We start from the raw sequence: 57,671 nt of genomic DNA on the forward strand, positions 1-57,671 counted from the left end.
CGTAAACTGCTGCATGCCATTCACGGCATGTTGAAGGACAACAAGCCCTTCGATAACACCCGCTTTTACGCGATTCCAGCATGAGCCGGAAAGTGCAAAAATTACAGAAAAAATGCTTGACCTCGAACAGAGTATCTACGGTACTATGGTGCCGGCGGAATGATTGAATACACCGCGTTTCGCAGCGCGAGGTCGCGCGGGTCGCCGGTGAGCGTTGTCCCCATTTGGCTGGTGACGTACGCGTAGCCGATGCCGGCCTTCGGATCGGCGAAGCCGAGAGAACCGCCTGATCCGGGATGTCCGAACGAGCCCTCGTTTCCAAAAGACAATGTGAGGCCGGGCTTCATGAAGCCCAGCGAATACCGCAAGTCGCCCATCATGCACTCGTCGTAGAAGCCGCCGTGCGTGGCGGGAATCGCCGGTGCCGACAACGCCTGCAATGTCTCCGGGCGCAGCTGCAATTCTTGTCCGTCTGTCGCGAACACGCTGTAAGCGCGGGCGATGGCGCGCGCAGTGCCGACGCCATTGCCCGACGGCACTTCGAGGTTGCGGGCGTAGATGCGTTCCTTGTCCAGGTACATCTCGGTACCGGGGTTCACGACCAGCGCCCGATAGATGTTCGAGCGGCGATTGAACGCGGCGAGCGTCAGCCGGATCGGAAACCCGAGCAGCATCCGCAACATGCCTGGCGCGGCAAGGGTCGCGAGCCGGGAGTTCGGGATAGCCTCGGGCAGACCGATGTAGAAGTCGAGTCCCAGCGGCGAGGCGATTTCGTCCTGAAAGAACCGCCCCAGACTGCGGTGTTGCGGATCGACCCGGCGCAGCAGCTCGCTTTCGTAGAAGCCGAGGGTCAGTGCGTGATAGGCCTGCCGCGTGCCGGGCTCCCACGCCGGTTTCTCGCGGGCCATGACGGCCGCCAGCCGATCGAGGTCGGCGACCACGCTCCGATCCACGGGCTCGTTGAAGGCAAACAGGCCCGCCTGGTGGGCCAGGAGTTGGCGCACGGTAATGGTCTCTTTTCCGTTCTGGGCAAACTCCGGCCAGTAGGTGCAGACCCGCTGCTCGTAGTCGAGCCAGCCCCGGGAATGGGCGACCGCCAGCGTCATCGCCGCCAGGCCCTTGGTGGCCGAGTGGACCACCACCATAGTGTCCTCTTGCCACGGCTCGCCGGTCGCCTTGTTGCGCACACCGCCCCACAGGTCAACGACCTTCTCGCCGTGGTGGTACACGCAACAGGCGCCGCCCAGCTCGTGGCGCCGGGAGAAATTTTCGGCGAACGCATCTCGCACGGCCTCAAAACCCGCGCTCACATGTCCCTCAATACGGATGCGTTGTGATGCTTCCATGGGCGGACCCTCCTTCCGGTTAAGCTTACACGTCGGATTGAAGAGTGACACGGCTACTAGGTCACCGAGGTTCTTCGATGCGCCGACTGAAATCCCACTTCTTCCGTGACTAGATCGTCTCCAACCCTATTCAGTCATTGAAACAGACTCCGCGAAGTCGGGAGCACGTAGGATGTGGTGAACGCAATGAACCGCATCGTTCGCGATTGATGCTAATACCTAATTGTAACACCCTCTCTCCCCATCCCCTCTCCCGCACGCGGGAAAGGGGCGTAAAAAAGGGGCCTTTCGGCCCCTTTCTCATACAACACTTACTTCAAACAATCAGGCCGTAGCCTTTTCGTTCACCGCCTTGATGCTGAGGCGGATGCGGCCTTGTTTGTCGACTTCCAGTACTTTGACCTTGACCACTTCACCTTCGGACAATTTGTCGGCAACATTCTCAACGCGCTCATCGGCGATTTGAGAGATGTGTACCAGGCCGTCTTTACCGGGCAGGATGGTGACGAAGGCGCCGAAGTCCATCAGTTTGGAGACTTTGCCTTCGTAGATCTTGCCGACTTCAACATCGGCGACCAGGTCGTTGATGCGGCGCTTGGCTTCTTCACCGGCAGATTGATCAACAGAAGCGATCTTGATGGTGCCGTCGTCGGTGATGTCGATGGTGGCGCCGGTTTCTTCGGTGATGGCACGGATGGTGACACCGCCCTTGCCGATGACGTCACGGATACGATCCGGGTTGATCTTCATGGTGATGATGCGCGGCGCGTAGGTGGACAATTCAGAACGCGGCTTGTCGAGACCCTTGGCCATTTCACCCAGGATATGGATACGACCGATCTTGGCTTGGGCCAGGGCGGCTTCCATGATTTCGCGGGTGATGCCGTCGATCTTGATGTCCATTTGCAGTGCGGTGACACCATTGGCGGAACCGGCGACTTTGAAATCCATGTCGCCGAGGTGATCTTCGTCGCCGAGGATGTCGCTCAGTACTGCAAAACGGTTGCCTTCCTTGATCAAGCCCATGGCGATACCCGCCACTGGCGCCTTGAGCGGGATACCGGCATCCATCATCGCCAGCGAGCTGCCGCACACGGAAGCCATGGAGCTGGAGCCGTTGGATTCGGTGATTTCAGACACGCAACGCACGACATACGGATAACTGGCCATGTCGGGCATCATGGCTTGTACGCCACGCTTGGCCAGACGACCGTGACCGATTTCGCGGCGCTTGGGGCTGCCGACCATGCCGGTTTCACCGACGCTGTACGGAGGGAAGTTGTAGTGGAACATGAACGGGTCTTTGCGCTCACCGGCGATGGCGTCAATCAATTGCGCATCTTTACCGGTACCGAGTGTAGCGACGACCAGCGCTTGCGTTTCACCGCGCGTGAACAGTGCAGAACCGTGAGTACGTGGCAATACACCCACCTTCACAGTAATCGGACGCACGGTCTTGGTATCGCGGCCGTCAATACGTGGCTTACCATCCAGAATTTGATTGCGAACGATGCTGCTTTCGAGCGCGCTCACTGCATCAGAAACGGTACGTGCAGTCCACTTCGGCGCATCGCCACTGGCCAGCTGTTCGGTCACGGCATTGCGGATTTCTTTCAGGCGCGCATAGCGATCCTGCTTGATGCGGATTTGATAGGCTTCGATCACTTTTGCTTCGGCGGCTTGCTTCACTGCGGCCTTAAGTTCGGTGTCTTCAGCAGGGGCATTCCAATCCCAAGCCTTGACGCCCACTTCTTGCGCGAAGTCCTTGATTGCCTTGATCACCACTTGCATTTGGTCATGGCCATACACCACGGAACCGAGCATCACTTCTTCGGAAAGTTCTTTGGCTTCAGATTCAACCATCAGCACGGCGTTTTCAGTGCCGGCGACGACCAGATCCAGATCAGACTTGGCCAGCGCGGAGGCAGTCGGGTTCAACACATATTGACCGTTGATGTAACCGACGCGGGCGACGCCCAGCGGGCCACCACACGGTACACCAGACAGTGCAACGGCGGTAGAGGCGCCGATCATCGCTGGGATGTCAGCGTCGATTTCAGGATCAAGCGAGACAACGGTGGCGACGATTTGCACTTCGTTGTAGAAACCTTCAGGGAACAGCGGACGCAGCGGACGGTCAATCAAACGCGAGGTCAGTGTTTCTTTCTCACTGGGGCGGCCTTCACGCTTGAAGAAACCACCGGGGATCTTGCCCGCGGCATAAGTACGCTCTTGGTAGTTGACGGTGAGCGGGAAGAAATCACGGCCTTCGACAGCCTGCTTCAGCGCAACACAGGTGACGAGCAAGGTGGTATCGCCCATGCTGACCATGACTGCGCCTGAGGCTTGGCGGGCAATTTCACCGGCTTCCAGAGTGATCGTGTGATCGCCGTATTTAAAGACTTTTTTGATTGCTGACATTCGTATTCCTTAATGAATTCTTTGGTTCAGATTTTAGTGCACATCGTGCACACCATTGACGGGAAAATCAAAACACATAAAGACAAAGGGCCGCCGGAAGTTTTCTTCTGACAGCCCATTGTCCAATTGAGAAGCCCTCGGAATTAGCGGCGTAGACCGAGACGCGAAATCAGATCGCGATAACGGTTGGAATCTTTTTTCTTCAGATAGTCGAGCAGCTTACGGCGCTTGCTGACCATTCTCAGCAGACCCTGACGCGAATGATGGTCTTGGATATGGGCCTTGAAATGATCAGATAATTGATCAATACGCGCGCTCAACAGTGCAACTTGCACTTCTGGGGAACCGGTGTCGGTCGTTGCACGCTGAAAGTCGGCCACAACTTTCTGCTTGATTTCGGTGGTAAAAGCCATGTTTACTCCAGAGTTAATGTGTACGTTCAATCCGCTAGAAGCGGCGTATTTTACGCCCAGGCGCGGCCAGAGACAAGATCAAATACCCGCTTTTTTTGAAAAAAGGCCAGAGCCACAAGCGGTTAGGCCACAATCAGGCGCTTTGGGGCCACCCGGCCATCGTCAAGGATATACCCCACTCCCAAAAACCGGCCGCCGCCATAGAGTTTGACGAGCCCTTCCAGCGGCAAGCGTGGCACCAATACTGCCTGCCCCCGCAGCAAGTGGTACATCAGGTCATCCGACAGGGAGACCTCCGGCCAGCCGATGAGCGCACTTTCAGTGGGTAACAGGCAGTCATCCAGGGCAGTGAAAGACTCATTTCGGATATGCGTCAATTGGTCGAGGGTATAAGCCTGATCCAGGGTAAACGGGCCCGCAATGGTGCGCCGCAACGTGCTGACATGACCGCCACAGCCCAACACCTCGCCGATATCCTCGGCCAGGGTTCGGATGTAGGTGCCTTTCGAGCACAGGACTTCGAGGTCCAGTTCGTCGGTACGCAGGTCGACCAGATCCAGGCGATGAATAACGACCGGGCGCGCTTCACGTTCTACTTCAATGCCTCGATGGGCAAGCTTGTATAGCGGCTGGCCATCACGCTTGAGGGCCGAGAACATCGGCGGTACTTGTTCAATCGGGCCACGGAAACGGGCCAATGCGGATTCGATTAGGGGCGCGGACAACGCCGGTACTGGGCGGGTTTCAATGGCTGCGCCCTCGGTATCGCCGGTATTGGTACGCACACCCAGTTTGACGGTGACGCGATATCCCTTGTCTGCATCCAGCACAAAAGCCGACATCTTGGTCGCTTCACCTAAACAGATCGGCAACAGGCCGGTCGCGATGGGGTCAAGGCTACCGGTATGGCCCGCCTTGCTGGCATTGAACAGACGCTTGACCTTCTGCAAGGCCAGATTGGAGGTAATACCTGCGGGCTTATCCAATAACAATACGCCGTTGATATCCCTGCCATGCTGACGACGCCGACTCACGCTGACCTCACTGGAACTACTTAGAGCGATTATTTATTACGATCTGAAGCGACTGCGGCATCAATCAGGGCGCTGAGATTGGCACCACGTTCAACCGATGCGTCATAGACAAAATGCAATTGCGGCGTGACCCGCAGCTTCATCCGCGCACCCAGTTCATGGCGCAGGTAACCCGCGCCATGATTCAGGGCCGCCAAGACTTCTTCGGGCGTGTGCTTGGTGTCGAGCACCGTCACATAGACCTTGGCATGACCAAAATCCTTCGCCACCTCAACACCAGACACCGTGACCAACCCTACGCGCGGATCTTTCACTTCGAACTGGATCAATTGCGCCAGTTCACGTTGAATTTGCGCCGCAACGCGCTTGGCACGACTAAATTGCCTTTGCATAATTACCAATACTCAATCAAACACAAGAACGCTTATTGAATGGTCTTTTTGACAACCACACGTTCAAACACTTCAATCTGGTCACCGGGCTTGACGTCATTGTAGTCCTTCACGCCGATACCGCACTCGGTACCTGCCTTGACTTCAGAGACGTCGTCTTTGAAGCGGCGTAAGGATTCCAACTCGCCTTGATAAATAACAACGTTATCACGCAAGACGCGAATCGGATTACTACGTTTGACCGTGCCTTCAACCACCAAACAACCTGCAATCGCGCCAAACTTCGGCGAGCGGAAGACATCGCGCACCTCGGCAAGACCAATGATTTCCTCACGAATCTCGGGCGACAACATACCCGACATCGCCTGTTTAACCTGATCGATGACTTCATAAATGATGCTGTAGTAATTCAAATCAACGCCATTTTCCTGACTCAGGCGTTTTGCAGCATTGTCAGCGCGGACATTGAACCCGATGATGATCGCGTTCGAGGCCATGGCCAGGTTGACGTCAGATTCGGTGATACCACCGACACCACTGGCAATGATCTTGACACGAACTTCATCCGTTGAGAGCTTGGACAACGAATCACGCAATGCTTCAGCACTACCTTGCACATCGGCTTTAACCAGGATATTAAGAGTATTGATCTTGCCTTCTTCCATCTGTGAGAAGACATTCTCAAGCTTCGACGCCTGCTGTTTAGCCAGTTTCACATCGCGGAACTTACCTTGACGGAACAGCGCGATTTCACGAGCCTTGCGCTCTTCTGCAATCACAGCCGCGTTGTCGCCTGCATCTGGCGTACCGGACAAGCCGAGCACCTGTACCGGAATCGAAGGACCCGCCTCATCGACAGGATGACCATTCTCATCAAACAGAGCGCGTACACGACCATACTCTTTGCCAACCAGCAAGATGTCACCTTTACGCAGCACACCGCTCTGAACCAGCACCGTCGCTACTGCACCGCGGCCTTTATCCAGACTTGATTCAATCACAACACCACTCGCCTCGCCTTCACGGCGGGCTTTCAATTCCATCACTTCCGCCTGTAGTAAAATCGATTCCAGCAGGCGTTCAACGCCTTCGCCGGTCTTGGCGGAGACGCTCACAAACATCGTGTCACCACCCCATTCTTCCGGCACAACATGATGACCTACCAATTCCTGCTTGACACGATCCGGCTGCGCTTCCGGCTTATCAACCTTATTGACGGCAACAATCAACGGCACGCCGGCCGCTTTCGCGTGCTGCACCGCCTCAATCGTTTGCGGCATCACACCATCATCAGCCGCCACAACCAAGATGACGATGTCCGTGACTTTCGCACCACGGGCACGCATCGCAGTAAATGCAGCATGACCTGGGGTATCAAGGAAGGTCACCATTCCACGCGGCGTTTCGACGTGATAAGCACCGATATGCTGTGTAATACCACCCGCTTCGCCCGCTGCAACTTTCGCCCGGCGAATATAATCAAGCAATGATGTCTTGCCATGGTCAACATGGCCCATGATAGTGACGACAGGCGCACGCGGCAAAAATTCGCCGGTTGATGCACTTGAAGTCAGAGCTTCGGTTTCAAGGGCATCTTCACGTAACATCTTTGGCTTATGCCCCATTTCCTCAACCACAATCGCCGCCGTTTCCTGATCGATGACCTGATTAATGGTCACCATAGTGCCCATTTTCATCATGACTTTGATGACTTCCGCAGCTTTAACTGACATTTTTTGCGCCAGCTCAGCCACAGTCAATGTTTCAGGTAACGCGACTTCATGGGTCACAGGTTGCGTAGGCTTCTGGAAGCCGTGCTGCGTTGCAGCTGCAACAACTCTGCCAGCCATTGCTCTGGCGGGAGCTTTTTTCTTGCGACGCCCCACCTTGTCTGCGGAAACGTGCAATTCCTGGCGATCCATTTTATTGTGGCGTGAAGCGTAAACTTCACCACCTTCTTCACGACCACCACGGCCACGTTTCTTACCTTTCTTATCCTTGGCGGCTTCTTTCACTGCGGCATCAACGGCTACTGGTTGAGCGGCTACGGTTTCAGTGCCCTTAGTTTGAGCGGCCTCTTCAATAGCTCGACGTGCAGCAGCGGCTTCTTCTTCAGCGCGCTTCTTCTCTTCAAGCGCCTGACGGCGTGCCATTTCCTCTTGCGACAAACGGGTCTCTTCTTCGGAGCGACGGCGATCACCTTCGGCTATTTTGGAATCCAAAACAGCCTTTTCTTCGGCGACTGCAACACTACGTTTAACGTAAGTGCGACGCTTACGAACCTCGACACTGATCGTTTTCGCCTTGGTACCACCGCCCGCCTGTTTCAATTCACTGACAGTTTTACGTTTCAGCGTAATCTTTTTGGGTGCTGAGGCATCCGTTTCCACGTCTTCGTGGCGTAGATGCTTTAGCAAGTGCGCTTTATCTTCGTCACTGATTTTTGCGTTTGGACCAGACACAGCCAAACCAGCTTCATCAAGCTGTAGCAGCAGGCGATCCACAGGAATCCCCACTGTCTCCGCCAATTGTTGTACCGTTACTTCAGACATTGACTCACTCCCGCTTCCGGCGCATGTTTTTCCCTGGAATTACTCAGCTGCAGCAAACCACGGCGCACGCGCCGTCATGATCAGCTGACTAGCGCGCGCCTGATCCAAGCCTTCGATATCCGCCAAATCGTCAACTGCCTGCTCGGCCAAATCTTCACGTGTTACAACGCCATGCGCTGCAAGTTTGTGCGCCAAATCATGATCCATTCCTTCCATTTCCAGAAGGTCTTTGGCTGGCTGATGTTTGTCCTGCTTAGCAATCGCACGCGTCAACAACACATCACGGGCACGATTACGCAATTCCTCGATAATCTCTTCATCGAATTCTTCGATCTGAGACATTTCCTGCAATGGCACATAAGCCACTTCTTCGAGCGAGGTGAAGCCTTCCTGTACCAGGATCGACGCCACTTCCTCATCAACATCAAGATGCTCCATGAACTGCTTCAGAACCTCTGCAGATTCTTTTTCGCTCTTGGATTCGGCATCGGTAACCGTCATCACATTGAGTTCCCAGCCAGTCAATTCGCTTGCCAATCGCACATTTTGACCACCACGGCCAATGGCCTGCGACAAGCTTTCTTCGTTGACTGCGACATCCATAGATTGACTGTCTTCATCAACAACAATCGATACCACTTCCGCAGGAGACATGGCGTTGATCACGAATTGTGCAGGATTATCATTCCACAGAATGATATCCACACGCTCTCCCGCCAATTCATTCGAAACTGCCTGTACGCGTGAACCACGCATACCGACACAGGCGCCGATGGGATCGATACGCGAATCATTGGACTTGACCGCAATCTTTGCTCTTACACCCGGATCACGTGCCGCGGCAATAATTTCAATCAGGCCTTCACCTGCTTCAGGCACTTCCAGCTTGAACAATTCGATCAACAATTCAGGCGCGGTACGGCTGATGAATAATTGTGGGCCGCGCGTTTCGGCACGCACCTCTTTCAAGTAGCCACGGACACGATCACCTGCACGCAGCGATTCACGTGGAATCATGTCTTCGCGACGAATCAATGCTTCAACATTACCCCCAAGATCCAGGATCACATTACCGCGATCATTGCGTTTAACGACACCCATCACCAGTTCCCCGATGCGGTGTTGATAGGCATCCACAACCTTAGCCCGCTCTGCCTCACGCACCTTCTGCACGATGACTTGCTTGGCGGTCTGAGCCGAGATACGGCCAAACTCTACCGCTTCCAGAGGCTCTTCAATGAATTCGCCTATGGCGATATTCGGATTCTTGGCCTTTGCCTCATCCAGCGAGATCTGGCGATCTTCGTACTCGACGTCATCTTCGGTCGGCACCACTTCCCAGCAACGAAATGCAGAGTATTCGCCAGTAGAACGATCAATAGCGACCCTGACGTCGATTTCACCGCCATGCCGTTTTTTCGTTGCCATTGCCAACGCTGCTTCAATCGCCTCGAAAATTACGTTCTTTTCGACGCCCTTTTCGTTGGACACCACATCTACAACCAATAAGATCTCTTTGTTCATAGTTCAGCCTCTATAGCCGCTGCCGATTATCAACTAAATTACATTCAACCTTTAAAACTTTGGTACCAAGCGGGCCTGATCAATATCGTCAAAAACAATATGGTGCACCTTACCGTCTACTTCCAGTGCGATCACGTCATTTTCCAGACCACGTACAATACCTTTAAAGTTCTTTCGTCCCTGCTGCGCTACCGACAGCTTCACACTTACTTCTTCGCCAATAAAGAGGGCAAAGTCTTCAACTTTAAACAACGGCCTATCCAGCCCAGGTGACGAAATCTCCAGCGCATATTGCCCAGCAATCGGATCCTCGACATCGAAGACACCGCTGATCTGGCGACTGACGCGCTCACAATCGTCAACCGATATCCCGGTCTCCGTTTTGTCAATGTAGATTCGCAATAACGAATGCCTGCCTTGAGGCAAAAACTCTGCCCCGACAAACTCATAACCCAAACCTTCAACAACAGGTTGTATCAATTGCCGCAATTTCGGCGCCGCCTGACGAACCATTCAATCACCTTAAACAAAAAGTGAGCCTGCGGCCCACTTCTTATTGTTAATTCGTTTCGTTACCCTGGGGGTACCCGGCAACAAGTTTGCCGCCACCCTTCTTAAGCACGAAAGCCCCTCGATAGGGGCCTTCGGAACCAAACCTTTGCTGGTAGCGCGGGCAAAAACACTCTTCAGCCCGACCCACATACCCTACAGATGGGCGCTATTATAGAGACTTCACGCTCTTTAGTCTATATGAGGATAACTTCTTGTTTCAGATAGCGTTGGTAAATGCTAAGGATTGGTAAAAATTTCCGGGGAAAGCCGTCAGGCGCGATTTCGTTCCTGCTTTTCAACCACCCGCTCAGCCCATTGTTCCAGAGGAACTTGTTGATTTTGGGCCTCTATTTGCAATCGGGTATAGGCCGCTAGCCGTTTCACCTTATAAATCCCCATGATTAGCCCAGTTGCCAAGGCTATCACCACTTCCCGTTTACCCCAGCCGTTATTGCTTTTCATGTCCAGCGATATTGACAAAAAGCCCCTACAATTGAATAAACAATTGTAACTTAAGACAAAACACAAGCTTGCCTTGGCCGATGATCTTGATATGTTGGGGATTGAACCAAAAGAAGACTGATGTTTAAAGAATTGATAACGGGGGATGACGCGTACGAGAGTAAAATTTTACCGCCCAGGCTCGCATACCACTCACTGTGTTAAGTAAAAGTGGTAGCGGGGGTAGGATTTGAACCTACGACCTTCGGGTTATGAGCCCGACGAGCTGCCAGACTGCTCCACCCCGCATCAACGGTCGCTATAATACAAAGCCAAGTACACTTATGCAAGGTAAATATTATTGCGCAATGTAATAAATAAAATATGCGCAAAATACTCTTAAATATCAGTCTTTCGTACGCAGGTGAGCGTTACAAAGGCAATTGCATATTCTTTTTCATCCGCCAAACTTAGATGCGTTGATTCGATACCCAAGTCGCGGATCAATGTTAGCGCCTTACCGCTAAATTCCAGCGTTGGCCGGCCTAATGGGTCATGCGCTACCGTGATCTGGGACAGACTCAGACCATCCCGAAATCCCGTCCCCAAGGCCTTGGCGGTGGCTTCCTTGGCGGCGAAACGCTTGGCCAAATAATTTGCAGGGCTGATTGCCACAGCAAATCCAGAGAGTTCTGCTTCTCCTAGTATCCGCTGCGCGAAGCGCTCACCATGGCGCACCAAACCATCGCTGATGCGCTGTATCGAAACGATGTCGGTACCTATGCCGTAGATCAACGACGCCGCGCCTCCAACATCAGGCGCTTCATTTCTCTGACAGATTCCTGTAATCCGGTAAATAACGCGCGGGCGACAATGGCATGACCGATATTCAATTCCCGTAACTCCGGAATCGCCGCAATGGGGGCGATATTTTGATAGTTCAAACCATGGCCGGCGTTGACCTGCATTCCCAACGTCGTCCCAAGATTGACGGCGGCGTTAATGCGCTTCAATTCGGCGTCTCTGGCACGATGATCTGTTAACTCTGCGTAATGACCGGTATGAATTTCAATGACCGAGGCACCCACATCGGCCGAGGCTTCTATTTGGGCCGGATCGGCATCGACAAACAATGAAACGCGAATCCCAGCCGCCTTGAGGCGCGCACAGGCATCGCGCAGTCTTTCACGGTGACCAGCGACATCAAGACCACCCTCCGTCGTCAGTTCGGCGCGACGCTCTGGCACAAGACAGCAATCTTCGGGTTTGATCCGTTCGGCGATTACCAGCATTTCATCAGTCACCGCCATTTCCAGATTCATGCGCGTCAGGAGAATATCGCGCAACATTTCGACATCACGGTCCTGGATATGGCGCCGGTCTTCGCGCAGGTGCAAGGTCACCGAATCGGCCCCGGCCTGCTCAACCTCGATCGCCGCCTGAATCGGATCGGGGTAACGGGTTCCACGTGCCTGACGAATCGTGGCTACGTGATCAATATTGACGCCCAATAGAATAGTCACTGCTGAATACCTGAAGTTTTCCCAGACTTTATTTTACGCGACCCAGGCCCAACACGCCACGGCGCGTCAATAAGCGTGGAGGTCACGCAATAGGCGACGACTATGAAGCGGACGCCCAGCCAGTTGTTGATCAATGGCGGCTCGCATCAAGCGTTTGACCTCACGCAAGCTGCCCGGGTCATGACACTGTCCTTGGTGCAAGGCCAGTAAGCTATGGCCATGGAGCATAGCATCGGCGGCATGTTCTACGAGATCGGACTCACACCACACCGGCCCATGACCAAGGACATAACGGTAGGTTTCCGTCTCCTGGATCGGATCGCCCGTCTCTACATCATGATCCAGCACCAGACCATAACCCAACTCCTGTAACAGATCGCGTTCGAAGATGCGCAACCCCCATTCAATCTCACCCGGATTTTCATTCACGCGGGCAAGAACACTCAAGGTAGTGGCGTAGACATTAAACAATTGCGCATGCGGATCGAAACGCTGCAATAGGCGTAACAGTAGCTCGTTGAGATAGAACCCGCACAACAACGGTGTACCCGCCAGTGAATGCGCCGCGCCTGCGGACTCAATGGCAGTTAAAGTCGCCAATTCACCACGCCCGGACCAAGACAGCAATAGCGGGACAAACGGTTGCAATAATCCTTGCCATTCACGACGTCCACGCCCGCCGCGAGCGACCAGGCCAAGTCGTCCATGCTCTTCGGTGAAAACATCTAGAATATGGCTAGTATCGCGATAAGGGCGGCGGTGTAAGATGTAACCGCGATGCAGAGTGAGCCGAGTCCCTGAGGTTGACACGAACTACTCGTCGGAATAGCCCAAACTACGCAGTGCGCGCTCGTCAGAAGACCAACCTTCCTTGACTTTGACCCATAGCTGGAGAAATACCTTTTGTTCTAATTGTTTCTCCAGATCTTCGCGCGCCTGTTGACCGATTTGTTTCAATACCTGGCCCTTTTTGCCGATCACTATGGCTTTTTGCCCATCGCGTTCCACCCAAATAACGGCGTGGATGTGCACCATAGCGTCTTGTTCCTTGTAAGATTCGATCTCTACCGTCAACGCGTAAGGCAACTCCTGCCCCAGGCGCCGCATGAGTTTTTCACGGATGATTTCGGCGGCCAGAAAACGCATGCTGCGGTCTGTCACTTGATCTTCAGGGAAGACCGGTGAGTTGAGTGGCAACAGTTGACTGACTTCACGATCCAGCGCCTCGACATTGCTACCGACGCGCGCCGACAAAGGAATCACCGAGTGAAATTGCATCTTGGTCGCCAGCTTTTGGATGTGCGGCAATAACGCCTCTTTCTCAAGCTCATCAATCTTATTGATCACCAGAATCACTGGCGTTTTTTGCTCGCTAAGACGTTGCGCGATCCATTCATCTTCATCGGTCCATTTGAGCCCATCCACCACGAAAATGATGACATCAACATCATTCATCGCGCTGCTGGCGGCACGATTAAGATAACGATTCATTGCCTTTCCCTGCGCCTGATGCAGGCCAGGCGTATCGACATAAATGGCCTGGTACTGCTCCGTGGTGTGAATCCCAATAATCCGATGACGTGTCGTTTGTGGACGATGCGAGGTAATGCTGATTTTCTGCCCCAGGATTCGATTCAGCAATGTGGATTTACCCACATTGGGACGCCCGACGATGGATGCGTAACCGCAACGGAAATGATCGCTATTATCTACCATTTTTTTATTCATTCCTCGATGACTTTTTAGTGCCGGATAATTTCTGCAAGGCCACACTCGCCGCTGCTTGCTCTGCAAACCTGCGGCTACGTCCTTCACCCATCGTTGGCTCGGGCAATCCGGTCACTCGACATTCGACATAAAACGTCTGTGAATGCGCTTCACCTTCAACCTTGCTCAAATCATATACTGGTAAAGGCAATTTCCGAGCCTGAAGATATTCCTGTAACTGAGTTTTGGGATCTTTCTCCACCATGTCTGGAGAAACCTGATCAAGACGTGACGCAAACAAGGACTGGACCAATGGGCGGCATGCGGCTTCACCGCCATCAAGATAAACCGCGCCGATCAGCGCCTCCAGGGTACAGGCCAAAATCGAATCGCGGCGATAACCGCCACTCTTCAACTCGCCAGAGCCTAACAGCATGAACTCGCCAAGCTCCAACTCGCTGGCAATCACGGCCAAGGTTTGCCCCTTCACCAAACTGGCCCGCAAGCGGCTCATCTCACCTTCGGCGGCCGTCGGAAAACGACGATACAGTTCCTCGGCGATGAGAAAACCCAATATGGCATCCCCCAAAAATTCGAGACGCTCATTGTTGGTATTGCTGACGCTACGATGGGTCAGCGCCAGACGGAGTAGACTTGCATCCTGAAAGTTATAACCAATGCGGCGAAGAAGCTTTTCCATTAGCGGTTTGTAAAAGCCGAGATCAAGCTAATGAATCTCAACTCTTTCGCCTTCAAATTTAACCACGGCGTCAACATTGCCCACCATATTGACCCTGGATTCATATTCAATGGTGACCGTCCGCCCATCACGTGAATCGCTAATCTGTATGTCGTCTTTGGTCAGGCTTTTGACATCATCGATCTGGAGTTTTTTCATGATGGTTTCTTTAATTTCATCATCACTGGCATCTTTTGAGCGTTGATCGCTTGCCATGCTTTTGAGGGCCGAAGAAACCTTGAAGTGCTCCAAATACACGGGAAATAGCTTGATCGCGATCATGCCGATGAAACCAAATATCATCAACAGGATTATAAAACTTATCGCCGTCATTCCTTGCTGCTTGCGTGGTGCCATGATCATCGATCGTCTCCTCATCAAAGGTTATTACTCGACAAATTCACCAATGCGTTCCCAGGATACCCGTTTCAAAATCGAGTCCCAGCTCATCCAGATCATAAACGCCCGGCCGACGAGATTCTCATCCGGGACAAAGCCCCAGACCCGGCTATCATTACTGTTATCCCGATTATCACCCATCACAAAATAATGCCCCTCGGGCACGACAAATTCACCACCCAGGGAAGGTCTGCTTTCAACCACTAATAACTTATGATCGACTTCTCCCAGTTTTTCTGTACGCAAGTCAGCCCCGGGCATATACCCTTCTCCAGTCGCAACATAGATCCCCTGCGATTGAGTCGGCACCAATTCACCATTGATATAGAGTTGTCGGCCCAAGTACACGACACGATCCCCAGGCAACCCAACAACACGCTTGATGTAATCGACCGACGGCTCCTTAGGATAACGGAAGACGACGATGTCACCACGCTTTGGACTACCAAATTCGATCAGCTTTGTATGCAATACCGGTAATCGCACGCCGTAAGTATATTTGTTCACCAGGATGAAGTCGCCTGATAACAGCGTCGGCATCATTGACCCTGATGGAATGCGAAAGGGTTCGATCAGAAACGATCTTAACAACAACACAATCAGGATAACCGGGAAAAAAGAGCGGGCGTACTCCACCAGTATCGGCTCTTTTGAGACGGCGGCAACCGGCTCACCTTCAATGCCCTGCTGCTTCAATTGATCAGCAGCACGCTGACGTTTCGGCTTCCATAAAATCAGATCGATCGCCCAGACCATGCCCGTCACCAGGGTCGCGAATACCAGCATTGCCTCAAAATCGAAATCCATTTATTTTTTTCCTACGTGGAGAATAGATAGAAATGCTTCTTGTGGAATCTCGACCGAGCCCACCTGCTTCATGCGCTTCTTGCCTTCTTTTTGTTTTTCCAACAATTTGCGTTTACGGCTGGCATCACCGCCATAACATTTTGCGGTCACGTTTTTACGCAATGCCTTGACCGTGGAGCGGGCAATGATGTGAGAGCCGATGGCCGCCTGAATGGCGACTTCAAACATTTGGCGCGGTATCAATTCCTGCATCTTTTCGACCAGCTCCCGGCCGCGATAAAAGGCCTGATCACGATGCACAATCAGAGACAAGGCATCAACACGCTCGCCGTTGATCATGACATCCAGCTTAACGACATTAGCTGTCTGGAAGCGCTCAAACTGATAATCCAGCGAGGCATAACCGCGGCTGACCGATTTCAGACGATCAAAGAAATCGAGTACGACTTCGGCCATAGGTAATTCATATTGCATGGAAACCTGGTTCCCGGCGTAATGCAAACGTTTCTGAACACCACGTTTTTCAACACACAATCCAATCACGTTACCCACGTACTCTTGCGGCACCAGGATATTGGCGACAATAATCGGCTCGCGAATTTCAGCAATCTTCCCGGCATCGGGCAATTTCGACGGGTTATCAACCTTCATGGTTTCACCGCTGGTGGTGACGACCTCATAAATTACGGTCGGTGCGGTAGTGATCAACTCCAGATTGTATTCACGTTCCAGGCGCTCTTGCACAATCTCCATGTGCAGCATGCCGAGAAACCCACAGCGGAAACCAAATCCCAAGGCGGTCGATGATTCCGGTTCATAGAACAACGCTGCATCATTCAAGCGTAATTTAGCCAGTGCATCGCGAAAATCTTCATAATCGTCCGAGCTGATCGGGAATAATCCGGCGAAGACGCGCGGCTGGATCGGCTTGAATCCGGGCAAAGGTTTGTCTGCTGGTTTGGCTGCATCCGTCAAGGTATCGCCTACCGGCGCGCCATTAATTTCTTTAATACCGGCGATAACAAAACCAACCTCGCCCGCCTTGAGCACACCGGTCTCCTTGCGCTTGGGCGTAAAAACTCCGACGCTATCGATCTCATGAATGCCACCCGTCGACATGACCTTCATTTTGCGCTTGACGGCCAGGGTTCCATTAAACACCCGTACCAGCGAAACCACACCGAGATAGTTATCGAACCAGGAGTCGATAATCAGCGCTTGCAAGGGCGCATCCGGATCACCTTTTGGTGGCGGAATCCGTCTTACGATTTCTTCCAGCAGCAGATCGATATTCTTGCCTGTTTTGGCGCTCACCTGCACCGCATCCGTGGCATCGATGCCGATAATATCTTCAATTTCCTTGGAGACACGATCAGGATCGGCCGCAGGCAAATCGATCTTGTTGAGGACCGGCATGACTTCCAAGCCTTGATCTATAGCGGTATTACAGTTGGCAACGCTTTGGGCCTCAACGCCCTGTGAGGCATCCACCACCAGCAAGGCCCCCTCACAGGCCGCCAATGAACGCGACACTTCATATGAGAAGTCCACATGGCCGGGGGTATCGATGAGGTTGAGTTGATAGATTTCTCCGTCAGCGGCCTTGTATCTCAAGGTCACACTCTGGGCCTTGATGGTAATCCCACGTTCGCGCTCGATGTCCATTGAATCCAGGACCTGCTCTGACATTTCACGGGCTTGAAGCCCGCCACAGAGCTGAATCAGCCGGTCTGCCAGTGTCGATTTACCGTGGTCAATGTGGGCAATAATGGAGAAATTTCGGATATGATTCATTCAAGTCACTAATTGGGGAATCCACTCGGAGGCGGCCTAGACCGCAGATTTGGCGAGGATTTTAACTGATTTCCGTCTGGGCCGAAATCCCCACACCCGCCTCATAAAACGACAGGGGCTGGTTTACCCAGCCCCTCTCCTGAATACCGCTTACGCCTCACTCCTTGCCGTTCAATTTCAGGGCAACAAATACCGGACCTCCCTGGCGCTGGATCAACACGGGAACCGGCTTGCCCGCTGGCAACTCATCCACCAGTTCCTTGAATTGGGCAAGGCTTTTGACTTCCGTGTTATTGATCATCATCAGCACATCGCCCTCACGAACTCCGGCCGACTGCGCTGGACCTTCCTTGACCGACTTCACTAATACACCGTTCTTTTCAATGCCTAGCTCTTTGCGTTGAGCTGGCGTTAGTTCCGCCACATCTATCTTGAGACGGCTATTCGGCGTACCCCCATTCTTACTGGGTGCCGCTGCCACTTCAATTTGCTCTTCCGGCGGCAACTCACCAATCATCACTTGTAGTGTTTTGGTCTTGCCATCACGAATGATCTTGACCGGCACTTTTTTGTCGATGGGCGTCGTCCCCACCATCGGCGGCAACACTGAGGATCCCGTGACCTCTCTGCCGTTAAATTCGGTAATGACATCACCCACCTTGAACCCCGCCTTTTCCGCAGGACTCTTCGGCAAAATTTGGGACACCAATGCGCCTCCTGGCTTCTCCATGCCAAACGATTCCGCCAGTTCACGGGTCACATCCTGAATCAGGACACCCAACCAGCCACGGCTGACATGACCACTCTTTTTCAATTGTTCCGTCACATCCATCGCCAGGTCGATAGGAATCGTGAACGACAAGCCCATAAAGCCACCGGTGCGACTGTAAATCTGAGCGTTTATCCCGACAACCTCGCCATCCATATTGAACAACGGACCACCGGAATTGCCTGGATTGATGGCGACATCGGTTTGAATGAAGGGCACGTAATTCTCATTCGGAAGGCTACGGCCCACGGCACTCACAATCCCGGCCGTCACCGAATAATCGAAATCAAAGGGGGAACCAATCGCCAACACCCATTCCCCGACTCGCAACTTAGTGGAGTCACCAATCTTTACCGTGGGCAGGTTTTCGGCCTTTATTTTCAATAATGCAACGTCGCTGCGTTCATCGCTGCCGATCACCTTGGCCTCTACCTCACGACGATCCCGCAAGCGCACAATGATCTCATCGGCATCTTTCACGACGTGATTGTTGGTCAAGATATAACCATCGGCTGAGATAATGAATCCGGACCCCAGCGATCGGGCCTCAAAATCGCGAGGCTCGCCATTACCATTTCCATCCTCGTCATAGAACTTGCGGAAAAATTCATCAAACGGCGTGCCTTCAGGGAATCGAGGCATTTGCTTGCCATGAGGCACGCCATTACTCTTGGATTTCTTCTGTGTCGTACTGATATTCACCACTGCCGGACCATTCTTGTCGACAATAGCAGTAAAATCCGGAAGCTGAGCAGCCGTAGCCACACCAGCCACTAACCATGCCAGCAGGGCCACAGTACCCAACATAATTCCTTGCATTTTTGTATTACGAGTAATGATCACATGGCCTCCTTAGCTGTGATTCCTTCGATGATATTGCACTGACCTGCCTCATGATCAAGACGCAGAATGAGCAACTGATAGCGACTATCCGCCGCGATTCTGGATGAAAAAAATCTCACCCAAACAAAACCCAACGCCAGACCAAGCAATCCGGCAACCGCAGTCACACCGTCATTGGCAACATAACCCAGATTAACCGCCACGGCCCCCCCCACAAGCGCGCCAATTATCATCAATACCAGCGGCACAAAGTATATTGCCAAGGACCCGCGCAACAACGCGCTTTCCTGAAGCCCGACCACCACCTTGTCGCCAATCTTGGCGCCAACGGGATTCAATACCTTGACCTTATCCATGCGCTTGCCAAGATAGTCGCTCAATGCACCGGTGCCGCAACCTTTGTTCACGCTACAGCTTTGACATGCTGTTTTACGATAGGTCTCGATCCAGGCGAACTCGCCCTCGGCAGAAACCACTTGTCCACGTTCTTCGATCATTATCGTGATTACCTTAATGTGTTACCGAGGCGCCTATCATTTTTACTGTAGCCTCCGGTACTTCGCCCACTACAGTAAGCTGATGGCCATCCATTAAATTGCCAAAGGCGCTGACAGCACCCATGCGCGACACGCCAACAAAGGCATCATCCTTGGACTTCGCTTTTTCAACAAACAGCGATACCGAGGCCAAACCATCGGTAAAAATGCGATGCACGCCATTACCTTCCTGCTTTAATGCTGGACTCTCGATCTGCGAAAACCCGGCCGGCAACTTCGTCACTCGCCACTGATTGATCACCGGCTTAGCATCCGCACTGCCCACTCCTTTAACGCCAGCAGCTGGCTTGAGAGGCGTCTTTCTGGGGGATGCTTTTCCGATCGCCATCGACGTAAACATTACTTGCTCAATCACGCGACCATCTACCGCTATCAAATCCGAGCGCAAAAGCAGGCCCGTACTTTCATCCAGCCATAAACGGTATCCGTAGCGATATTCGTCCTTTGGATTTACAATCACGATCCGCGCGATGCGCCCGGCCACGCGATCTTTTTCACCCATTTTAAGCAGGTAGTATTTTTCGACCTCGGCCAAATGTTTGGCGATACTGTCACTCTCCGCATCCATTTTATTGGCAAAGTAATTAAATTGCTGGTTTTCGTTCACCGATTCCCGCTTTTCGCCGGTCAATGTTTGCAACAGTTCACGATCACCTTGCGGACCTATCTGATGGACTACCCGCATGGCAGCCAATTCATCATCCGCCCGATAAACGAAGGTGCCTTCGTAATTAAGCTGCTGTAATGCGGTGGACATTTTCACCAACCACTGCCGCGCGTCGATCGATTCTTCGGCAACAGCAACCTTCATCATCGATAACAACAGCATCAAAACACAACAATGACTGCCATTTAACGTTTTGCGGAATGGGGACGAGATCAACATAATTCAATACCACCGGCCGTAGACTGTAGGGTAAAAATATCAAAGCCCTCTACTGGTTATATGCCTGCATCTCGACCGCAAATTGCGCCCGAGGCACCATCCTGCCATTAATCACCATCGCGCCAGAAAGCTGTTGATGATTTTGAAGATAAGCATTGAGTCTGGATTGAACTGCGGGTTGCTGCTCTGTCCACTGCAAGCCGTGAACCTGCTGATAATGGTTTTGTTCGACGATTGGTATTACCGGTGAAGATGCGATGGAAGCTACTCGTGCCGTCACCGGCTGATCTTCAACCGCGATCATTGAGAACCCCAAAAATCCCACTACTGCTACCGAAGCTGCCACAGCGAACCCTGCTACGGAACGGGTGTGGTTTGCTTTTTTACGAACGGCTTTGGCGGAGGTGATGGTAACTTGAAGTACAGGTTCCGAGGCGATGGCAGCGCTAACACGCTCTGCAAGGCGGTTATCCATTGCCGGTGGTAGATTATTACGGAGGGCATCCCCAATAAGATGATAATTATGCCAACAACAACGATCTTCATCGTTGGTACGTAAATGCCGAATCACGCTTTGCATTTCCGGCGCGGATAATTCTCCATCCACCAACGCCGAAATACTCTCTTTCACATCTTCATCCGCCATAACTTCACCTTCTTTGAGTTCTTAAAGCAGTGGTTGCAGCCGTTTCTGTATTGCCTCTCGCGCCCGAAAGATACGTGATCTCACCGTACCTACCGGGCAACCCATTGCTTCGGCAATTTCTTCGTAACTCAATCCTTCGAGCTCCCGAAGTGTAATCGCCGTCTTCAGATCATCGGGCAACTCGTCAATGCTGCTCGCCACCACCCGTTCGATCTCATCCTTCAACAACATCCGCTCAGGCGTATCGTAATCCTTTAGATCACTCACCCCCTCTAATTGTTCCGCATCCTCAACATCAATATCACTGCCAGGTGGCCGCCGTCCCCGAGCAACGAGATAATTCTTGGCAGTATTGATCGCAATCCGATACAGCCACGTATAAAAAGCACTCTCACCCCGGAAGTTCGGCAAGGATCGGTAAGCCTTAATGAAGGCATCCTGGGCAACATCAAAAACCTCATCATTATCATGAATATAGCGCCCGATCAAGTGGATCAGCTTATTCTGATACTTCAACACCAGGAGGTCATACGCCGCCTTATCACCGCCCTGGACGCGTTCTACTAGCGCCTGGTCGGTTACATGTTCCCCCATTAGAGTATCCCGGTATTATTGTTGTGATTCATTGCTGCAATCGAGTAGACCAAAAACACGGCCGCCAGTTCAATAATTAAAATCATTCTAGAGTATCATATGATAACTCGTTGAAAACAAACTATATCAGTATAATGAAAATTGTATAAATGGGCATTTCAACTCAATATGACGTCATTATAGTCGGCGGCGGCGCGGCTGGGCTGAGCTTGGCCCTCCATCTTGCACCGCAAGCCAGGATCGCCGTTATTACCAAGGGCCCCCTCACCGAAGGCGCAACCCTCTACGCGCAAGGTGGGATTTCAGCCGTGCTCGATGCTGAAGACTCCATTGAGTCCCATATTGAAGATACCCTGCGCGCTGGCGCAGGACTTTGTGACCCTGATGTCGTCCGTTACACCGTTGAGCGCGCCCGCGAATCGATTCAATGGTTGATCGATAGCGGCGTACCCTTTACCCGCGAAACCCGTGCCGACGGTTCAACCGATTATCATTTGACCCGCGAGGGTGGCCACAGTCATCGCCGTGTCATTCATGCGGCAGATGCCACCGGCCGCGCCATTGAGACAACGCTGGTGTCGCAGCTCCGCCAACACCCAAATATCGATATTTTGGAAGATCATCTCGTCATTGATCTGATTACCGGTGAGAAACTGGGCCTGCCACAACACCGATGCTATGGCGCCTATGTGCTCGATAAGCAATCACAACAAGTTGTTACATTAAGCAGCCGTTTCATGGTGCTGGCGACCGGCGGCGCAGGTAAAGTTTATCTCTATACCAGCAACCCCGATGTATCGACTGGCGATGGTATCGCCATGGCCTGGCGCGCGGGCTGTCGCATCGCCAACATGGAGTTCGTGCAATTCCATCCGACCTGTCTTTATCACCCCAAGGCCAAATCGTTTTTGCTGACGGAGGCCATGCGCGGTGAAGGTGGCCGTTTATTGTTACCTGATGGCTCGACGTTTATGCACAGGTTTCATCCTGATGCAGAACTGGCACCACGCGATATTGTTGCCCGCGCCATTGACCATGAGATGAAACGATTGGGGGCCGACTATGTTTATCTCGACATCAGCCACAAGCCCGCTGACTTCATCAAGAGCCATTTCCCAACGGTATACGCCACCTGCCTCGAATTCGGTTATGACATTACGCGCGAGCCGATCCCCGTGGTCCCGGCTGCACATTACACCTGTGGCGGAGTGATGACCGATTTACACGGTCGTACCGACATTGAAGGCTTATATGCCATCGGCGAAACTGCGTTTACAGGATTGCATGGCGCCAACCGTATGGCCAGCAATTCGCTGCTCGAATGCCTGGTGTTTGCCAAGGCCGCTGCGGAGGATATTAGCCGCCTGTTGGGAGAGGCCATATCGTCACCCGTGTTACCGCAATGGGATGAAAGCCGGGTCACGGATTCCGACGAAGAAGTGGTGGTCGCCCATGACTGGGATGAGCTGCGCCGTGTGATGTGGGACTATGTCGGCATCGTCCGCACCGATCGCCGCCTGCAGCGCGCATTACGGCGTATTCAATTACTGGCCAGCGAAGTCGATGAATATTACGCCAACTTCCGCGTCACCAATGATTTAATCGAATTACGGAATCTAGTCACCGTCGCCGAATTAATTGTGCAGTCGGCCTTGTCACGCAAGGAAAGCCGGGGCTTGCACTATACGTTGGATTACCCTGCGACGAACGACTTAGCGCCACCGGTGAACACGATATTGGTTCCACCACGACCCAATTCGATAATCTTAAATAGCAGCCGGGTCAAGGCGTCTTAAGCGCACGTTCAAACGGCGGAAACTGTTGCTATCGGTACCGCCGGGGGCAATGACTACCGAACAAACACCCTTCTCACCCTCGATACGGAAGTTTAATACCAGCAACCAGCTGCTGACAAAGGTGCTATCCAACAACTCAGCACTACACCGCTGATCGTTCGCCAATTTCAAATCCCACTCATTACTATGACAATATAACTCCACTACCGATCGCGGATGTTTGAGCAGTACATAACGGCGAAAATTAGCGGCCAAACTCCATACCAGCAATGCCGCTAAACCAAACTTTAACAAGCCAGGAATTGCCAAATACTTGAGCCAGTATATGGCACCGATATAAATCACCAGCAGCACAACGGCTGCCAGTAAAGATCCTTGCAGATTGACTCTAAGCGGCGCTACGAATTTTGGTGATGACATTGGCTAAGGCAGGGTCTTCTGTTTCTTGTTGTTCCAGCAGCAATTCAAGCAACTCTTGATCGGCGGTATCCAATAATCGCTCAAAATCATGTTTTTCGGTATCCGTTAACGCATCGTAGCCGTTGTGCACAAACCCCTGCAATAGCAAATCAAGTTCCAGCATGCCACGGCGACAACGCCAGTAGAGACGGGATTTTGCCCCAGCAGTTATTGAGGATGACTCTGCCATGGTCATATCAGAATGTGTAGCCTGGATGGAGTCGCAGGCGCAACCCGGGTTACGCTTCGCTCCACCCAGGCTACCGGAGTTCGCATCAAGACGAGTTTTTTCACGTTAAATCATCTGCTTCAGTAGAATTTTCTTGATCTCGCCTATCGCCTTGGTGGGATTGAGCCCCTTGGGACAAACATTGGCGCAATTCATGATGCTGTGACAACGGAATAATCGATACGGCCCTTCGAGTTCTTCCAATCGTTGCGCCGTCGCCTGATCACGGCTGTCGGCAAGAAAACGATACGATTGCAACAACGCCGCTGGACCACGGAACTTGTCCGGGTTCCACCAAAATGACGGACATGAGGTAGTACAACAGGCGCAAAGAATGCATTCATACAAGCCATCGAGCTTGTCGCGATCTTCAGGGCTCTGACGATATTCCTCTTCCGGTTCCGGATCATGAACAATCAAATACGGTTTCACTGAACGATATTGATGATAGAACAGGGTCAAATCCACCACCAGATCGCGAATCACCGGCAATCCCGGCAAAGGACGCACTTCGACCCGATTCCCCAGCTCCGCCATCGGCGTGATACAAGCCAAGCCGTTACGACCATTGATATTCATACCGTCTGAACCGCAAACACCTTCACCACAGGAATGGCGGAAATTCAAGGTTTCATCTTGCGCTTTGATCTGCAACAGGGCTTCACGCAACATCATCCCTGGCGTAACGGCGACCTCATACTCTTGCATATAAGGTTGCTTGTCCGTTTCTGGGTTGTATCGGAAAACAGTTATCTGCATGGTGATCCCCTTAATACACTCGCGCCTTAGGCGGGAAAGAGTCAACCGTGAGCGGCTTCATGCGCACTGGCTTGTATTCCAAGGCCCGACCCTGTTTGAAATAGAGTGTGTGCTTGAGCCAGTTTTCATCGTCGCGTTCTGGATAATCGATGCGCGAATGCGCGCCCCGGCTTTCCTTCCGCGCATGGGCGGAGGCTACCGTCGCCAGGGCTACATCCATTAGATTTTCCAATTCCATCGCTTCAATACGCGCGGTGTTGAAAGTTTTGCTGTGATCTTTGAGCCGGACATGTGTCATCCGCTCTTCGAGTTCGATCACTTTTTTCACACCTTCGGCCAGCACATCATCTGTACGGAAAACACCACAATAATCTTCCATCGCCTTTTGCAATTCCTTGCGTAGCGTGTCGACGGATTCACCCTCGCCTTTCTGATCCCAGCGGACGACTCGTGCTAACGCACGATCAATGGCATCGCCGGTCATTGGTCGGTGATAACGGCTCTCTTTCAGGAATTCGATGATGTGATTGCCGGCGGCACGACCAAACACCACAATATCAAGCAACGAATTGCCACCCAAACGGTTCGCGCCATGCACGGAGACGCAGGCGCACTCACCCACCGCGTACAATCCCGGCACGGGTTCCTCTGGACTATGTCCATGCGGCACCACCACCTGGCCAAATCGATTGGTTGGAATCCCGCCCATGGTGTAATGGGCCGTTGGATAAATCGGAATCGGTTCAAACGCCGGATCAATGTGCAAAAAGGTTTTCACGGTAGCGCGAATGCCGGGCAGACGTTTTTGAATCACATCCACACCTAAATGTTCGAGCTTGAGCAGTACATGATCGGCATTGGGGCCACAGCCACGACCCTCTTTAACTTCAGTATAAATGGCGCGGCTAACTACATCGCGGCTGGCCAGATCCTTGGCATGTGGCGCATAACGCTCCATGAACCGCTCGCCATCTTTATTCAGCAAGTAACCGCCCTCACCGCGCGAACCTTCGGTAATCAGCATCCCCTTACCGGCGATACCGGTAGGATGAAACTGGAAGAACTCCATGTCTTGCAACGGAATCCCAGCGCGTAAGGCCATGGCCATGCCGTCACCGGTATTGATCTTGGCATTGGTGTTGGTGCGATAAATCTGGCCTGCGCCGCCGGTTGCCAGCAACGTTGTCTTCGCCTCAATCACCAGCAGCTCGCTGGTTTCGATTTCCATGACCAAAGCACCCAGCACATAACCATGTTCATCCCGCAACAGGTCGATGGCGAAATATTCATCGAAGAAATGAGTCTTGGCGTGAATATTTTGCTGATACAGCGAATGCAGAATGGCATGCCCCGTGCGATCCGCCGCCGCGCAGGTGCGTGCGGCCTGATCACCACCAAAATTCTGGCTCTGTCCGCCAAAGGGCCGTTGATAGATCTTGCCATTGTCGAGGCGCGAGAAGGGTACCCCGGCATGCTCTAATTCAACCACCAGTCGTGGCGCGGCGCGACACATGTATTCGATCGCATCCTGATCACCGAGATAATCACCGCCCTTGATGGTGTCGAACATGTGCCAATGCCAGTTATCCGGCAACACATTGGCTAAAGCAGCGTTGATGCCACCCTGTGCGGCAACGGTATGCGATCGCGTCGGGAACACCTTGGAGACGACGGCGACATGCACATCATCCTGGGCCAGCTGCAACGCGGCACGCAAACCGCCGCCACCGGCGCCGATTACCAGCGCATCAAAATTACGTCGCGGAATATTCGCCGCTGTTACTGTCATATCGCCCCCATCAACACCACACGCAACGCCCACAATCCCAATGTCAACAAACCTCCTGCCAGCAATATCAACAAGATCAGTCGTACCGCAAATGGCTTAACGTAATCAATCAATACATCGCGCATCCCAACCCAGGCATGCGCCAGCAAGGCCAGAAAAAACAATGCTGTCGCCAGTGCCATGGGCAACTCTGACATCCAACTCTTTAACTGTAGATAATTTTGGGGAGGCGCGATGAGTAACACGGAGGTAACATAAATAAAAAATGCAGCCAAGTAGACCGCGCTGACGCGCTGCAATAACCAGGCTCGGAGTCCACTCGCCCGCCAGCTCATAACAGAATCACCATCAACACCAATCCGAGTACAGCGGCCATCGTCACGAAATAGGCGCTGGCCCGGGCTGCTGCCAGCTCGATCCCAATATCAAAATCGAGGAGGATAAAGCGGAGTCCGGCCAGGATATGATGTAGCAATGCCCATCCGATCACCAGCAATCCCAGTTTACCTGCGGGCGACGATAATGCGGTGAGCACATCGTAATAACCGGCCTCAGTAGCCAATGCCCGGTCAAGATGCCAAATCAATAATGGAATCGCCAATACCAAAATCACCCCTGCGATTCGGTGCGCAATGGACGCAACCGCAGTGATGGGTTGACGAATTTTGAGGAGATTGAGAAAAACCGGTCTTGTGTCGGGTTTATGATTTCTCATATGGAGTCTAGTCTAGCGAAGACAGAATTTTTGTCCACCATTAATCTTAGTGTGTTAGAAGTCACGGGTTAATTACGTTATCATCCTTGGCTCGATAATCTTTAGCAGCGCACTCTCATGAACCAGATCTGGCAACAATTTCTGACCCAACATGGCGCCCACGTCGATCATGACGCTGTGACTCACTTTGACACAGTTGCCGCAGAAATCAAACTGGTGGCAAAAGGCAATGTCATCGCCGACCTCTCGCATATTGGCCTGATCAAGGCCGAAGGCCCAGAGGCGCAAACCTTTCTTCATAACCAGCTGACCAATGACCTGAAAGCGCTGACCGAACACCAAAGTCAACTTAGCGCCTACTGTAACCCCAAAGGACGCATTTTGACGCTGTTTCGTGTCTTTATGCACAGCGGCTGTTATTACCTCGCCATGCCGCGAGACCTATTAGAGGCAACGCTGAAACGGTTGCGGATGTTTATCCTCCGCTCTCAGGTTACGCTCAGTGATGCCAGCGATGAAATGGCCAGTTTTGGCGTTTCCGGCCCGATGGTTGAATTCTTGTTGCAGGCGCAGCTCGGAACCGTCCCCGCCAAAGTCGACGCCGCAATCCACACCGGAACCGTGACCCTGCTCCGCGTTCCCGGTCCTTACCCTCGTTTTGAGATCCATGGCGCTGTGGAAAACGTGATCCCGGTCTGGCAGATGTTAGCCGCCGGCGCCCGCCCAGTAGGCGCCGCCGCCTGGCAATGGCTGGATATCCAGGCGGGTCTGCCAATGGTTTTACTTCAGACGGTGGAAGCTTTTGTCCCGCAAATGGTGAATCTTCAAGCCGTCAATGGTCTGAACTTCCAAAAAGGATGTTACCCGGGCCAGGAAATCGTGGCCCGCATGCAGTATCTGGGCACGCTCAAGCGCCGTATGTTCAAACTGACCGCGGCTACAGAGACGCTGCCTCTACCGGGTGATTCCATTTTCGTCCATGACGGCGCAAGCGAGCGCAAAGCCGGAGAAATCGTTGCTGCCCAACCTGCACCAGCGGGCGGCATTGACGCCTTGGCGGTCATCGAAATCGAGGCCAGCAAGCTACCCTTATTTCTTCAACCGGAATCAAAAACACCGCTTCAGCTGCAGGAACTTCCATACCCACTATAAGGTCTTGAGATTTCCCGGCAAACGCCGATAGATATACCGGAAAAGGAAAACCATGGACGATTCCCTTGAAGGTAGAAGACAAATTTATCACCTCGTTGCTGGATGACATCACCCACAACCGGCTGGTACTGCCAAGCCTGCCGGAAGTTGCGATGAAGGTCCGCAAACTGGCCGATGATCCTTATTCACCGGCCGAAAAAATTGCCAAAATCATCAGTACGGATGCGGCGTTATCAGCACGCCTGCTGCAAATCTCAAACAGCGTTTTCTTCAAGGGGTTAAATCCGGTCGAGAACGTGCGCACGGCGGTGGTACGGCTCGGCGGCGTATGCGTCCGCAATGTCGTCACTTCACTAGTGATGGATCAGCTATACCATGCCAAACACTCTGCAGCAGTCAAATCCCAACTCCATAAATTATGGGTACACTCTACCCGCGTTGCGGCTATCAGCCACGTCTTTGCCAGACGTTTTACTTCACTTAACGGGGATGAGGCATTACTCGCCGGCCTGATTCATGATATCGGCACACTACCCATTCTCAGTCGCGCAGCGGATTTTCCTGAAATCTTGAAGGATCCGGACGCGCTAAACAGGGTCATTGAAAACATGCATCAGGATCTGGGAAAACTCATCCTTGAAGATTGGCACTTTCCTGAAGAGCTAATCAATGTTGCTGCGGAACACGAGGATATAAATCGCGATCCGGCACCAATTCCGGATTACACTGACATTGTTATTGTAGCCAACATGCACTCCTATCTCGGCCAGAGAAAAAGCCATAAGCACTTTGATTGGGAAAATGTTCCCGCCCTTGACAAACTTGGACTAACACCCGAACAAAGCATTTCCGCCTTGGGCGAAGCCAAGGCGGAAATTAACGAAATCCAAAAATTGTTACTTTCATGAAGTGATTGGATACCATTGTGGAAATCGAAAAAAAATTACTGACCAAGTTTCTTGATGACATCAACAATAATCGGATTTCGTTGCCCACGCTGCCCGAAGTGGCGATGAAGGTACGCGAAGTCGTGCAAAATCCGGAATCCACCGCCGCCCAGATTTCCGTTATCCTCGGTTCTGACCCGGTCCTCTCGGCCCGATTACTGCAAATCGCCAACAGCGCGATGTATCGACCCGCCAAACCGATCGAGAATCTACAAAACGCCATCGCACGCCTGGGCAACACGGTGGTCAGAAATCTTATCACCAGCATGGTGATGGAAAATATTTACCAAGGACAGGCGAACAGTGATCTCAACAAACTGTTAAAGAAACTCTGGCTCCATAGCACCAAGGTTGCCGCCATCAGTCATGTGCTGGCCAGAAAATTCACCAAGCTCAAACCGGATCAGGCCATGCTCGGTGGCCTCATCCACGATATTGGCGTTATTCCTATTTACACCGAAGCGGCCAACATCCCGGAACTGCTCGCCGATGAATCATTATTGGATTCGATTGCTGGAAAAATGCATATCCTGGTAGGCACCTCAATTCTTGACGAATGGAATTTCCCTCAGGAACTGATTGCTGTTGTCGCAGAACATGAAGATCTTGAACGGGACAGCGGTGGTAATACAGTCGACTATGTCGATATCGTTACGGTCGCCAATCTGCATAGCTATCTAGGATCACAGCATCGGCTGGCAAAACACGACTGGTCAACGATCCCCGCCTTCAAAAAACTGGGGCTGACCCCCGAAGAAAGCATCCAGGCGATGGAGGAGGCGCAGGAAGAAGTCAGCCTGGTGCAAAAAATGTTCATGCCGTCCTAAAACAGCGCTATATCTCAGGCCTCATGTATGGGAATAACAGCACATCCCGTATCGAAGGTGCATCAGTAAACAACATCACTAAACGATCAATACCAATCCCCTCGCCTGCGGTTGGCGGCATGCCGTGTTCCAGGGCACGAATATAATCCGCGTCAAAGTGCATTGCCTCGTCATCGCCAGCGTCCTTTTCTTCCACTTGTTTGCGGAAACGCTCGGCCTGATCCTCAGCATCATTCAACTCGGTAAAGCCATTGGCAATCTCGCGACCACCTACAAAAAACTCAAACCGATCGGTGACCAGTGGATTCGAGTCATTACGCCGTGCCAGCGGTGAGACTTCGGTTGGATATTCGGTAATAAAGGTGGGTTCGCGCAAACGATGTTCAACCGTTTTTTCAAATACTTCAATCTGAAGCTTGCCAATTCCCCATGAATCCTTGACCTGAATACCCAAATCTTTGGCCACCTCACGCGCCTGGCTTAGATCCGAAATCTGGGCGTCACTCAGACCCGGATTAAAATTCAGAATCGACTGTTTTACGGTCAACCGGTGAAAAGGCTTACTGAAATCATATTCTTCGCCTTGATAGGTAATTTGCGTCTTACCCAGAACTTCCTGTGCCATGCCGCGCAACATTGACTCCGTAATATCCATCAAGTCATGGTAATCAGCATAAGCCTCGTAAAATTCCAGCATCGTGAATTCCGGATTGTGTCGTGTTGACACGCCTTCATTACGGAAGTTGCGATTGACTTCATACACCCGCTCAAAGCCACCGACAATCAACCGCTTGAGATACAACTCCGGCGCGATGCGCAGGAACATTTCGAGATCCAGGGCGTTGTGATAAGTCACAAACGGCCGCGCCGTCGCACCGCCCGGAATCGAGTGCATCATCGGCGTTTCAACTTCCAGGAAGCCACGATCATCGAGAAAACGACGGATATATTGCACAATGCGGGTGCGAATGCGGAACGTTTCACGCGCCACATCGTTCATGATCAGATCAAGATAACGCTGACGGTAACGCGTCTCCTGATCAGTCAGACCGTGGAATTTTTCCGGCAACGGCCGCAACGATTTGGTCAACAGACGAATGACATCGACCTTGATCGACAACTCGCCCGTTTTGGTGACAAACAACACGCCTTCAGCGCCGAGGATGTCACCCACATCCCAGCCTTTGAATTCTTGATATATTTCTTCACCAACGCTGTCGCGCTGCACAAACAATTGTATGCGCGCAGATTGATCCAGAATCTGGGCAAAACTCGCCTTGCCCATGACCCGCTTGGCCATCATCCGGCCTGCAACACTCACCCGCACCGGATTGGCTTCCAGCTCCTCAGCGCTTTTGTTGCCGTATTCAGCATGCAGTTCACCGGCCATCACATTGCGGCGAAAATCACTGGGAAACGCCACACCTTTTTCACGAATTGCCGCCAGTTTGGCGCGGCGTTCGGCAATCAGTCGATGTTCGTCGGGTTGTTGTTGGTCTGTCATGTTAGTTTCCCGTCTTAGAGTCCGCTCTTAAGCGAAGCCTCGATAAAATCATCCAAATCGCCATCCAGCACGGCCTGGGTATTTCCCGTCTCGACACCGGTACGCAGATCCTTGATCCGCGACTGATCCAGCACATAGGAACGAATCTGATTACCCCATGACACGTCTGACTTACTATCTTCAATCACCTGTAACGCACCACGACGTTTTTGCATTTCCATTTCGTACAACTTGGCCTTCAACTGCTTCATCGCCGTTGCACGATTTTTATGCTGCGAACGATCGCTTTGGCAAGCGACGACAATGCCGCTCGGCATGTGCGTAATACGAATCGCAGATTCGGTACGGTTAACGTGCTGACCACCGGCACCCGAGGCGCGGTAAGTATCCACTTTCAAATCAGCCGGATTGACTTCGATGTCGATGTCGTCATCGACTTCTGGCGACACAAACACTGAGGCAAATGAGGTATGACGCCGGTTACCGGAATCAAACGGTGATTTACGCACCAGGCGATGCACGCCAGTCTCGGTGCGCAGCCAGCCAAAGGCATACGGTCCTTCAAAACGAATCGTGGCGCTTTTGATACCCGCCACTTCGCCGTCGGATGCTTCAATCATCTCTGTCTTAAAGCCGCGCCGCTCACCCCAGCGCAAATACATACGCAACAGCATCGATGCCCAATCCTGCGCCTCGGTGCCACCGGAACCTGACTGAATATCAAGGAAGGCGTTGTTGGGGTCCATCTCGCCCGCAAACATACGGCGAAACTCGAGATCCGCCAGCTGCTTATCTTGCAGATCAAGATCGGCCACCACAGCGGCGACAGCATCTTCGTCGTTCTCGCCTTCAGCCATCTGCAACAATTCATCGGCATCGGTCAGGGCATCGCGGATGCTCGTCAGCAAACCGACGATCTGCTCCAGCTGCGCCCGCTCCTTACCCAGTTGCTGGGCGCGCTCGGGATTGTTCCAGACATCCGGAACTTCTAGTTCCCGCCGGACCTCTTCAAGACGCTCGCGTTTGGCATCGAAGTCAAAGATACCCCCTCAGAGCGTCGGCGCGCCCCTGCATGTCCTTGATACGGCGATAAATAGCATTAACTTCCATGGCTTCGATTCTGGCTGCTCAAAAGCGGCTGATTTTACACCAGCCACGGGGCTAACGATACTATTGTGGCGATACTACAACCAAATCACACCGGCTCCAGGTAATCCACAATCAACTGTGGGCTACGTTGCCCCCGATAATCGTTAATATCGAGTTTATAGGCGATCCGTACCGCCTCTGTGCCCTGCGGCCAGTCGCTGTCATTGTGATTAAAGGCAATGGCATCAATGGATCGACCGTCTGCCATTTTGAGCACCAATTTCAGATGGCGCTCACCCACAATACGCCGGTTGATGACACCGAATTCACCATCGAACACCGGTTCAGGAAATCCCTGCCCCCAGGGACCGGCATGACGCAACTCATCCGCCAAGTCCAAATTAATATCCTCAGCTCCGAGCGCACCATCGCTCCAGATCACGCCTTGCAAATCCTCGGTTGACAAATGGCGCCTGACTTCTTCATCGAAAGCCGCCTGGAATTCTTCAAGACGATCCTGCTTAAGACTCAAACCCGCCGCCATGGCATGGCCACCAAACTTGGTAATCAGTCCCGGATAACGGGTGGCGATACTATCCAGCCCATCACGAATATGAAAGCCGGACACCGAACGCGCCGAACCCTTGATCTCCCTGGCGCCGGCACTCGCAAACACAATCACGGGTCGATGAAAGCGATCCTTGATCCGTGACGCAAGAATCCCGATCACACCTTGATGCCAGTCTTCATCAAATAACGACAAACCACTCGGCAATTCAGCACCATCTTCCAACTGCATTTGCGCCAGATGCGACAGCGCCTGTTCCTGCATCTCCTGTTCAATCGATCGCCGCTCACGATTGAGACGATCGAGCTCCTGCGCCAGACGTAATGCCTGCGCACGATCATCTGTCAATAAACACTGAATGCCAATCGACATGTCTTCCAAGCGGCCTGCGGCGTTCAACCGTGGCCCGACAATAAATCCCAAGTCTGAAGCTACCGCTTGTGCTTGTGTACGTCCACCGACTTCCAATAGCGCTGAAATTCCCGGACTACACGCACCTTTCCGAATCCGCGCCAAACCTTGCGCCACCAAAATACGATTAGTATGATCAAGTGGCACCACATCAGCCACAGTGCCCAAGGCCACCAAATCCAACAGCTGCCCCAAGTTCGGCTCTGCAACACTGCGGCGTTCAAACCAGCCATTCGCACGTAACGCGGCGCGTAACGCCAACATCACGTAAAAAATCACACCCACGCCAGCGAGATTCTTACTTGGGAACCGGCATCCGGACTGATTAGGATTAACGATAGCATCCGCCGCTGGCAAAATCGCGCCTGGCAAATGGTGGTCGGTGACGATCACTTGCATACCCAGCCGCTTTGCCGCTGCAACACCTTCTACGCTGGCGATACCATTATCCACCGTCACCAGCACATCCGGTTGCCAGCGAGCCGCCACCGCGACAATCTCCGGCGTCAAACCATAGCCATATTCAAAACGATTAGGTACCAAAAAATCCACCTCAGCAGCGCCGCACAGGCGCAAGGCGCGTACTGCAAGCGCGCTACTGGTCGCACCATCGGCATCAAAATCGCCCACCACCAAAATCCGCCGCTGATCTTCAATGGCGTCCACCAAAATTTCAGTGGCACGTTCGATATTGTGCAACGCACCCACCGGTGCCAAACGCTCCAGCCCGCGTTCCAACTCCAGATCACCACCGACCTTGCGGGCGGCATATAACCGAACCAATACCGGATGCAGCGGCTTCGAGAACGTAGGCATCCGATCTGGAATGGCGCGGCGAATAATTTTTTTTACTGTCATATTCACTGCACGTAACTCAATAGGCTGCGTCGGCGTCGCCACCAACGGCGCTGATTTCGCGCCGTGATCCGCCATTCAAACCCCGCATCAGTCACCAGCCGTATACTCATTATTTTCTGCTCACCCAATGCCGAACTCAGTTCAGACACCCATTCACTGACAAACGCATCAATAAAATTTCGCCAGCCCTCAATATCGCCAAATTGACCGGTCTTTACCGCACCATCCAACACCACCAGATGCTGCCCACCCTCCGTCGACAACGCCAACCACTCCGCAGCGGTGGGCGGCAAACCATCTACTTTCACATCTGAATAAGATGCCAAGGCCTGAGTCAGCGGCTCATTTGACCACACGTGCGTCCAAGGCACAGACTGACAACTAACAAGTTCCCCACCACCCCAAAACCATAGGCTGTTAATCTCTGGTTTGCCCCCTAATTGTCGACGTCGATTCACCTCGGAACTGTGAAATATCATCTGGACTTCATTCATCACGCGATGCCACGCCATTGCCTGCGAGCCTTGCGGCAAATTGGGATCGACATCCTGCCCGATCACAGCATTCAACGGTCGCGTTCGCACCTGCGGCCGTTGCGACAATCGTAAATACCAACGTAAAGGATGGGGCGCAAACAATTCCATACCATCGTCACGAAACACGGCGTTGAACTCACGCACAAGTTGTTGCGCCTCCTGCGGCTGAATCAACAACTCACAATTATCAAACATCACCAATCGATCGCGATCCGGTTTCAAATGCACAGGATCTGCCCGCAACCATACCCCATCACCACGCACGCCATCCGTAATACGCGTAATTTCAGCGACTGGCAAATCCTGATCAGCGACCGCAGAGATGCCAAACAACAAGAACAGCGCCTCCATAAATCCAGGAACGCATGAGTGCTGCTCGCTGCGGGCTAACCAGCGCTCCAAATGAGCCAGCGCCAAGCCATCTAAGGCCCCCGAAGTACAGCGAACCGCTTCCGCGCCGAATAAACCAGGAACGAACAACGTAATATGGCGATCTTGCATCTTAGGTTAACTAAAGAAATCGAGAGTGCGCCCATCATAGGTGCTAAACGAGAATGGCGCAAAAGCCTACGCATAAAAAAGGCGCCATTCTGGCGCCCAACGATGGTAGGGGCACGGTGCGCCGTGCCCCTACTGAAAGGGCGGGTTACCCTGTCTTGAGGAGGAGCATTAATTCACTGGATACGTTTTTGGCCTGGGCCGCCAGAGCCAGGCCGCTATTGCCTTCAAACAGGCCGCGGAGGGTCTGTGCGACCTGTGAAGCATGTTCAGCCGACTGGATCACCCCATTACCTCGACTGTCATCCTTTCGATTCAGCACCTCAGCTGCACGGCTCACGGTTACGGCATCATCTTGCCGCCCGCTGGCAACCGTTGACGCCTGATCACTTGTTGACACCTGATTGAGATCGAGCTGATTACCCAGCCGCGACGCATGACTCTGGGTTAGATTTTGTAACCCGTTGTTATCAATTGGTTTTGCCACTGGTAATTCTCCTTGATCTGGGTGACGATATTTTGGCGGTCCGGAACCTTATTCCCTGCTTAACTGATTAGGTGCAAAGACCGGGCCAACTATAAAAGCCACCCTCACTTCTCCCCCTTTAACTTTGGTAATTCGCCCACACTCCAGGCAATGCACAAATTTAAATAGGCTATAGACAATTATTCCCAGGATGATGTACATTGTTATACGAATATATAAACCAAGAAACGATTGATTGTTTGGGGTTCGTTCTCGGTATAACTAATAACTCGCAGGGGATTGGGGTATGAAGCATAATTCTAAGGTATTGATTGTACTTGGTTTCTCGACAATTTGCGCACCTGGGTTCGTCCTTGCTGCCGCACCTTTGGCGTTCGATGGCTGGACCACCAATGCCTCCGGCGCAATTGACACCAGTTCTTCCTGCTCCTCAAAACCTGGGGTGAGCTGTAAAACCTTGGCTTCTGACAAGGGTTTTCTCCAAGAAGAAGTGAAAACACCTGATTACACCTATGTTCGCATGATCGTTACTGATCCAAGCGGTGCGGGCGGCCCATCAGGCAAGGCGTTTGCAGCTGAGTCCTTTGTTCCGTTTGCTCTGGGTAGTTCCTCGGGGATTACTCAAGGAGTGGCCTCAAAGCAAGTGGTTCGCGACGCAGCCCAAGGGTTTACCGATCAAGCCGAAGTACAAAGCGCTATGATGCGTTTCAGCAACCCAGCGATGACCGGCTTCAACCAGCCACTAACGCCGACTCCGGCAACTGAGATGTTCAAGGTGCGTCTGACGCAGACCTTTGACAAACCTGATTATCAATCAACCTTTAAATACACTGACTATACCGCATTCGCAAGCGGCGGTCTTACCCCTGACACCGATACTGTCATCGGCCACACCATGGAAATATCGCAGACAATTCCGATCCCCAACGCACCAAACGCCAACGCCAAGCAAGGCTTCGTACACAAACAGGCAGGTGGTTACGCGGGTAATTCTGTTCCATTTCCGTTCCCATTCGGTAACTACTTTGTTAGCGAAAAGATTACCACTGCCGGTTCAGCAGTACTTAACGGTAAGACAGTTTCGTGGAGCGATGCCGACACGATTTCCACAAGCTGGGTCGCCGAGGATACCAGTGGCCTGGCGACCACTGCTCAAGCACTCACCAACATAACCACGAGCAGCAGCGCAAGCCAAACTTTGACCAATGTACCGACGCCTACATCGCCAACTGTTTGGCCGGCGATTTTCGGTACTGCACCAAGCTTCCCATAAGCCGCGCAGGATAGAAACACTCAAAAGCCCCTCTAGAGGGGCTTTTTTGTTTTGTGGCTTCGGGATTCCTGTTGTGGCAATTCATGAATCGCCCCTACGACTGACTGTTGGGAATTTATTTCAGTTGCGCTCGGTAAAAAATACCCGCCCAGTCACTCCACACAACAGCTCATAAGGAATCGTCGAGGCACGAATCGCCACCTCTTCTACGGGCAACCCTTTGCCCCAGAGCACGACAGGATCACCGACATCTGCGCGTGGTTGTTGTCGCAGGTCGACACAGATCATGTCCATCGACACGCGACCAATTAATGGCACGCGGATGTTGTTCACCAACACCGGCGTGCCAGGCACCGCATGGCGCGGATAGCCATCACCATAACCACAAGCGACAACGCCCACCAGCATATCTTCTGGACACACCCAACTGGCACCATAACCAATGGCATCCCCTGTGCGTGCCTGATTGATGGCAATCAAGCGCGAATGCAAGGTCATCACGGGGTGCAAACTTTCTTCCTCACCCTTCCCGGCCATGAATGGAGAAACGCCATACAGCATGATCCCAGGCCGCACCCAATCGCCATGACTGCGCGGCCAACCCAGAATACCGGCGGAATTGGCGATGCTCATAGCACCATCCATTCCGCTAATGGCGTGACGAAACTTTTCCAATTGTTGTTCAGTCTGTTCACTGCTGCGATCATCCGCGCTCGCAAGATGTGTCATCACCCGCAACTCACCCACTGCGCTGCAACGCTGAAGACGCTGCCAAAGTGCTGGTGCTTGATCGATTCTCACGCCCAGACGATGCATGCCGGTATCAATCTTGAGCCAGGCGACCACTGGTTTTGCCAACCGTGCCCGCTCCAGCACTTGCACCTGATACTCGTGATGAATGACCACCTGCAAATCATGAGCCACGATTTCGCTCAGCTCACTGGCCTCAAGAAATCCTTCGAGCAAGACAATCGGCGTAACAATACCCGCCTGGCGCAACTGCAAGGCTTCTTCCAGTCTGGCAACCGCAAGGGCATCAACATCACTTAACGCCCCGGCTACACGAACGATGCCGTGACCATAAGCATTAGCCTTGATAATAGCCATGATGCGCCGTCCTGGCGCAGATTGGCGGACTCGTTCCAGATTATGCCGCAGGGCCGTGAGGTCGATATGCGCCTCGACCGCCGGTGTCATGCATAACCCTCGTTAGAGTAATGATCAGAAATGAAATTTTCAAAGCGGGTGTATTTACCGAGGAACGTCAGCCGAGTGGTGCCAATCGGCCCATTACGCTGTTTGCCGATAATGATTTCAGCCGTGCCTTTATCCGGACTGTCTTCATTGTAGACTTCATCACGATAAATAAAGACGATAATATCGGCATCCTGTTCGATAGCACCGGATTCGCGCAAATCAGACATCACCGGGCGTTTATTCGGACGTTGCTCCAAGCCCCGATTAAGCTGCGACAATGCGATGACGGGCACATGTAGTTCCTTGGCCAAACTCTTCAACGAGCGCGAGATTTCGGAGATTTCTGCAGTACGATTTTCCTTGTTGCCAGGCACCTGCATCAGTTGCAGGTAATCGATCAGTATCAAACCTAGCTGACCATGTTCACGCGTCAAGCGGCGGCAACGAGTACGCAATTCGTTAGGCGATAAGGCGGGAGTATCGTCAATAAATAGCGGCTTCTCAGCCAGCAAACCTACCGCCGAAGCCAGCCGTGGCCAATCTTCATCATCCAGTTTACCGGTACGCACTTTATGTTGGTCGATGCGACCCAGCGACGATAACATACGCATCGCCAATTGCGCGGCGGACATTTCCATGCTGAATACGGCAACGGGCTTTTCAGTTTTGATCACCGCATGTTCGGCAATATTCATCGCAAAGCTGGTCTTACCCATCGAGGGACGACCCGCAACGATGATCAAGTCCCCCTTCTGCAATCCTGATGTCTTCTCATCGAAATCACTGAATCCTGTAGGGATGCCTGTCAATGGATTGTCTTGCTGGAAGAGCTCATCGATACGATCGACGACTTCCGTCAAAACATCCTTAATCGCGGCAAAACCACCCTTGCCGCGCGCGCCTTGTTCTGCGATTTCAAATACCAGCCGCTCGGCATTATCGAGCAGTTCTTCGCTTTTTCTACCTTCGGTGACAAAGCCGCTGTTGCTGATTTCAGTACCGACATGAATCAATTGCCGCAGCACGGAACGTTCGCGCACAATCTCAGCATAGGCCTTGATATTAGCGGCGCTGGGCGTGTTATTCGCCAGCATGCCCAGATAAGCCAGGCCACCCGCCTGATCCAGTTGATTCCGCTTTTCCAACCACTCAGAAAGCGTGACCACATCGAAGGGCGTCGATTCGTCGGCCAGATCGCGCACCGCCTGAAAAATCAGCCGGTGATCCCGCCGATAAAAATCATCGTCGCTGACCATATCTCCCACCTGTTCCCAGGAGGCGTTATCCAGCATCAAACCGCCCAGCAGGGACTGCTCGGCTTCAATGGAATGGGGCGGGATTTTGAAGGCCTCTGTGGCCTCATCCGTCCGGACGACAACACGCGATACTTCAGGCATGGCGAATCCGATTTATTGAGTGAACTACTTAAGGCAGTTTACAACGACAAGCCACGGTCGGAAAAGCAGCCTCTGGAAATAAAAACGCGGCGGAGAGAGGGATACCCTCTCGTCCGCCGCGTCTGAGTGCCTGTGATTAGGCTTCAGCGACGACGTTAACGGTCACGGTCGCAGTCACATCGGCATGCAGTTGCAGATCGATGGAATACTGACCGATGGCACGCATCGGGCCTTCTGGCAGCAGCACTTCGTGCTTGGCTACCGGAATACCGGCCTTGGCCGCCACGGCAGCCGCCACATCGGCAGTACCCACGGAGCCAAACAGCTTGCCTTCATCACCCGCACGACGTGCAATTTCAACGGTCAAGCCATTGATTTTGGCAGCGCGCGCCTGATCGGCGGCCAATTCCTCGGCCACCTTCTTTTCCAGCTCTTTGCGGCGTTGTTCGAAAACGGCCCGATTCGCTGCGTTGGCCGTGACAGCCTTGCCGCGTGGAATCAGAAAATTACGACCATAGCCAGGACGGACCTTGACGGTGTCGCCCAAGTTACCCAAGTTTTGGACCTTATCCAGCAAAATTACTTCCATCTCGCACCTCTGCTCAATGTCAATTCATCAAAAAATCAAAATTCAATTCGGATCATGATTGTCGCCGGGCGTTTTCACCACCGGCTTCAATCTGGACCTGAAATCCACAAAGCTGTCGACCAAACCCATCACCGACAGCACTATCATCACATGGGGCAACAAAACGAACGCCACCACATATAAACCAATCAACCACCCAATACTGGCACCGGTAATAGCGACGATTGCATGCGTCAGGGCCAGACCAAAGATGCTGTAGATTACAATCACCACAACCGCAGAGTCTCTGGCGATATCGGCCATGGCACCCGATCCCGCCAATCCCAGCACCACAATCGCTAACGCAATCACAGCGGCCGTCTGACTCTGGCGCAAGGCCAGAAACTCCTGCCGAAACCCGCCAGGGTTGTACAGCACCGCCTGCCACCAGCGCCCCACCATCAGGCTGCTAATCAAACCGAGCACCACTGCCCCGGACAAAAATCCGGTCATCCAATCGGCAATCCGCGGCAATTGGTCGCGAAGCGCGTCCATCTGCCCCATACCGCCCTGGTTCGCCATGGTGTCCATCACCGACTTCAACACCTGTTGCCAGAACTGCGCCGGATCGGCAAATATGCCATACATCACCAGCACACCTGCGATGCCGATCGCCGCCACCGCATCCAGCGTTAACGGCCAGGATTGAGTTTTGCGTAACAGCAGCGCCAACAACCACAGCGGCAGCCACAATACCAACCCGAACAACACGGCAACTGCGAATCCGGCTTGTCCCTGTACCAGAAACATGACCAACCCCATCAGCAAGCCAGCGCCGCAAAACACCGATAATCCGCGCTGCGCCCCCATGCGTAATGTCACCAGCGCAACGGCAGCACCGCTCAACACGCTCAGTACTCCCAGGATCGGCACCAGGGAGAACAGTGCCATGACGGCCACTGCGAGAATAGCCTGCCATGGGCCGCGCATGATAAAGCGCGCAATCGCTAACATTACCTTAAAGCGCCCTTTATCTTTTTAACTCCGTCCCGCACCCAAGGCATGAGACACAACAACTATTAATGCGAATCGCTGTACGGCAACAAGGCCAGGAAACGGGCGCGCTTGATTGCAGTAGAGAGCTGACGCTGATAACGCGCGTTGGTACCCGTGATCCGGCTTGGAACGATCTTGCCGGTCTCAGTGATGTACTGACGCAAGGTACCGATGTCTTTGTAATCGATTTCCTTTACGCCTTCAGCGGTAAAGCGGCAAAACTTGCGACGACGAAATTGACGTGCCATGTTGATCTCCTAAAATAAATTCTGTTTGTTTGCGTGGAACGGGTTTAAATCCCGCCCCTACCCTAATTCAATACGCTGTGCATGTAGAATCAGTCTACTCTGCCCTTGGCGACTGTCGGCGCGAGTTACAAAACCGCTGATTTCAACTAACTGTCCGATCTGTAATCGAACTGCGGTTTTCGTTAACTCATCACCGGCGGCAATCACAACTATCTTGCAATATGCCTCGCGTTCCATGCCTGCTTCTGCTTGCCTGGAACGATGTTCCAAGGTGAAGCGGGTAAGCGGGACGCCAGCCGGTGAGTAACGCGTTTCGGCCGCTTTACAAATAATTCCGGCCAGGCACCACTGATTCTCCAAACGACTTAAGCGTCAACCGCTTCGCGGGCTTCGAAACGCTCTTCGCGCTCGTCATCCTTGCGATTCAACATCGGAGAAGCGTCGGTAACCGCTTCTTCACGACGGATAATCATGTTGCGAATCACGGCGTCATTGAAACGGAAGGCATTGCCCAGCTCGGTGATGACATGGTCGGTACACTCTATGTTCATCAACACGTAGTGAGCCTTGTGCGCCTTCTGGATAGGATAGGCCAGCTGACGACGGCCCCAATCTTCCAAACGATGAATTTTGCCGGCATCGCCCTCGATCATCGAGCGATAACGTTCAATCATGGCGGGCACCTGCTCACTTTGATCCGGGTGAACCAGGAATACAACTTCATAATGTCTCATGCTAAAACGCTCCTCACGGTTTAAGCAGTCTTCCGCACCATGCGGTAAGACAAGGAGTACCATCCCCAAGGGGAATGGCAAGGCCCGGTATTTTAATGGACTTTCCCTAAGAAAACAATTAATTCGGGGCTTGAGTGGCTGCCCCCCAGCCGAGCCGCCCAATCATCCCATACCCCGTTCTTGCGGGTTTACCGAAGGAGTGGCTTGTAATCCTTGAAGGTCAGCACCTCGTTTATTCTCTTCAACCGTGCAAAGGGCCTGAGCTGGAGGCTCAAATAAGCATTTCATCCCCATATGCTATTATTAAAGTGCCTCTAAATTAGGCTGAGTTTCAACAGGAAGGAAGCCAGCATGATGAAAAATATGGAAATTATGGACCAGACTCAGACGTTACAAGTCGTTATCGGTTGGTACTCGCGATGAATACGGGGTCAACACCGAACTCCTCTCACAGGTAGACAACACGGTTTGATACCAGTAACTCCAGCGCGCCAAACCATCCTCAATATCAACGGTTATTGTGATGACTGCGGCACTCATCCGCCGTCTAGCCAGCAGTTTTCCGGCACTTGGTGAACCCGGGAGCCCCCTCTTCAGTTTTCTTGCTGAACATGGACGGGTGATCAGCGTGCTTGCCGGTGCGCCGCTGTTTCACGCCGGCGCCACCTGTGACGAGTTTATTCTCACATTGGAAGGGACGATACGGGTGCAGAAAGTCAGCGCCGATGGACACGAAATCGTGCTATTCAGAGTGGACAGCGGTCATTCCTGTATCCTCACCAACAGTTGCCTGCTCGGCGGTCATGACTATCCGGCCGCAGGCGTTGCGGAAACGGACTGCCAGCTATTGCTGCTGGCCGCCACGCATTTTCAGCACGCACTCGCTCAATTTGATAACTTCCGTCAATTTGTTTTCGCCGGCATCAGCGATGGCGTGAACAACATCGTCGATCTGCTCGAAGCGGTCGCCTTCGGTCCCCTGAATCAGCGGTTGGCACATCTGCTGCTGTTGCGCGCCAACGGCGGCCGCCTCGTCATCAAGACCACTCACCAAGCGTTGGCGATGGATCTCGGTACTGCCCGTGAGGTTGTCAGCCGTTTACTAAAAGAATTTGAACATCATGGATTAGTTCGCCTAAGCAGGGGCAAAGTGCAGATTCTAAATCCAGAGAAATTACAAAACATCAGTCACGGCCTTGATCAGTGAGTTTGTCACAGATACTTAAGCCACATTGGCGTTTAATAATAATTCGGCACCATTCGTTGCCGAAAGCAAAACAAGGAGGTGAGAACTATGTTTACCGATACTAAAAAACTCGGCGCACTTCAGAACGTCGGTCTCTGGGATCGGATACTGCGTGTCATCATTGGCAGCGGTCTCATCGCCGTCGTGCTCGTTGACCTCTACCAAAGGACCGATTTGGGTTGGCATGCCTATCTGCCGATCATTGCGATTTACCCGATGCTAACCGGCATCTTAGGCTTTGATCCGCTTTACTCAAGCGTCAACTATCGAACCTGCGACAGTTCCATGCGCAATCGCTGCGGAACGTTCCCGTTTGAAGTCGAGGCGGCGTTCGGTAAAGACGTAAAGTGTGATGAGACCTATCACGATTGCAGCCTGTCCGGCAATGACCACGTAAGTGGCAGCAAGACATCGCACGCATAACGTCTGCACGTTTCCCGTGAAACCGCTTTACCAACAGAGGTACCACGGACGGGTTTCTCCCGTCCGTGGTAGAACGGTTAACGCAACCCGGCAGACTACTAGCCTCGTGTTCTTTGCCGCACCGCCTCAAACAGACAAATGCCCGTCGCGACAGAGACATTAAGGCTTTCAACGCTACCGGCCATCGGAATGTGAACTAACAAGTCACAGTGTTCGCGGGTCAAGCGCCGCATCCCCTGCTCCTCCGCGCCCATCACCAATGCCAACGGCCCTTTCAGATCGGTCTGGTAAAGGCTAGCCTCGGACTCACCGGCCGCACCAATCAACCAAATACCTCGTTCCTGCAAGTCCCGTAGCGTACGGGCCAGATTGGTCACCTGGAAGAAGGGCACGCTTTCAGCAGCGCCACAAGCGACCTTACGGACGACGGGCGTAAGACCCGCAGCCTTGTCCTTGGGGACGATGACGGCATCAACGCCAGCGGCATCCGCCGAGCGCAGACAGGCCCCCAGGTTTTGGGGATCCTGCACCCCATCCAGGATCAACAAGAAGGCCGGATGATCGAGCCCCTCCAGCAAATCCTCAAGGTGACCGGCCACAACCGGGGGCTCGGCGCCACTCAACATGGCCACGACCCCCTGATGACGCTCCCCCTCGGCGGCGTCATCCAGAGCCTCGCGCTTCACCTTGCGGAGAGTGACCCCGGCATTTCTGGCCTGATCCAGCAGCTTGGTCAGGCGAGGGTTCATGCGCCCATCCTCGGCGATCAATAACTCCTGCACCGCACCAGGACGCCGCAAGGCCGCCGAAACGGCGTGGATACCATAAACACAGCGACTCACCGGCGGCCTCGGCGCTTCTTCTTGGTCCCTCCGCCGGAGTCCGGCTTCTTGTCCGAATCAGCCTTGGCCGTTTTCTTACCACCCTTGCCTCTGGGCGCACTCGTCGCTTGGCGTTTGGCCTTATGCTCGCCAACAGTAGCGGGCTTGCCCTTACCGGACCGTCCACCAGGTTTGCGTTTGCCTTTATCGGCATCGGCCGATGAGGGCACGACGACGCCATCCTCGACCAATTCAAAGTCGATACGACGACGATCGAGATCGACCCGCGCCACCTTGACCCGCACCTTGTCGGCCAGCCGATAGCTACGGTGGCTGCGCTCACCCACCAGGCGATGACGCGCCGGATCATAGTGATAATAATCTAGCGGGAAAGCGGTGATGTGCGCCAAACCCTCAACAAAAATCTCATTCAGCGAAACAAAGATACCAAAGCTCGTGACGCTACTGATAATGCCATCGAACTCCTCGCCAACGCGATCCATCATGTATTCGCATTTCAACCAATCGACGGCATCACGCGTCGCATCATCGGCACGCCGCTCGGTCATCGAGCAATGCTCACCGAAAGACAACATCTCAGCGACGCCGTATTCAAAACGATTCACCGGCTGACGGCGCACCAGATGACGCAGTGCGCGATGCACCAGCAAATCCGGATAGCGGCGGATCGGCGAGGTGAAGTGGGTATAGGATTCAAACGATAGGCCAAAGTGGCCGATGTTTTCCGGACTGTACACCGCCTGACTCAAGCTGCGCAGCATCACGGTCTGAATCAAATGCACATCCGGCCGGTCGGCGATACTGGCCAACAACTTGGCGTAGTGCTTCGGTTCAGGTTCTTCGCCACCGCCCAGACTCAGACCTAACTCACTGAGAAAATCACGCAAATTGGCCAGTTTTTCCTCGGAAGGACCGCTGTGGACGCGATACAGGGCCGGGATTTCGTTTTTCAACAGGAACTCGGCAGCGCAAACATTCGCCGCGATCATGAATTCCTCGATCAAGCGATGTGCGTCGTTACGTTCCACCGGCACAATTTTCTCGATCTTGCGGTCGCCGCCGAACATGATACGTGTCTCGGTGGTTTCAAAATCGATCGCACCGCGCTTGTCGCGCTGACCACGAAACACTTTGTACAACTCATAGAGATTTTCCAGATACGGTACCAAATGTTCATTCGTGCGCCGCAATTCCACGTCACGATCAACCACCATTGCGGCAACCTCGGTGTACGTCAACCGTGCTGCCGAACACATCACCGCTTCAATAAACTCATAACGTTTCACCGTGCCGCTGGGAGTGATTTCCATATCACAGACCATGCACAAACGATCCACTTTAGGATTGAGTGAACAGAGGCCATTGGACAGAATCTCCGGCAGCATCGGAATCACCCGACCCGGGAAATAAACCGAGTTGCCGCGATTACGCGCTTCTTTATCCAGTGAGGTGACAGGATTCACATAATGTGACACATCGGCAATTGCCACCAACAGGCGCCATCCCTTGCCCTGACGCTCGCAATACACCGCATCGTCAAAGTCACGGGCGTCTTCACCATCAATCGTCACCAATGGCAACTGGCGCAAATCCACGCGCCCCAGTTTGCTTTCTTCTGGCACGTCGCGCTTGAGCCCCGCGATCTCCTGCTCCACCTCTTTTGGCCATTCGAGCGGTAATTGATGAGCGCGGATGGCAATGTCGATCTCCATCCCAGGCGCCATGTGGTCACCCAGGATTTCAACAATTTTACCGATCGGCTGCGCACGGGAGCTAGGCTGCTCGACTATCTCCGCCAGCACGATCTGGCCATCGGTAGCACCACCGCGATACTCAGCGGGAACCAGAATATCCTGGGTAATGCGCTTATTGTCCGGCACCACAATCCCGACGCCGTGTTCCAGAATGAAACGGCCGACGACTTGATTATTGGCGCGCTCAAGCACCTCAACGACAGCGCCCTCGCGACGGCCACGGCGATCGACACCCGATACCCGCGCCAGCACCCGGTCGCCGTGTAACAGGGCGCGCATCTGCTTCGCCGACAAGAACAAATCCTCGCTGCCATCGTCCGGAATCAGGAAGCCATAACCATCGGCGTGTCCTGTCACCCGGCCACTGATCAGTGACATTTTCTGTACCAAGCCGTAACTGTCGCGCCGGTTTTTAGCCACCTGGCCATCGCGCTCCATCGCCCGCAGACGACGGCGCAGCGCCTCGAGATCGGTCTCATCCTCCAGGTTCAATAGTCCCGCGATGCGCGCGAAACTCATCGGCCCGTCTTCTTTGGCCAGAACCTCCATAATCACTTCCCGGCTCGGGATGGGGCGTTCGTATTTTTCGGCCTCGCGATCGGCGTAAGGGTCGACCACGGTTTTGCGTGATGCCATGTTGTTGATTTTCCTTCCTATGTATGTAATTTAGTAGTTCGCCAGTTTCCAGTGCGAACTTGTAGCGGCTATTTGACAATCTAACCGCATCCTTGTAAAGTGCGCGGCCTATACACCACCATGCCGAGGTGGCGAAATTGGTAGACGCACTAGCTTCAGGTGCTAGCGGGGGAAACCCCATGGAGGTTCAAGTCCTCTCCTCGGCACCACTTAAGAAACCACCCCAGACCATCAAAGACCGCATTATACATTGATTTTCAATGAAATTTGTGGAATTCATGAATTTGGTTGCTTGTCTCTCATGATCTGTTATGTCGGATCCGTGGAACGTGGGTGGAACGCAGATGGAACGAAAAATCGCTCCTCGCAGTTGCTTCCAACCCACGCTCTACATATCAACCAAGCGATTCCGATTCCCTCCACCATTCTTCCTAAGCAATCTCGAGCATCAACATCCATATAACAATGTAGTTTGATGAGCCAATTTGGCTCGTATTAAGGACAAGCCCTCAAAATGGCATATTTTACGATATAACCTATTGAACGTCTCAAAACCCCGAATCATCTAACCAGCATTTATCTATCATTTTCCGCGGTGATCAATTTTTCTTATTCTGTCACAATGGTCGGGCTCAGTGAGACCCCTTCCACTAGTCGCGCACGACGCAGCATACCATAGTCCTTTTTACCAATATGGGCAAAGCACCTCTGTTATTCTATCGATAGACTAAAACTCTCTCAAACCTTCGCCGCTATTCCCAGGCTTATGAATAGCGCTTCCCTCCTGGAGCACCACCTCTTTATTGACATACATTAAATATTGTAATGTACACGACGTCGCGGCCATCATCTTTGCTCACAATCATCCCAGCGGCGTTGCGGAACCGTCCCATGCCGACCAGAGCCTGACCCAGTGCCTAAAAGATGCACTGGTGTTGTTGCTGGTGCTGCCATCCATCGCATCCTTGCAATAGCGTGCCCGCATTCCGCTTTTCGGACACAGTCAACGTCGGGGTGGCGCTGATCGACTGCGGCTGTTTGTACCCAATACGATCAGCTAAATCGTGCCCCACCAAATTTTCTACATTGGTAACTCCTGGTGAGTTGAAGCGTTGCGATCAACACCTCGCTGGATACAAGACTAGGCCGGGGACGACATTAAGACCAATTGAATGTAACACCAATTAGTATTGAGAAAGATCAATATATGAAGGTTGGGGGAGAGACCTGCGGAATCTAGTATCTTTCGGCGCCGGGACCAACGCCAGCAGGCTTGTTTCCTGCGGCTAATAGCACGCTTCAGTCGGTGTCATCAGTGGGACGGTTATCCGCGTTGAGTACGCGCACAGCCGCGCGCGCCAGCATGTGGGAGGCCACCGGCAGCGTCGCCCAGACGATGGCCACGATCGCCAGCGCACGGACAGTCCAGGCGGAGTCGCCGCCAATAAGTGCGACGCCGAGCACGATGCCAACGATGCCTAGCGATCCAGCCTTGGTAGCCGCGTGCTGGCGTGACAATGCGTCGGGGAGCAGGAATAGCCCGATGCTTGCCAACAGCAACACGAGCGCACCCAATGCCAACAGAATGTTTCCGGCGGCGTTCATGATTGAGGCTCCGACGGTTTGCGCGCATTGCTCCGCAAATCCACTATGCGCGCCCACGCGAGCGTGGTAACAAAGCCGATCAGTGTGACGCCGATGGCGATATCGAGAAACAGAACGCGCTGCGTGAAAAGCGCCGCTGCCGCGCACAAGGCCACGGTCGCTGCAAACAAAATGTCGAGCGCGATAATACGGTCGGCGTGGGTGGGTCCGCGCACGAAGCGTAGCGCGCCCAGTAGCACGCAGAGGGACGCGATGCTTACGAGAAAAGTGATCATGTCGGCGGCTCCGGAAACAACTGCGCAATGTCGCGTTCAAAGTCGTGACGAATCGACGCGATCGCCGCGTCCGCGCTGCCGACATCCAGCAGGTGCAGCAGTAGTTCACGCTTCTGCGGGTCGATGTCGACCACCGTGCTGCCCGGTGTCAACGTAATCATCGCGCCCAGGATGGCTGCGCCGGTTTCGCTCATCGGCGCAAAACTCAGCCGCACAAATCCGGATGCTGCTCGCTCGCGCCGCAAAATAATCCGTGCGGTCGTGAATCCCGACAGCACACAATGGTAGACGAAGCGCAGTGATAGTCTTGCGAGCGCCCCCGCGTGAAATATCATGATCTGGCTCCCCGTAATCCGGCCGCTGCATGGTTGGCAAATTCGATAAGCGTTTCGGGAAACAGTCCGACCCATAACGTGAGCGCGGCCAGGCTGGCCACACCTATGACTGCCGGTGCCACGCCCGGAGTGCCCGGCGTGCGCCATGTGTTATCGGGATGCGGTTTCCAGAAAGCTTCCAGCCATATTTTCATCATCGAATACAACGTGACCATACCGACCAGCAACGCACACGCCGCCCACACGTAGGCGCCCTGCGCCAGACTTTCGCGCACGATCAGGTATTTTCCCCAGAAGCCGCTGAGCGGCGGGATGCCGACCAGCGCTAGCGCCAATAGCAGGAACAGAACGGCTAACCACGGTCGGGCAGCATACAAACCGCCGCAGCGGCGCAGATCATAGTGGCCGGTGTAACGAAACACCAGCGCCGCAACCAGAAACAAACTTGCCTTGACCACGCTGTGGTGGAGCGCAAAAAAGATCGCTGCCGCGTTGCCGGCACGCGAGGCCAGCGCGATGGCGAGCAGGACGTAACCGATCTGGCTAATGCTGTGAAAAGCCAGAATGCGGCGTATGTCCCAGTGATAGGCCGCGCCCAGCACACCGGTGATCATCGATAACACCGCAATCCAGCCCAGCACGGCGAACAGCAGATCCGGTGCCGGTGCGAACACATCGCTCAGCATGCGGATCACCGCGTAGATGCCTACTTTGGTCAGCAACGCGGAAAACAACGCCAACATCGGTGCCGGCAGGGTGTGGTACGACGCAGGTAACCAGGCAAAAAATGGAAACGCCGCCGCCTTGATCAGAAACGCCAGCAGCAGCAAGCCGAGCAACGGCAGTTTGATCGACACCTCCAGCTGCGCAATCGCCTGGCCCAGCGCGGCGAAGTTGAGCTGCCCGGTCACGGCATAGAGCAAGGCCACCGCGGTGAGCAACAGCAGTGTGCCGAACACATTGAGCACGAAATATTTCAGGGTCGCATCGAGTTGCCGCACGCTGCCGCCGTGCGCGAGTAATCCCAGCGCACAGATCAGCGCGAGCTCGAACCACACGTACAAATTAAACAGGTCGGCGGTGACGAACGCCCCGCCCACACCCGCGGCCAAACCGTGCAGCAGCGGATGCAATGTCGGGGATGCGGGTGCGGCGTCGGCGTCACTCCATTGCCACAGCACTGCGACGGTCACCATCACGGCGGCGATCAGCGCCAGCGCAGCACTGAGGCGATCCGCGACGAACTCGATGCCGAACGGCAGCGGCCAGTTGCCGGCGACCACGGCAACGCTGCCGTCCTGCGCCACCTGGCGCAGCAACAGTGTGGTGCAGGCCAGCAACACCAGTGCCCCCAGCAGGCTGACGCCGTGTTGCAAACGCGGCGCGGATTGGGTCAGCGTGCACAACAACGCGGTGATCAGCGGCACCAGCAGTGGCGTCAGCGCCAGCATCAGGGCGCATCCTCCAGCGCGGGTTTATGGTCGTCGGTCAGCGCGGGCTCCGCTGCCCGTAACTGCAGGGTGTCGTGGATGCCGGTGGTCAACATCAATCGCACTGCCAGCACCAGCGAAAAACACAACAACGCGAAGCCTATGACGATGGCGGTGAGCACCAGCGCTTGCGGCAGCGGATTCGCCGCTGCACCCAGTTGCGCTTCCCCGTCGAGAATAATGGGCGGCACGTGCGTGACGAGTCGTCCGGCGGCGAACACCAACAGATTTACGCCGCTGCCGATCAACGCCAGACCGATCAGGCAGCGCATCATGTCGCGCGACAGCGCCAAATAGGTGCCCGCCGCGATAACGATGCCCAGCGCGAGTGCGACGGCCCAGATCATGGCACCACCTCGATGGCCCGTATCAACGCCAAGCAATAACCGCCGAGCGCGCCCCAAACACACAGATACACGCCCAAGTCGAACAGCATCACCGTCGACAGCGGCAGCTCCATGAATCCAAGCGGCAGCGTGAACCACAGATGTGTCAAGTACGGCAGGTTTTGAAACAACGCAGGTAAGCCGCTGGCCAACGACACCAGCACGCCGAGCGTGGCCAAGCGCAGCGAGCCGAGCGGTAGTCGTTGCAGCGCGCGCGTGGCGTCGAACGTGAGCGCGTAGGCGGCGGTGGCGGCGACCGCTAACAAGCCGCCGATGAAACCGCCGCCGGGCGCATTGTGGCCGCGCAGCAGCACCCACACGGAGGCCACCAGAATTACAATGTAAAGCCTGCGCACCAATACTTCCGCGAGCAGCGCGCGGGAATTCATGTCGCCCTCCCGCGTGCGCAGTGCGCCAGCCGCAATAACGGCAGCGCCGCGAGCAACGCAAACAGCAGCACGCTGATTTCACCCAGGGTATCAATGCCGCGAAAATCGACGATGATCACGTTGACGACGTTGCGCCCGTGCGCGGCCGGCAAACTTTGCGCGGCGAAGAAATCGGCGAGTGCGGCATCGAACGGGAGTCCGGCGGTGTACAACACCAATACGGTGAGCGTCGCGCCGAAGGCAAGCGCAACCACCAGCGCAAACGGTCGCAGTCGCGCTTCCGGTTGCGCTGCATTAGGCAATGATCCGCCACGCCGCAGCATCACCAGCACGGCAGCGGCAACCACCACGAATACGGTCTCAACGGCAAATTGTGTGAAGGCGAGATCGGGCGCGCCGGTAAACAAAAACAATATCGCGCTGCCGTAACCAACCAACCCGCTGACCAACAGCAAGACCAAGTGATCGCGCATGAACAACGACGCGATAGCCGCGGCGGCGATCAACGCACAAGCCTCCGCCACCGGCCAGGTCAAGGTGTGCCACGCGGGCCAGATCCAGATTGGCTGCGCAACCCACAGCAGCGCGAGCAGCGCCAGCGTGACAGCGCTCACCAGCACCAGCAGGTAGCGCGGCAATGCCCCATGCTGCAGCTGCCGCGTTTGCCATGCGGCGAGGCGCGGTAAGAATTTGAATATGCGCCAATACCACGATTCCGGGCCCAACTTGTCGAAAATGCGCACGCGGTCGAGCAACGCATGCAGCCTATCCCAACCCAGATAAATGCCAATACCGAGCACGAGGGCGCTCAGCGTGGCGGTGATCACCGGCCCGGCGTCGTAGGCGGCGTCCACCGCCGCAGCGTCGAAGCCGGGCGCGATCGCATGGGCGGCGGCGCCCAGCAACGGATCGACCAGCGTCGGCGCCAAGCCGAAGACCAGCGCCAAGGTCACCAGAGCCAGCGGCGGCAGCAGCATGGTGAGTGGCGCCTCATGCAGATGCACTTCGCGCGGTACTGTGTCGCGCCCCCAGAACACGCGAATCGCGGCGATCGCGGCGACCGCAACCGACACACCACTGACGAAGACCGTGGCGTAGCTGACCAGCAAAAAAACGTCCGCTTCGGCCTTGGCGATCGTGAGCGCATCTTTGGCGACAAACCCGAACGACAACGGCAAGCCGGCCATGGAAAATGCAGCGAGTAGCGCGGCGGCGGCGGTCCACGGCATGTAGCGGCGCATGCCGGTAAGATGATCGATGACGCGTGTGCCGGCGCCGTGATCGAGATTGCCGGCGACGAAAAACAACGGTGCCTTGTACAGTGCATGAGCGAAGAACAGCGTGGCGACCGCGAGTGCGGCGCCGTTGCCGGGCAAACCCACCAGCATGGTCAGTGTGCCGAGTGTGGCTACGGTGGACCAGGCGAGAATCCGTTTTAAGTCACGCTCGCGTACTGTTTGAATCGCGGCGCCCACCGCCGTCAGTGTGCCGACGGTCAGCAGCGCAACTTCCCAGAACGGCAGATCGCTGAACACAGCATCGAGCCGCGCCAACAGGTAGATTCCGAGTTTGACCAGCGTTGCAGAGTGAAGATATGCGCTCACCGGCGTGGGTGCGGCCATCGCGTTCGGCAACCAGAAATGAAACGGCATTTGCGCCGACTTGGTAAACGCGCCCACAAAAATCAGCGCAAGTGCCGCAGGAAGGCGCCCATCGTCGGGCAACATCGCGGTGCGCGCGATGAGTTGCTGGATGGAATAAGTGCCGCCGATTTCACTCAGCAGGATGAATCCCGCCAGCAGAAATAACCCGCCCAGACCGGTAATCAGCAGCGCCTGCTGTGCCGACTTGCGGCTGGACTCCTCCTCATGGTGCGTGCCGACCAGCAGAAACGACAGCACGCTGGTCAGTTCCCAAAACACGAACAATACGATGAGATGGTCGCTGATGACCGCGCCGATCATTGCGGCCATAAACAGTAACAGCAATACAAACACCCGCACGCGTTTTGGATCGTCCGCGAGGTAGCCCGCGCCGTAGACAAACACCAGTGTGCCGACGCCGGTAATCAATAACAGAAATTGCGCGGCCAGGCCGTCAACCTGCACCGTGAGTTCAATGCCGAGCGACGGAATCCACGGCCAGGAAAATGTCCATGGCAGCGCAACGCTGAACAGCGCGTACAACAACAGTGCGAACAGCGTTGCAGGGACTAGCGCCAACGGCAGCAACGTGGCGGGTGATTTGGTGCTGACGATCAAATCAGACGGTTGCTGTCGCATGTCACGGCCTCGCGTGATTGCGGTGTGCGCGCCACTCGCGCCAGGCAATGACCAACACCGTAATCGCCGTCAGGGGTGCTACGAATTCCAGCAGCACCGCGCTATAGGCGGGCAAGGCGTCGTATTGTTGCGAAGCCAGAATCAGGAACGCGGTATACGCCGCGTAGTAGGCGAGAAACAACCCCCCTTCCCAGCGCGCGATGCGGTGGCCGGTGAAAAAGATGGGCAGGCAGGCCAGGGCGACCGCGATCATCACGAGCATATCGAACGACAGCAGCGCGGGCGCGACCGCGAGCGGCTGCGGCGCCACCAGACTCGACAATCCCAGCACCGCTAGAATATTAAACGTGTTGCTGCCAATGACGTTGCCAATCGCGATGTCGCGTTCGCCGCGCAGTGTCGCGACCACCGAGGTCATCACTTCCGGCAACGAGGTGCCGGCCGCAACGATAGTGAGCCCGATCACCATTTCGCTGACGCCGAAATCACGCGCAAACGCGACGGCAGCTTCGACCAGCCAGCGTGCCCCGAGCACCAGCAGCACCAGACCACCAACGATCAACAGCAGTTGCACCGGCCAATACCGGTCCCACTGCATCGCCGCAGGTTTACCAAACTCCTGCGCGTATTCATCGCGTGTCGCCTGATTCTCTTTGCGGCTTTGGCGAATCAGAAACGCGCTATACGCGGCGACGAGTCCAAACAGCAGCGCACCGTCCATCAGGCTGATACCACCATCCTGCGCCAGCGCGAACAACAGCAACGATGCACCGATCATGATCGGCACTTCCTGTCGGATGATTTGCGGCGCCACGACCAAGGGTGCAATCAGCGCGCACACGCCGAGGATGAACAGTACGTTGAATATATTACTGCCGACCACATTGCCCAGCGCAATGTCGACCTGCCCGGCATACGCTGACTGGACCGACACCGCCAGTTCTGGTGCGCTGGTGCCGAACGCGACAATGGTTAATCCGGCGACCAAGGGAGAAATGCCGAACGACAACGCCAGCTTAGACGCGCCCCGCACCAGCAGTTGCGCGCCGGCGACAAGAAAGCTTAATCCGAGCACAAACCAGACGATGTTCACATATGACTCCTGCGCGACAATGATTTGATCTGACTTGGCGTTGCGATCCCGGGGCACGCTACGCCGATTATTTCAGCGTGGCGGCCGCCTCAATAGTGTGGTAACTGTCGGAGCAGAATATTAACTTTGTTGCGCACGGTGCGTGAGCCGGTCGGTAACGATACCGTAGCCAATCACCAGCGCCAGAATTATCACACCAATTCCGACCAAGGTCAGACCGTCATAGTCCTTGGGCTCAAAGATGATGATCTTGCGTCCGATCGCAATCAGCGCAACGCTGAAAATGACTTTCAGCTCGATGCGGCCTTTTTCAAGGTAATTACTGATCGTCTCCAGCAACTCGATGCCGATCAACACCAACAAGAAGAAGCCGAACACCTCCAGCAACTCATCGAGTTCCAGGATAAGCACCGGCTCCGACAAGAGGTCCTTGATCAGTATCCACGCCAGCTCCAACGCCGACACCGCGACCACGATCACGAGCATCGCGATCAGAAACACGACGACAGCGCGTTCGAATTTTTTCAGCAGCGGCAACATCAATCCTCCGTGAAATTGCTTTACTGACCGACGACACTCAGCCCAAATCGATCACTCTCGCCATCTAACCATTACTCTACCACCACGCACCGTCGGTGTCATTGCCAGTGGCTGCTCTGCACGGCGTTCCAGATGTTCAAGGATCTGTTTGATAACCACTTGATTTTCGATGCAGGCAATCATCTTCACCGCCCCGCCGCAATGGCGGCACGCTATCGCAGACTTTAACCAAAGTCATCCGCCATATTAATATCAACCATCTCGATCCTGCCGGCAGCACATCGGCCGCGGTTATAAACCTCACTCCTGTCACGCTGGATGGAACCTGCGGCGGTTCCGTGGCCAGTGGCCATTAGCGGGAGTCAAATACCACCGGCAAAGCCGGTGGCTTGAGATTGTGAGTGCCTCAAAGGCGCCCATAACACCGTGAGCCGCCGTTGGCGGCTTACCCCATAGTGAACTTCATCTGATCGTATCGCTCATCTTCCTCTTCCTGATTTCGGATGTACGTGATGTGGCCTAATGATTTTGAACACCCACAAAGGTGGTAAATTACCACCCGACAGACGAGGTGTTCAACGATGGCAAGAAGAACTTTTACAACAGAATTCAAACATGAGGCGACATGTCTGGTTCTAGACTAGGGCTACAACATATCCCAGGCCTGTGAAGCCATGATTGAAAAATGTGCAGCTCTCTTTCAACCACCCAATGGTTGAGAGGGAGTCGGGATCGGGCCGTTTGACTGGGCAAATATAATGTGCGACGGGCTTGTTTTTTATGGCCTAAAATCCGCTAAGTCCGTTTCTTACTCAGTGCGAGTGAGTCCACTGCAAATCACTGACCACAATATTCCTTGATCCGCTTTTGTTCCTCGGCAAGATGAGCGCGGCGTTCTTCTTCAGTAATCCGTCGCAGCGTCCCATCGGGTTCTTTAACGCTTACCCGAGGATGACTCGCCAATCCAGTGAAGCGTTCACTGGCCCGCCGGCAGGCTTCTGTACGAGCCGACTCTTCCCGCGCCCGGCTTTCTTGTTCCTTTGCCTTGTTATCCCGTAATTGCTGTGACTGTTCCTGTGATTTCAGCAATTCCTTAAGCTGAGTTTCCATCTGCGGATCGGGTGTTGGAGCACTGGATTGAAATATCTGTTCAGCGTGCCCGTTGGCAGACTGCGTTTCGGAATAATGGGTAGTGCCATCTTTATCCACCCACCTATAGACAGCACTGTGAGCCACTGGCGATGACATCAAGAGCACGAGCGTGACTAAAATAGTTATTCATAAGACAAATTTAAGCTGATCCTATATAAGCACCCTTGCTAAAAAAACACTCACTATC

General features: G+C 53.8%; 60 protein-coding genes and 2 tRNA genes. 9 read left to right on the plus strand and 53 right to left on the minus strand.

The features are described 5' to 3' along the window. Positions 1-143 precede the first annotated feature (143 nt). The 23 genes from HY272_08230 to rpoE all read right to left on the minus strand — a co-directional run bounded on the left by HY272_08230 (position 144) and on the right by rpoE (position 21,939). Positions 144-1,346 (minus strand): beta-lactamase family protein, encoded by a 1,203-nt coding sequence (locus HY272_08230; protein ID MBI3772669.1) that lies wholly within the window; start codon positions 1,344-1,346, stop codon positions 144-146. A gap of 324 nt (positions 1,347-1,670) precedes the next feature. Beyond that, positions 1,671-3,767: a polyribonucleotide nucleotidyltransferase gene (gene pnp / locus HY272_08235; protein ID MBI3772670.1), complete on the minus strand. Its 2,097-nt coding sequence runs from the start codon at positions 3,765-3,767 to the stop codon at positions 1,671-1,673. A 143-nt stretch (positions 3,768-3,910) separates the two neighbouring features. After that, positions 3,911-4,180 carry a 30S ribosomal protein S15 gene (rpsO, locus tag HY272_08240; protein ID MBI3772671.1) on the minus strand — a complete coding sequence of 90 codons (270 nt, stop codon included), beginning with the start codon at positions 4,178-4,180 and terminating at the stop codon, positions 3,911-3,913. A 122-nt stretch (positions 4,181-4,302) separates the two neighbouring features. After that, positions 4,303-5,214: a tRNA pseudouridine(55) synthase TruB gene (gene truB / locus HY272_08245; protein ID MBI3772672.1), complete on the minus strand. Its 912-nt coding sequence runs from the start codon at positions 5,212-5,214 to the stop codon at positions 4,303-4,305. Positions 5,215-5,243: 29 nt separating this feature from the next. After that, entirely contained in the window at positions 5,244-5,606 is a 363-nt protein-coding gene (rbfA, locus tag HY272_08250; protein MBI3772673.1) for a 30S ribosome-binding factor RbfA, read from the minus strand. A 32-nt stretch (positions 5,607-5,638) separates the two neighbouring features. Next, positions 5,639-8,158 carry a translation initiation factor IF-2 gene (gene infB, locus HY272_08255; GenBank protein MBI3772674.1) on the minus strand — a complete coding sequence of 840 codons (2,520 nt, stop codon included), beginning with the start codon at positions 8,156-8,158 and terminating at the stop codon, positions 5,639-5,641. A gap of 39 nt (positions 8,159-8,197) precedes the next feature. Next, on the minus strand, positions 8,198-9,682 hold the full coding sequence (nusA, locus tag HY272_08260; protein ID MBI3772675.1) for a transcription termination/antitermination protein NusA: 1,485 nt from the start codon (positions 9,680-9,682) through the stop codon (positions 8,198-8,200). Between the two features lie 51 nt (positions 9,683-9,733). Further along, positions 9,734-10,195, minus strand: a complete 462-nt coding sequence (rimP, locus tag HY272_08265) for a ribosome maturation factor RimP (protein ID MBI3772676.1) — start codon at positions 10,193-10,195, stop codon at positions 9,734-9,736. Between the two features lie 309 nt (positions 10,196-10,504). Further along, the gene (locus HY272_08270; protein ID MBI3772677.1) at positions 10,505-10,696 is read right to left on the minus strand and encodes an ANTAR domain-containing protein; all 192 of its coding nucleotides are present in this window, start codon (positions 10,694-10,696) and stop codon (positions 10,505-10,507) included. 211 nt (positions 10,697-10,907) lie between these two features. Beyond that, a tRNA-Met gene (locus HY272_08275) sits at positions 10,908-10,984 on the minus strand. 90 nt (positions 10,985-11,074) lie between these two features. Next, positions 11,075-11,470: a holo-ACP synthase gene (locus HY272_08280; protein ID MBI3772678.1), complete on the minus strand. Its 396-nt coding sequence runs from the start codon at positions 11,468-11,470 to the stop codon at positions 11,075-11,077. Next, the gene (gene pdxJ, locus HY272_08285) at positions 11,467-12,198 is read right to left on the minus strand and encodes a pyridoxine 5'-phosphate synthase (GenBank protein MBI3772679.1); all 732 of its coding nucleotides are present in this window, start codon (positions 12,196-12,198) and stop codon (positions 11,467-11,469) included. The genes HY272_08280 and pdxJ overlap by 4 nt, the downstream gene beginning before the upstream one ends. Positions 12,199-12,264: 66 nt before the next feature. Then, positions 12,265-12,981: a DNA repair protein RecO gene (gene recO / locus HY272_08290; GenBank protein MBI3772680.1), complete on the minus strand. Its 717-nt coding sequence runs from the start codon at positions 12,979-12,981 to the stop codon at positions 12,265-12,267. A gap of 30 nt (positions 12,982-13,011) precedes the next feature. Then, entirely contained in the window at positions 13,012-13,914 is a 903-nt protein-coding gene (era, locus tag HY272_08295; protein ID MBI3772681.1) for a GTPase Era, read from the minus strand. 4 nt (positions 13,915-13,918) lie between these two features. Further along, a complete protein-coding gene (gene rnc, locus HY272_08300) occupies positions 13,919-14,605 on the minus strand; it encodes a ribonuclease III (GenBank protein MBI3772682.1) in 687 nt (228 codons plus the stop codon). A gap of 27 nt (positions 14,606-14,632) precedes the next feature. Next, entirely contained in the window at positions 14,633-15,007 is a 375-nt protein-coding gene (locus HY272_08305) for a DUF4845 domain-containing protein (GenBank protein ID MBI3772683.1), read from the minus strand. 24 nt (positions 15,008-15,031) lie between these two features. After that, positions 15,032-15,850, minus strand: coding sequence for a signal peptidase I (gene lepB, locus HY272_08310; GenBank protein MBI3772684.1), 819 nt, complete (start codon positions 15,848-15,850; stop codon positions 15,032-15,034). Beyond that, complete coding sequence (lepA, locus tag HY272_08315; GenBank protein MBI3772685.1) at positions 15,851-17,644, minus strand: elongation factor 4; 1,794 nt, start codon at positions 17,642-17,644, stop codon at positions 15,851-15,853. Positions 17,645-17,801: 157 nt separating this feature from the next. Further along, positions 17,802-19,232 carry a DegQ family serine endoprotease gene (locus HY272_08320; protein MBI3772686.1) on the minus strand — a complete coding sequence of 477 codons (1,431 nt, stop codon included), beginning with the start codon at positions 19,230-19,232 and terminating at the stop codon, positions 17,802-17,804. Positions 19,233-19,252: 20 nt separating this feature from the next. After that, a complete protein-coding gene (locus tag HY272_08325) occupies positions 19,253-19,753 on the minus strand; it encodes a SoxR reducing system RseC family protein (protein ID MBI3772687.1) in 501 nt (166 codons plus the stop codon). Between the two features lie 13 nt (positions 19,754-19,766). Continuing rightward, on the minus strand, positions 19,767-20,699 hold the full coding sequence (locus tag HY272_08330; protein ID MBI3772688.1) for a MucB/RseB C-terminal domain-containing protein: 933 nt from the start codon (positions 20,697-20,699) through the stop codon (positions 19,767-19,769). 49 nt (positions 20,700-20,748) lie between these two features. Beyond that, positions 20,749-21,345, minus strand: a complete 597-nt coding sequence (locus HY272_08335) for a zf-HC2 domain-containing protein (GenBank protein ID MBI3772689.1) — start codon at positions 21,343-21,345, stop codon at positions 20,749-20,751. 21 nt (positions 21,346-21,366) lie between these two features. After that, on the minus strand, positions 21,367-21,939 hold the full coding sequence (rpoE, locus tag HY272_08340) for an RNA polymerase sigma factor RpoE (protein ID MBI3772690.1): 573 nt from the start codon (positions 21,937-21,939) through the stop codon (positions 21,367-21,369). Positions 21,940-22,088: 149 nt separating this feature from the next. Between rpoE and nadB the strand changes: the two genes are divergently transcribed. Continuing rightward, a complete protein-coding gene (gene nadB, locus HY272_08345) occupies positions 22,089-23,735 on the plus strand; it encodes an L-aspartate oxidase (GenBank protein MBI3772691.1) in 1,647 nt (548 codons plus the stop codon). Here the strand turns inward: nadB and HY272_08350 are convergent. From HY272_08350 to sdhC, 6 genes are all read right to left on the minus strand, one after another. Further along, complete coding sequence (locus HY272_08350) at positions 23,706-24,155, minus strand: hypothetical protein (GenBank protein MBI3772692.1); 450 nt, start codon at positions 24,153-24,155, stop codon at positions 23,706-23,708. The genes nadB and HY272_08350 overlap by 30 nt on opposite strands. After that, positions 24,124-24,384, minus strand: coding sequence for a succinate dehydrogenase assembly factor 2 (locus tag HY272_08355; protein MBI3772693.1), 261 nt, complete (start codon positions 24,382-24,384; stop codon positions 24,124-24,126). Before HY272_08355 ends, HY272_08350 begins: the two co-directional genes overlap by 32 nt. 105 nt (positions 24,385-24,489) lie before the next feature. Beyond that, the gene (locus HY272_08360) at positions 24,490-25,188 is read right to left on the minus strand and encodes a succinate dehydrogenase iron-sulfur subunit (protein ID MBI3772694.1); all 699 of its coding nucleotides are present in this window, start codon (positions 25,186-25,188) and stop codon (positions 24,490-24,492) included. A gap of 4 nt (positions 25,189-25,192) precedes the next feature. Further along, positions 25,193-26,971, minus strand: a complete 1,779-nt coding sequence (gene sdhA, locus HY272_08365; protein MBI3772695.1) for a succinate dehydrogenase flavoprotein subunit — start codon at positions 26,969-26,971, stop codon at positions 25,193-25,195. Continuing rightward, entirely contained in the window at positions 26,968-27,306 is a 339-nt protein-coding gene (gene sdhD / locus HY272_08370) for a succinate dehydrogenase, hydrophobic membrane anchor protein (protein MBI3772696.1), read from the minus strand. Before sdhD ends, sdhA begins: the two co-directional genes overlap by 4 nt. Continuing rightward, positions 27,303-27,686: a succinate dehydrogenase, cytochrome b556 subunit gene (gene sdhC / locus HY272_08375; GenBank protein MBI3772697.1), complete on the minus strand. Its 384-nt coding sequence runs from the start codon at positions 27,684-27,686 to the stop codon at positions 27,303-27,305. The genes sdhD and sdhC overlap by 4 nt, the downstream gene beginning before the upstream one ends. A 117-nt stretch (positions 27,687-27,803) precedes the next feature. Here sdhC and HY272_08380 point away from each other — a divergent pair, with 117 nt between their 5' ends. The 3 genes from HY272_08380 to HY272_08390 all read left to right on the plus strand — a co-directional run bounded on the left by HY272_08380 (position 27,804) and on the right by HY272_08390 (position 30,612). Further along, complete coding sequence (locus HY272_08380) at positions 27,804-28,838, plus strand: folate-binding protein YgfZ (GenBank protein MBI3772698.1); 1,035 nt, start codon at positions 27,804-27,806, stop codon at positions 28,836-28,838. Positions 28,839-28,903: 65 nt separating this feature from the next. After that, a complete protein-coding gene (locus HY272_08385) occupies positions 28,904-29,746 on the plus strand; it encodes an HDOD domain-containing protein (protein ID MBI3772699.1) in 843 nt (280 codons plus the stop codon). 17 nt (positions 29,747-29,763) lie between these two features. Continuing rightward, positions 29,764-30,612, plus strand: coding sequence for an HDOD domain-containing protein (locus tag HY272_08390; protein MBI3772700.1), 849 nt, complete (start codon positions 29,764-29,766; stop codon positions 30,610-30,612). A gap of 7 nt (positions 30,613-30,619) precedes the next feature. Here the strand turns inward: HY272_08390 and lysS are convergent, their stop codons facing one another. From lysS to HY272_08415, 5 genes are all read right to left on the minus strand, one after another. After that, a complete protein-coding gene (gene lysS / locus HY272_08395) occupies positions 30,620-32,116 on the minus strand; it encodes a lysine--tRNA ligase (GenBank protein ID MBI3772701.1) in 1,497 nt (498 codons plus the stop codon). Positions 32,117-32,130: 14 nt separating this feature from the next. After that, positions 32,131-33,226, minus strand: a protein-coding gene (prfB, locus tag HY272_08400; protein ID MBI3772702.1) for a peptide chain release factor 2 whose coding sequence is annotated in 2 segments (ribosomal slippage) — positions 32,131-33,153 and positions 33,155-33,226 — 1,095 coding nt in all. Because the reading frame shifts where the segments join, the coding sequence is not laid out codon by codon here. 85 nt (positions 33,227-33,311) lie between these two features. Beyond that, a complete protein-coding gene (gene recJ, locus HY272_08405) occupies positions 33,312-35,042 on the minus strand; it encodes a single-stranded-DNA-specific exonuclease RecJ (GenBank protein MBI3772703.1) in 1,731 nt (576 codons plus the stop codon). 2 nt (positions 35,043-35,044) lie between these two features. Continuing rightward, positions 35,045-36,079: a hypothetical protein gene (locus HY272_08410; GenBank protein ID MBI3772704.1), complete on the minus strand. Its 1,035-nt coding sequence runs from the start codon at positions 36,077-36,079 to the stop codon at positions 35,045-35,047. A 145-nt stretch (positions 36,080-36,224) separates the two neighbouring features. Further along, a complete protein-coding gene (locus tag HY272_08415) occupies positions 36,225-36,563 on the minus strand; it encodes a hypothetical protein (GenBank protein ID MBI3772705.1) in 339 nt (112 codons plus the stop codon). A gap of 286 nt (positions 36,564-36,849) precedes the next feature. Between HY272_08415 and HY272_08420 the strand changes: the two genes are divergently transcribed. Further along, complete coding sequence (locus tag HY272_08420) at positions 36,850-37,836, plus strand: hypothetical protein (protein ID MBI3772706.1); 987 nt, start codon at positions 36,850-36,852, stop codon at positions 37,834-37,836. A gap of 120 nt (positions 37,837-37,956) precedes the next feature. On the opposite strand, the gene alr is transcribed toward HY272_08420, so the two are convergent. The 7 genes from alr to rpsF form a co-directional block, all read right to left on the minus strand. Continuing rightward, entirely contained in the window at positions 37,957-39,033 is a 1,077-nt protein-coding gene (gene alr / locus HY272_08425) for an alanine racemase (protein ID MBI3772707.1), read from the minus strand. After that, positions 39,030-40,430, minus strand: a complete 1,401-nt coding sequence (gene dnaB, locus HY272_08430; GenBank protein MBI3772708.1) for a replicative DNA helicase — start codon at positions 40,428-40,430, stop codon at positions 39,030-39,032. Before dnaB ends, alr begins: the two co-directional genes overlap by 4 nt. 136 nt (positions 40,431-40,566) lie before the next feature. Next, positions 40,567-41,019: a 50S ribosomal protein L9 gene (gene rplI, locus HY272_08435; protein ID MBI3772709.1), complete on the minus strand. Its 453-nt coding sequence runs from the start codon at positions 41,017-41,019 to the stop codon at positions 40,567-40,569. Between the two features lie 42 nt (positions 41,020-41,061). Next, positions 41,062-42,012 (minus strand): DUF2232 domain-containing protein, encoded by a 951-nt coding sequence (locus HY272_08440; GenBank protein MBI3772710.1) that lies wholly within the window; start codon positions 42,010-42,012, stop codon positions 41,062-41,064. A 65-nt stretch (positions 42,013-42,077) separates the two neighbouring features. Next, positions 42,078-42,302, minus strand: coding sequence for a 30S ribosomal protein S18 (locus HY272_08445; protein MBI3772711.1), 225 nt, complete (start codon positions 42,300-42,302; stop codon positions 42,078-42,080). A gap of 57 nt (positions 42,303-42,359) precedes the next feature. Further along, entirely contained in the window at positions 42,360-42,662 is a 303-nt protein-coding gene (priB, locus tag HY272_08450) for a primosomal replication protein N (GenBank protein MBI3772712.1), read from the minus strand. 5 nt (positions 42,663-42,667) lie between these two features. Beyond that, the gene (gene rpsF / locus HY272_08455) at positions 42,668-43,036 is read right to left on the minus strand and encodes a 30S ribosomal protein S6 (protein ID MBI3772713.1); all 369 of its coding nucleotides are present in this window, start codon (positions 43,034-43,036) and stop codon (positions 42,668-42,670) included. Positions 43,037-43,559: 523 nt separating this feature from the next. Here rpsF and HY272_08460 point away from each other — a divergent pair. Both HY272_08460 and HY272_08465 read left to right on the plus strand, forming a co-directional pair. Next, the gene (locus HY272_08460; GenBank protein ID MBI3772714.1) at positions 43,560-44,243 is read left to right on the plus strand and encodes a Crp/Fnr family transcriptional regulator; all 684 of its coding nucleotides are present in this window, start codon (positions 43,560-43,562) and stop codon (positions 44,241-44,243) included. 87 nt (positions 44,244-44,330) lie between these two features. After that, positions 44,331-44,705 carry a DUF2892 domain-containing protein gene (locus tag HY272_08465; protein MBI3772715.1) on the plus strand — a complete coding sequence of 125 codons (375 nt, stop codon included), beginning with the start codon at positions 44,331-44,333 and terminating at the stop codon, positions 44,703-44,705. A 98-nt stretch (positions 44,706-44,803) separates the two neighbouring features. Here HY272_08465 and rlmB read toward each other — a convergent pair whose 3' ends face one another. Both rlmB and rnr read right to left on the minus strand, forming a co-directional pair. Further along, positions 44,804-45,547, minus strand: a complete 744-nt coding sequence (gene rlmB, locus HY272_08470; GenBank protein MBI3772716.1) for a 23S rRNA (guanosine(2251)-2'-O)-methyltransferase RlmB — start codon at positions 45,545-45,547, stop codon at positions 44,804-44,806. Next, positions 45,544-47,937 carry a ribonuclease R gene (gene rnr, locus HY272_08475; protein ID MBI3772717.1) on the minus strand — a complete coding sequence of 798 codons (2,394 nt, stop codon included), beginning with the start codon at positions 47,935-47,937 and terminating at the stop codon, positions 45,544-45,546. The genes rlmB and rnr overlap by 4 nt, the downstream gene beginning before the upstream one ends. A gap of 122 nt (positions 47,938-48,059) precedes the next feature. On the opposite strand from rnr, the gene HY272_08480 reads away from it, so the two are divergent. Next, a tRNA-Leu gene (locus HY272_08480) sits at positions 48,060-48,146 on the plus strand. A 561-nt stretch (positions 48,147-48,707) separates the two neighbouring features. After that, a complete protein-coding gene (locus HY272_08485) occupies positions 48,708-48,911 on the plus strand; it encodes a hypothetical protein (protein MBI3772718.1) in 204 nt (67 codons plus the stop codon). A gap of 325 nt (positions 48,912-49,236) precedes the next feature. Here the strand turns inward: HY272_08485 and HY272_08490 are convergent, their stop codons facing one another. The 10 genes from HY272_08490 to HY272_08535 form a co-directional block, all read right to left on the minus strand. Then, the gene (locus tag HY272_08490; GenBank protein MBI3772719.1) at positions 49,237-49,542 is read right to left on the minus strand and encodes a monovalent cation/H(+) antiporter subunit G; all 306 of its coding nucleotides are present in this window, start codon (positions 49,540-49,542) and stop codon (positions 49,237-49,239) included. Further along, positions 49,539-49,817 carry a pH regulation protein F gene (locus HY272_08495; GenBank protein MBI3772720.1) on the minus strand — a complete coding sequence of 93 codons (279 nt, stop codon included), beginning with the start codon at positions 49,815-49,817 and terminating at the stop codon, positions 49,539-49,541. The genes HY272_08490 and HY272_08495 overlap by 4 nt, the downstream gene beginning before the upstream one ends. Then, complete coding sequence (locus HY272_08500; protein MBI3772721.1) at positions 49,814-50,152, minus strand: Na+/H+ antiporter subunit E; 339 nt, start codon at positions 50,150-50,152, stop codon at positions 49,814-49,816. The genes HY272_08495 and HY272_08500 overlap by 4 nt, the downstream gene beginning before the upstream one ends. Then, the gene (locus HY272_08505) at positions 50,149-51,603 is read right to left on the minus strand and encodes a Na+/H+ antiporter subunit D (GenBank protein ID MBI3772722.1); all 1,455 of its coding nucleotides are present in this window, start codon (positions 51,601-51,603) and stop codon (positions 50,149-50,151) included. Before HY272_08505 ends, HY272_08500 begins: the two co-directional genes overlap by 4 nt. Next, positions 51,603-51,989 carry an NADH-quinone oxidoreductase subunit K gene (locus HY272_08510; protein ID MBI3772723.1) on the minus strand — a complete coding sequence of 129 codons (387 nt, stop codon included), beginning with the start codon at positions 51,987-51,989 and terminating at the stop codon, positions 51,603-51,605. Before HY272_08510 ends, HY272_08505 begins: the two co-directional genes overlap by 1 nt. After that, complete coding sequence (locus tag HY272_08515; GenBank protein MBI3772724.1) at positions 51,986-52,417, minus strand: Na(+)/H(+) antiporter subunit B; 432 nt, start codon at positions 52,415-52,417, stop codon at positions 51,986-51,988. Before HY272_08515 ends, HY272_08510 begins: the two co-directional genes overlap by 4 nt. Continuing rightward, on the minus strand, positions 52,414-54,699 hold the full coding sequence (locus tag HY272_08520) for a DUF4040 domain-containing protein (GenBank protein ID MBI3772725.1): 2,286 nt from the start codon (positions 54,697-54,699) through the stop codon (positions 52,414-52,416). The genes HY272_08515 and HY272_08520 overlap by 4 nt, the downstream gene beginning before the upstream one ends. A gap of 1 nt (position 54,700) precedes the next feature. Further along, on the minus strand, positions 54,701-55,792 hold the full coding sequence (locus HY272_08525) for a calcium/sodium antiporter (GenBank protein ID MBI3772726.1): 1,092 nt from the start codon (positions 55,790-55,792) through the stop codon (positions 54,701-54,703). A 120-nt stretch (positions 55,793-55,912) separates the two neighbouring features. After that, positions 55,913-56,332: a phosphate-starvation-inducible PsiE family protein gene (locus tag HY272_08530; protein MBI3772727.1), complete on the minus strand. Its 420-nt coding sequence runs from the start codon at positions 56,330-56,332 to the stop codon at positions 55,913-55,915. Positions 56,333-57,169: 837 nt separating this feature from the next. Beyond that, on the minus strand, positions 57,170-57,580 hold the full coding sequence (locus tag HY272_08535; GenBank protein MBI3772728.1) for a DUF4124 domain-containing protein: 411 nt from the start codon (positions 57,578-57,580) through the stop codon (positions 57,170-57,172). Positions 57,581-57,671 lie beyond the last annotated feature (91 nt).

Source organism: Gammaproteobacteria bacterium (assembly GCA_016200485.1).
Lineage (GTDB): Bacteria > Pseudomonadota > Gammaproteobacteria > Tenderiales > Tenderiaceae > JACQEP01.

Coding starts and splice junctions, on each gene's coding strand:
- lysS (MBI3772701.1), bottom strand. CDS start 32,116: ATGACAGACCAACAACAACCCGACGAACATCGACTGATTGCCGAACGC.
- HY272_08495 (MBI3772720.1), bottom strand. CDS start 49,817: ATGATCACTTTTCTCGTAAGCATCGCGTCCCTCTGCGTGCTACTGGGC.
- nadB (MBI3772691.1), top strand. CDS start 22,089: ATGGGCATTTCAACTCAATATGACGTCATTATAGTCGGCGGCGGCGCG.
- infB (MBI3772674.1), bottom strand. CDS start 8,158: ATGTCTGAAGTAACGGTACAACAATTGGCGGAGACAGTGGGGATTCCT.
- rnc (MBI3772682.1), bottom strand. CDS start 14,605: ATGGAAAAGCTTCTTCGCCGCATTGGTTATAACTTTCAGGATGCAAGT.
- rpoE (MBI3772690.1), bottom strand. CDS start 21,939: ATGGGGGAACATGTAACCGACCAGGCGCTAGTAGAACGCGTCCAGGGC.
- HY272_08460 (MBI3772714.1), top strand. CDS start 43,560: ATGACTGCGGCACTCATCCGCCGTCTAGCCAGCAGTTTTCCGGCACTT.
- HY272_08320 (MBI3772686.1), bottom strand. CDS start 19,232: ATGCAAGGAATTATGTTGGGTACTGTGGCCCTGCTGGCATGGTTAGTG.
- HY272_08500 (MBI3772721.1), bottom strand. CDS start 50,152: ATGATATTTCACGCGGGGGCGCTCGCAAGACTATCACTGCGCTTCGTC.
- HY272_08350 (MBI3772692.1), bottom strand. CDS start 24,155: ATGTCATCACCAAAATTCGTAGCGCCGCTTAGAGTCAATCTGCAAGGA.
- recJ (MBI3772703.1), bottom strand. CDS start 35,042: ATGACAGTAAAAAAAATTATTCGCCGCGCCATTCCAGATCGGATGCCT.
- HY272_08325 (MBI3772687.1), bottom strand. CDS start 19,753: ATGATCGAAGAACGTGGACAAGTGGTTTCTGCCGAGGGCGAGTTCGCC.
- HY272_08515 (MBI3772724.1), bottom strand. CDS start 52,417: ATGAATTCCCGCGCGCTGCTCGCGGAAGTATTGGTGCGCAGGCTTTAC.
- dnaB (MBI3772708.1), bottom strand. CDS start 40,430: ATGCCTGAAGTATCGCGTGTTGTCGTCCGGACGGATGAGGCCACAGAG.
- rbfA (MBI3772673.1), bottom strand. CDS start 5,606: ATGCAAAGGCAATTTAGTCGTGCCAAGCGCGTTGCGGCGCAAATTCAA.
- HY272_08355 (MBI3772693.1), bottom strand. CDS start 24,384: ATGGCAGAGTCATCCTCAATAACTGCTGGGGCAAAATCCCGTCTCTAC.
- rplI (MBI3772709.1), bottom strand. CDS start 41,019: ATGGAAGTAATTTTGCTGGATAAGGTCCAAAACTTGGGTAACTTGGGC.
- HY272_08505 (MBI3772722.1), bottom strand. CDS start 51,603: ATGCTGGCGCTGACGCCACTGCTGGTGCCGCTGATCACCGCGTTGTTG.
- HY272_08410 (MBI3772704.1), bottom strand. CDS start 36,079: ATGCAAGATCGCCATATTACGTTGTTCGTTCCTGGTTTATTCGGCGCG.
- HY272_08520 (MBI3772725.1), bottom strand. CDS start 54,699: ATGCGACAGCAACCGTCTGATTTGATCGTCAGCACCAAATCACCCGCC.
- HY272_08440 (MBI3772710.1), bottom strand. CDS start 42,012: ATGTTAGCGATTGCGCGCTTTATCATGCGCGGCCCATGGCAGGCTATT.
- HY272_08380 (MBI3772698.1), top strand. CDS start 27,804: ATGAACCAGATCTGGCAACAATTTCTGACCCAACATGGCGCCCACGTC.
- HY272_08510 (MBI3772723.1), bottom strand. CDS start 51,989: ATGATCTGGGCCGTCGCACTCGCGCTGGGCATCGTTATCGCGGCGGGC.
- pnp (MBI3772670.1), bottom strand. CDS start 3,767: ATGTCAGCAATCAAAAAAGTCTTTAAATACGGCGATCACACGATCACT.
- HY272_08305 (MBI3772683.1), bottom strand. CDS start 15,007: ATGATCATGGCACCACGCAAGCAGCAAGGAATGACGGCGATAAGTTTT.
- HY272_08535 (MBI3772728.1), bottom strand. CDS start 57,580: ATGTCATCGCCAGTGGCTCACAGTGCTGTCTATAGGTGGGTGGATAAA.
- sdhA (MBI3772695.1), bottom strand. CDS start 26,971: ATGACAGTAACAGCGGCGAATATTCCGCGACGTAATTTTGATGCGCTG.
- HY272_08230 (MBI3772669.1), bottom strand. CDS start 1,346: ATGGAAGCATCACAACGCATCCGTATTGAGGGACATGTGAGCGCGGGT.
- nusA (MBI3772675.1), bottom strand. CDS start 9,682: ATGAACAAAGAGATCTTATTGGTTGTAGATGTGGTGTCCAACGAAAAG.
- lepA (MBI3772685.1), bottom strand. CDS start 17,644: ATGAATCATATCCGAAATTTCTCCATTATTGCCCACATTGACCACGGT.
- HY272_08270 (MBI3772677.1), bottom strand. CDS start 10,696: ATGAAAAGCAATAACGGCTGGGGTAAACGGGAAGTGGTGATAGCCTTG.
- HY272_08530 (MBI3772727.1), bottom strand. CDS start 56,332: ATGTTGCCGCTGCTGAAAAAATTCGAACGCGCTGTCGTCGTGTTTCTG.
- sdhC (MBI3772697.1), bottom strand. CDS start 27,686: ATGAGAAATCATAAACCCGACACAAGACCGGTTTTTCTCAATCTCCTC.
- sdhD (MBI3772696.1), bottom strand. CDS start 27,306: ATGAGCTGGCGGGCGAGTGGACTCCGAGCCTGGTTATTGCAGCGCGTC.
- era (MBI3772681.1), bottom strand. CDS start 13,914: ATGGTAGATAATAGCGATCATTTCCGTTGCGGTTACGCATCCATCGTC.
- HY272_08465 (MBI3772715.1), top strand. CDS start 44,331: ATGTTTACCGATACTAAAAAACTCGGCGCACTTCAGAACGTCGGTCTC.
- HY272_08330 (MBI3772688.1), bottom strand. CDS start 20,699: ATGTTGATCTCGTCCCCATTCCGCAAAACGTTAAATGGCAGTCATTGT.
- HY272_08335 (MBI3772689.1), bottom strand. CDS start 21,345: ATGGCGGATGAAGATGTGAAAGAGAGTATTTCGGCGTTGGTGGATGGA.
- alr (MBI3772707.1), bottom strand. CDS start 39,033: ATGACACCGGCGGTCGAGGCGCATATCGACCTCACGGCCCTGCGGCAT.
- rpsO (MBI3772671.1), bottom strand. CDS start 4,180: ATGGCTTTTACCACCGAAATCAAGCAGAAAGTTGTGGCCGACTTTCAG.
- HY272_08490 (MBI3772719.1), bottom strand. CDS start 49,542: ATGAACGCCGCCGGAAACATTCTGTTGGCATTGGGTGCGCTCGTGTTG.
- HY272_08445 (MBI3772711.1), bottom strand. CDS start 42,302: ATGGCACGTCAATTTCGTCGTCGCAAGTTTTGCCGCTTTACCGCTGAA.
- HY272_08420 (MBI3772706.1), top strand. CDS start 36,850: ATGAAGCATAATTCTAAGGTATTGATTGTACTTGGTTTCTCGACAATT.
- lepB (MBI3772684.1), bottom strand. CDS start 15,850: ATGGATTTCGATTTTGAGGCAATGCTGGTATTCGCGACCCTGGTGACG.
- rimP (MBI3772676.1), bottom strand. CDS start 10,195: ATGGTTCGTCAGGCGGCGCCGAAATTGCGGCAATTGATACAACCTGTT.
- rpsF (MBI3772713.1), bottom strand. CDS start 43,036: ATGAGACATTATGAAGTTGTATTCCTGGTTCACCCGGATCAAAGTGAG.
- rnr (MBI3772717.1), bottom strand. CDS start 47,937: ATGGCATCACGCAAAACCGTGGTCGACCCTTACGCCGATCGCGAGGCC.